51 protein-coding genes (1 of these 51 running past the window's edge) are annotated in these 57,671 nt (G+C 51.9%); 37 read left to right on the top strand and 14 right to left on the bottom strand.

Annotated elements, in window-relative coordinates; all coding sequences use genetic code 11:
• Both HEQ50_RS05290 and uidA read left to right on the top strand, forming a co-directional pair.
• On the top strand, nt 1–182 hold the end of the coding sequence (locus HEQ50_RS05290; RefSeq protein ID WP_168899483.1) for a DUF2264 domain-containing protein. It extends 1,705 nt beyond the left edge of the window; only the last 182 of its 1,887 coding nucleotides appear in the window; its start codon lies beyond the left edge, outside the window; its stop codon occupies nt 180–182.
• 26 nt (nt 183–208) lie between these two features.
• Nucleotides 209–2,017: a beta-glucuronidase gene (gene uidA / locus HEQ50_RS05285; protein ID WP_168899482.1), complete on the top strand. Its 1,809-nt coding sequence runs from the start codon at nt 209–211 to the stop codon at nt 2,015–2,017.
• 635 nt (nt 2,018–2,652) lie between these two features.
• On the opposite strand, the gene HEQ50_RS05280 is transcribed toward uidA, so the two are convergent.
• Nucleotides 2,653–3,648, bottom strand: a complete 996-nt coding sequence (locus HEQ50_RS05280; protein WP_168899481.1) for a LacI family DNA-binding transcriptional regulator — start codon at nt 3,646–3,648, stop codon at nt 2,653–2,655.
• Between the two features lie 153 nt (nt 3,649–3,801).
• Here HEQ50_RS05280 and HEQ50_RS05275 point away from each other — a divergent pair, with 153 nt between their 5' ends.
• The 3 genes from HEQ50_RS05275 (at nt 3,802) to HEQ50_RS05265 (ending at nt 7,558) form a co-directional block, all read left to right on the top strand.
• Entirely contained in the window at nt 3,802–6,333 is a 2,532-nt protein-coding gene (locus tag HEQ50_RS05275; RefSeq protein ID WP_168899480.1) for a glycosyl hydrolase, read from the top strand.
• A gap of 133 nt (nt 6,334–6,466) precedes the next feature.
• Nucleotides 6,467–6,964 (top strand): isochorismatase family protein, encoded by a 498-nt coding sequence (locus HEQ50_RS05270; protein WP_168899479.1) that lies wholly within the window; start codon nt 6,467–6,469, stop codon nt 6,962–6,964.
• A 114-nt stretch (nt 6,965–7,078) separates the two neighbouring features.
• Nucleotides 7,079–7,558, top strand: a complete 480-nt coding sequence (locus HEQ50_RS05265) for a glutathione peroxidase (protein WP_168899478.1) — start codon at nt 7,079–7,081, stop codon at nt 7,556–7,558.
• 563 nt (nt 7,559–8,121) lie between these two features.
• Here HEQ50_RS05265 and HEQ50_RS05260 read toward each other — a convergent pair.
• The 5 genes from HEQ50_RS05260 to HEQ50_RS05240 form a co-directional block, all read right to left on the bottom strand.
• Nucleotides 8,122–10,044, bottom strand: coding sequence for a copper-translocating P-type ATPase (locus tag HEQ50_RS05260; protein WP_168899477.1), 1,923 nt, complete (start codon nt 10,042–10,044; stop codon nt 8,122–8,124).
• Entirely contained in the window at nt 10,041–10,322 is a 282-nt protein-coding gene (locus HEQ50_RS05255) for a cupredoxin domain-containing protein (protein WP_168899476.1), read from the bottom strand. Before HEQ50_RS05255 ends, HEQ50_RS05260 begins: the two co-directional genes overlap by 4 nt.
• Before the next feature lie 34 nt (nt 10,323–10,356).
• Nucleotides 10,357–10,731, bottom strand: a complete 375-nt coding sequence (locus HEQ50_RS05250; protein WP_211089218.1) for a cupredoxin domain-containing protein — start codon at nt 10,729–10,731, stop codon at nt 10,357–10,359.
• A 374-nt stretch (nt 10,732–11,105) separates the two neighbouring features.
• Nucleotides 11,106–11,936: a DNA-binding domain-containing protein gene (locus tag HEQ50_RS05245; RefSeq protein ID WP_168899475.1), complete on the bottom strand. Its 831-nt coding sequence runs from the start codon at nt 11,934–11,936 to the stop codon at nt 11,106–11,108.
• Nucleotides 11,933–13,231: a sensor histidine kinase gene (locus HEQ50_RS05240; RefSeq protein WP_168899474.1), complete on the bottom strand. Its 1,299-nt coding sequence runs from the start codon at nt 13,229–13,231 to the stop codon at nt 11,933–11,935. The genes HEQ50_RS05245 and HEQ50_RS05240 overlap by 4 nt, the downstream gene beginning before the upstream one ends.
• Before the next feature lie 185 nt (nt 13,232–13,416).
• Here HEQ50_RS05240 and argF point away from each other — a divergent pair, with 185 nt between their 5' ends.
• From argF to HEQ50_RS05220, 4 genes are all read left to right on the top strand, one after another.
• The gene (gene argF / locus HEQ50_RS05235) at nt 13,417–14,415 is read left to right on the top strand and encodes an ornithine carbamoyltransferase (RefSeq protein ID WP_168899473.1); all 999 of its coding nucleotides are present in this window, start codon (nt 13,417–13,419) and stop codon (nt 14,413–14,415) included.
• Nucleotides 14,416–14,429: 14 nt separating this feature from the next.
• Entirely contained in the window at nt 14,430–15,356 is a 927-nt protein-coding gene (gene arcC, locus HEQ50_RS05230; protein WP_168899472.1) for a carbamate kinase, read from the top strand.
• Between the two features lie 744 nt (nt 15,357–16,100).
• Nucleotides 16,101–17,654: a YfcC family protein gene (locus tag HEQ50_RS05225; RefSeq protein WP_168899471.1), complete on the top strand. Its 1,554-nt coding sequence runs from the start codon at nt 16,101–16,103 to the stop codon at nt 17,652–17,654.
• Between the two features lie 189 nt (nt 17,655–17,843).
• Nucleotides 17,844–18,512, top strand: coding sequence for a hypothetical protein (locus tag HEQ50_RS05220; protein ID WP_168899470.1), 669 nt, complete (start codon nt 17,844–17,846; stop codon nt 18,510–18,512).
• A 136-nt stretch (nt 18,513–18,648) separates the two neighbouring features.
• Here the strand turns inward: HEQ50_RS05220 and HEQ50_RS05215 are convergent, their stop codons facing one another.
• Complete coding sequence (locus tag HEQ50_RS05215; protein WP_211089217.1) at nt 18,649–19,395, bottom strand: sulfite exporter TauE/SafE family protein; 747 nt, start codon at nt 19,393–19,395, stop codon at nt 18,649–18,651.
• 133 nt (nt 19,396–19,528) lie between these two features.
• Here HEQ50_RS05215 and HEQ50_RS05210 point away from each other — a divergent pair, with 133 nt between their 5' ends.
• The 3 genes from HEQ50_RS05210 to HEQ50_RS05200 are packed head-to-tail and all read left to right on the top strand — an operon-like array spanning nt 19,529 to nt 21,367.
• The gene (locus HEQ50_RS05210) at nt 19,529–19,900 is read left to right on the top strand and encodes a GntR family transcriptional regulator (RefSeq protein WP_168899468.1); all 372 of its coding nucleotides are present in this window, start codon (nt 19,529–19,531) and stop codon (nt 19,898–19,900) included.
• Nucleotides 19,897–20,607, top strand: a complete 711-nt coding sequence (locus tag HEQ50_RS05205; protein WP_168899467.1) for an ABC transporter ATP-binding protein — start codon at nt 19,897–19,899, stop codon at nt 20,605–20,607. The genes HEQ50_RS05210 and HEQ50_RS05205 overlap by 4 nt, the downstream gene beginning before the upstream one ends.
• Nucleotides 20,600–21,367: a hypothetical protein gene (locus HEQ50_RS05200; RefSeq protein ID WP_168899466.1), complete on the top strand. Its 768-nt coding sequence runs from the start codon at nt 20,600–20,602 to the stop codon at nt 21,365–21,367. The genes HEQ50_RS05205 and HEQ50_RS05200 overlap by 8 nt, the downstream gene beginning before the upstream one ends.
• Nucleotides 21,368–22,012: 645 nt before the next feature.
• On the opposite strand, the gene HEQ50_RS05195 is transcribed toward HEQ50_RS05200, so the two are convergent.
• On the bottom strand, nt 22,013–23,131 hold the full coding sequence (locus HEQ50_RS05195; RefSeq protein ID WP_168899465.1) for an ROK family transcriptional regulator: 1,119 nt from the start codon (nt 23,129–23,131) through the stop codon (nt 22,013–22,015).
• Nucleotides 23,132–23,508: 377 nt separating this feature from the next.
• Here HEQ50_RS05195 and HEQ50_RS05190 point away from each other — a divergent pair, with 377 nt between their 5' ends.
• From HEQ50_RS05190 to HEQ50_RS05145, 10 genes are all read left to right on the top strand, one after another.
• Nucleotides 23,509–24,942 carry a glycoside-pentoside-hexuronide (GPH):cation symporter gene (locus tag HEQ50_RS05190; RefSeq protein WP_168899464.1) on the top strand — a complete coding sequence of 478 codons (1,434 nt, stop codon included), beginning with the start codon at nt 23,509–23,511 and terminating at the stop codon, nt 24,940–24,942.
• Nucleotides 24,943–25,076: 134 nt separating this feature from the next.
• Nucleotides 25,077–25,853: an SDR family oxidoreductase gene (locus HEQ50_RS05185; RefSeq protein WP_057735050.1), complete on the top strand. Its 777-nt coding sequence runs from the start codon at nt 25,077–25,079 to the stop codon at nt 25,851–25,853.
• A gap of 39 nt (nt 25,854–25,892) precedes the next feature.
• Nucleotides 25,893–27,434 carry an FGGY-family carbohydrate kinase gene (locus HEQ50_RS05180; RefSeq protein WP_168899463.1) on the top strand — a complete coding sequence of 514 codons (1,542 nt, stop codon included), beginning with the start codon at nt 25,893–25,895 and terminating at the stop codon, nt 27,432–27,434.
• Nucleotides 27,435–27,556: 122 nt separating this feature from the next.
• Nucleotides 27,557–28,369 carry a Cof-type HAD-IIB family hydrolase gene (locus HEQ50_RS05175; protein ID WP_168899462.1) on the top strand — a complete coding sequence of 271 codons (813 nt, stop codon included), beginning with the start codon at nt 27,557–27,559 and terminating at the stop codon, nt 28,367–28,369.
• A 448-nt stretch (nt 28,370–28,817) separates the two neighbouring features.
• On the top strand, nt 28,818–30,026 hold the full coding sequence (locus tag HEQ50_RS05170) for an NAD(P) transhydrogenase subunit alpha (RefSeq protein WP_168899461.1): 1,209 nt from the start codon (nt 28,818–28,820) through the stop codon (nt 30,024–30,026).
• Nucleotides 30,027–30,028: 2 nt separating this feature from the next.
• Nucleotides 30,029–30,343, top strand: a complete 315-nt coding sequence (locus HEQ50_RS05165) for an NAD(P) transhydrogenase subunit alpha (protein WP_168899460.1) — start codon at nt 30,029–30,031, stop codon at nt 30,341–30,343.
• Nucleotides 30,340–31,758 carry an NAD(P)(+) transhydrogenase (Re/Si-specific) subunit beta gene (locus HEQ50_RS05160; RefSeq protein ID WP_168899459.1) on the top strand — a complete coding sequence of 473 codons (1,419 nt, stop codon included), beginning with the start codon at nt 30,340–30,342 and terminating at the stop codon, nt 31,756–31,758. Before HEQ50_RS05165 ends, HEQ50_RS05160 begins: the two co-directional genes overlap by 4 nt.
• A gap of 338 nt (nt 31,759–32,096) precedes the next feature.
• A complete protein-coding gene (locus tag HEQ50_RS05155) occupies nt 32,097–32,456 on the top strand; it encodes a VOC family protein (protein ID WP_168899458.1) in 360 nt (119 codons plus the stop codon).
• Between the two features lie 199 nt (nt 32,457–32,655).
• Nucleotides 32,656–33,192, top strand: a complete 537-nt coding sequence (locus tag HEQ50_RS05150; RefSeq protein ID WP_168899457.1) for a MarR family winged helix-turn-helix transcriptional regulator — start codon at nt 32,656–32,658, stop codon at nt 33,190–33,192.
• 39 nt (nt 33,193–33,231) lie between these two features.
• On the top strand, nt 33,232–34,989 hold the full coding sequence (locus tag HEQ50_RS05145) for an ABC transporter ATP-binding protein (RefSeq protein WP_211089219.1): 1,758 nt from the start codon (nt 33,232–33,234) through the stop codon (nt 34,987–34,989).
• Between the two features lie 76 nt (nt 34,990–35,065).
• Here HEQ50_RS05145 and HEQ50_RS12955 read toward each other — a convergent pair whose 3' ends face one another.
• The 4 genes from HEQ50_RS12955 to HEQ50_RS05125 all read right to left on the bottom strand — a co-directional run bounded on the left by HEQ50_RS12955 (nt 35,066) and on the right by HEQ50_RS05125 (nt 38,470).
• The gene (locus tag HEQ50_RS12955; RefSeq protein ID WP_168899455.1) at nt 35,066–36,823 is read right to left on the bottom strand and encodes a phosphatase PAP2 family protein; all 1,758 of its coding nucleotides are present in this window, start codon (nt 36,821–36,823) and stop codon (nt 35,066–35,068) included.
• Nucleotides 36,824–37,056: 233 nt separating this feature from the next.
• A complete protein-coding gene (locus HEQ50_RS05135; RefSeq protein WP_168899454.1) occupies nt 37,057–37,371 on the bottom strand; it encodes a helix-turn-helix domain-containing protein in 315 nt (104 codons plus the stop codon).
• 22 nt (nt 37,372–37,393) lie between these two features.
• Nucleotides 37,394–38,227 (bottom strand): helix-turn-helix domain-containing protein, encoded by an 834-nt coding sequence (locus HEQ50_RS05130; protein WP_168899453.1) that lies wholly within the window; start codon nt 38,225–38,227, stop codon nt 37,394–37,396.
• 78 nt (nt 38,228–38,305) lie between these two features.
• Nucleotides 38,306–38,470: a hypothetical protein gene (locus HEQ50_RS05125; protein WP_168899452.1), complete on the bottom strand. Its 165-nt coding sequence runs from the start codon at nt 38,468–38,470 to the stop codon at nt 38,306–38,308.
• 157 nt (nt 38,471–38,627) lie between these two features.
• Here HEQ50_RS05125 and HEQ50_RS05120 point away from each other — a divergent pair, with 157 nt between their 5' ends.
• From HEQ50_RS05120 to HEQ50_RS05105, 4 genes are all read left to right on the top strand, one after another.
• The gene (locus tag HEQ50_RS05120) at nt 38,628–39,281 is read left to right on the top strand and encodes a nitroreductase (RefSeq protein WP_168899451.1); all 654 of its coding nucleotides are present in this window, start codon (nt 38,628–38,630) and stop codon (nt 39,279–39,281) included.
• Nucleotides 39,282–39,293: 12 nt separating this feature from the next.
• Nucleotides 39,294–39,917 carry an NAD(P)H-binding protein gene (locus HEQ50_RS05115; RefSeq protein ID WP_168899450.1) on the top strand — a complete coding sequence of 208 codons (624 nt, stop codon included), beginning with the start codon at nt 39,294–39,296 and terminating at the stop codon, nt 39,915–39,917.
• A 146-nt stretch (nt 39,918–40,063) separates the two neighbouring features.
• Nucleotides 40,064–40,693: a pyroglutamyl-peptidase I gene (pcp, locus tag HEQ50_RS05110; protein ID WP_168899449.1), complete on the top strand. Its 630-nt coding sequence runs from the start codon at nt 40,064–40,066 to the stop codon at nt 40,691–40,693.
• A 108-nt stretch (nt 40,694–40,801) separates the two neighbouring features.
• Nucleotides 40,802–41,452 (top strand): MIP/aquaporin family protein, encoded by a 651-nt coding sequence (locus HEQ50_RS05105; protein WP_168899448.1) that lies wholly within the window; start codon nt 40,802–40,804, stop codon nt 41,450–41,452.
• Between the two features lie 42 nt (nt 41,453–41,494).
• On the opposite strand, the gene HEQ50_RS05100 is transcribed toward HEQ50_RS05105, so the two are convergent.
• A complete protein-coding gene (locus HEQ50_RS05100) occupies nt 41,495–41,836 on the bottom strand; it encodes an iron chaperone (RefSeq protein WP_168899447.1) in 342 nt (113 codons plus the stop codon).
• Nucleotides 41,837–41,990: 154 nt separating this feature from the next.
• The gene (locus HEQ50_RS05095) at nt 41,991–42,836 is read right to left on the bottom strand and encodes an alpha/beta hydrolase (RefSeq protein WP_168899446.1); all 846 of its coding nucleotides are present in this window, start codon (nt 42,834–42,836) and stop codon (nt 41,991–41,993) included.
• A 298-nt stretch (nt 42,837–43,134) separates the two neighbouring features.
• Between HEQ50_RS05095 and HEQ50_RS05090 the strand changes: the two genes are divergently transcribed.
• The 11 genes from HEQ50_RS05090 to HEQ50_RS05040 all read left to right on the top strand — a co-directional run bounded on the left by HEQ50_RS05090 (nt 43,135) and on the right by HEQ50_RS05040 (nt 57,019).
• A complete protein-coding gene (locus HEQ50_RS05090) occupies nt 43,135–44,640 on the top strand; it encodes a putative allantoin permease (protein ID WP_168899445.1) in 1,506 nt (501 codons plus the stop codon).
• A gap of 2 nt (nt 44,641–44,642) precedes the next feature.
• Complete coding sequence (gene allB / locus HEQ50_RS05085; protein WP_168899444.1) at nt 44,643–46,031, top strand: allantoinase AllB; 1,389 nt, start codon at nt 44,643–44,645, stop codon at nt 46,029–46,031.
• An 842-nt stretch (nt 46,032–46,873) separates the two neighbouring features.
• Nucleotides 46,874–48,097 (top strand): allantoate deiminase, encoded by a 1,224-nt coding sequence (gene allC, locus HEQ50_RS05080; protein WP_168899443.1) that lies wholly within the window; start codon nt 46,874–46,876, stop codon nt 48,095–48,097.
• A gap of 55 nt (nt 48,098–48,152) precedes the next feature.
• Nucleotides 48,153–48,938 (top strand): (S)-ureidoglycine aminohydrolase, encoded by a 786-nt coding sequence (gene allE / locus HEQ50_RS05075; protein WP_020090390.1) that lies wholly within the window; start codon nt 48,153–48,155, stop codon nt 48,936–48,938.
• A gap of 39 nt (nt 48,939–48,977) precedes the next feature.
• Entirely contained in the window at nt 48,978–50,045 is a 1,068-nt protein-coding gene (gene allD, locus HEQ50_RS05070; RefSeq protein ID WP_168899442.1) for an ureidoglycolate dehydrogenase, read from the top strand.
• A 27-nt stretch (nt 50,046–50,072) separates the two neighbouring features.
• Nucleotides 50,073–51,839: an acyl-CoA synthetase FdrA gene (fdrA, locus tag HEQ50_RS05065; RefSeq protein WP_168899441.1), complete on the top strand. Its 1,767-nt coding sequence runs from the start codon at nt 50,073–50,075 to the stop codon at nt 51,837–51,839.
• Nucleotides 51,840–51,842: 3 nt separating this feature from the next.
• The gene (locus HEQ50_RS05060; protein ID WP_168899440.1) at nt 51,843–53,105 is read left to right on the top strand and encodes a DUF1116 domain-containing protein; all 1,263 of its coding nucleotides are present in this window, start codon (nt 51,843–51,845) and stop codon (nt 53,103–53,105) included.
• Complete coding sequence (locus HEQ50_RS05055; RefSeq protein ID WP_168899439.1) at nt 53,106–53,960, top strand: DUF2877 domain-containing protein; 855 nt, start codon at nt 53,106–53,108, stop codon at nt 53,958–53,960.
• A 32-nt stretch (nt 53,961–53,992) separates the two neighbouring features.
• Nucleotides 53,993–54,934: a carbamate kinase gene (arcC, locus tag HEQ50_RS05050; protein ID WP_168899438.1), complete on the top strand. Its 942-nt coding sequence runs from the start codon at nt 53,993–53,995 to the stop codon at nt 54,932–54,934.
• A 292-nt stretch (nt 54,935–55,226) separates the two neighbouring features.
• Nucleotides 55,227–55,985 carry an SDR family oxidoreductase gene (locus tag HEQ50_RS05045; RefSeq protein ID WP_168899437.1) on the top strand — a complete coding sequence of 253 codons (759 nt, stop codon included), beginning with the start codon at nt 55,227–55,229 and terminating at the stop codon, nt 55,983–55,985.
• 74 nt (nt 55,986–56,059) lie between these two features.
• Nucleotides 56,060–57,019 carry a 2-hydroxyacid dehydrogenase family protein gene (locus tag HEQ50_RS05040; RefSeq protein WP_168899436.1) on the top strand — a complete coding sequence of 320 codons (960 nt, stop codon included), beginning with the start codon at nt 56,060–56,062 and terminating at the stop codon, nt 57,017–57,019.
• Nucleotides 57,020–57,671 lie beyond the last annotated feature (652 nt).

Here is a 57,671-nt window from a genome sequence, read left to right as displayed (position 1 = left end):
TACAGACCGGGATCTTAAAGCCCGGCAAACATACGCTGGTCTCCTTATACTTGGGTGATCGCGAATTGGAAAGCCTAGACGCCGCCGGCCAAATTGTCGTTCCAACGGTAGCCCTGGTGGGGAATCGCGTGGAAATTACCCTGAACGGTCAGACGACCAAGGTCACGCTAGACGAATTTTAAAGAAAAGTTTGGAGGAATCAGACGCTATGGAGAAAGAGTTACTGTACCCAATTACGAATAAATGCCGGTTTGATCAGAAACTGGATGGTCTTTGGAATTTTGAATTTGACCGCGATAGTCAGGGCGTTGCCCAAGACTGGCCAATCCAGTTGCCCGATCCGATTAAAATGCCGGTTCCCGCTAGTTTCAACGACTTCTTCACGGACAAGGATGCCCGTGAATTCACCGGAGACTTCTGGTATGCCAAGCAAGTCTTTGTGCCCGGCTATCTGCGGGGCCAACTGATTGGCTTACGCTTTGGCGCGGCGACGCACCGAGCCACCATTTACGTCAATGGTCAGGAGATTCGCCAGCATGAGGGCGGCTTCCTGCCGTTCTTGGCCGATATTACCAGTGCGGTGAAGTTCGATGAGGTCAATACCGTTGCGGTCAAGATGAACAACGAACTGCATCGCGATGCGCTCCCAGCTGGCGACACGGCGGTCCTGAAGAACGGCAAGAAGATGGCTAAACCCTTCTTTGACTTTTACAATTACTCCGGGTTGAACCGCAGTGTCCACCTGATTGCCACGCCACAGAACCATATCGTTGACTACACGGCGGTCACCACGTTAAAGGATGACGTGGCCACGGTCCACTACACCGTGGCAACCAGCCAATCTGCCGCCAGCGTCAGTGTCACGTTGCGGGATGAAACGGGCCAGGTTGTGGCGACCGGCAATGGCCGTGCGGGCGACCTAGTCGTTCAGCAACCGTTGTTGTGGAAAGTGCGTGATGCCCACCTGTATACCTTAACGATTCAACTGACCGCGAACGACCAGCTGATCGATGAGTATAGCGATGAAATTGGTCTGCGGACGATTGCCATCTCCGGCCATCAAATCTTGGTCAACGGCGAACCCGTTTACCTGAAAGGGTTTGGACGGCACGAAGATAGCATTTATGCCGGTCGGGCCTTCGACCTGAACGTTGAGAAACGGGACTTTGAGTTGATGAAGTGGATGGGCGCCAATTCCTTTAGAACGTCCCATTATCCCTACGATGAAGAGGTTTATCGTTTCGCCGACCGCGAAGGCTTCCTGATCATCGATGAGGTGCCGGCCGTGGGCTTTAAGATGGCCGCCGCTAGCTTCCTGGGCGGCCTGGATCAGTCGTTCTTTGATGGCGATTGGACGACGGAGCTCTACAAGAAGCATCTCGACCAGATTACGGATATGATTCATCGTGACAAGAACCATCCGAGCGTGTTGGCCTGGAGCTTATTAAACGAACCGGATACGTCCAGCAAGTCTGCCGTCCCGTACTTTGAACAGCTCTTTGCGGACACCAAGGCCTTGGACCCCGAGCAACGGCCACGGACCTTTACGCTCAACGAAGATGACACTTTCGATACGTCCTACTGCAAGCAATTCCCAGACTTCTACCTGTTGAACCGTTACCCCGGCTGGTATCACAAGTGGGGCTACGAGATTTCCGATGGCGAGGCCGGCCTGCGCGAAGAACTCGACAAATGGGCGGCTTCGGACATCGACAAGCCGGTGGTCTTCTCCGAGTATGGGGCCGACACGCAGCCGGGCTTACACAAGTTGCCTTCCGTGATGTGGAGTGAGGAATACCAGATCGAACTGCTTCAGATGTTCAACCGGGTCTTCGACTCCTACGACTTCATTCGCGGCGAACAGCCTTGGAACTTAGCCGATTTCCAAACGGTTGAGGGCAACATGCGGGTCAACGGCAACAAGAAGGGCCTGTTTACCCGCGACCGCCAACCCAAAGCGGCCGCCTTCTACTTGCGCAAACGCTGGCTGGGAATCGACCCGAACTTTAAGAATTAGGACTTTAGATCATGATTCGCTGACCAGTAACCTTAACGTTAATGCCCACCTGCGTCAGCCAGAGATTCCGGCGCTGTGGGGACCGCCTGCGGCCTGAGAAGCGGTCCTCCGGCTCGGTTTGAAGCCTGACCAAGATCGCCAGTCTTCAAACACGTCCCGCGCTGTAAGCTGAAAATCAGCTAACACCGCTGTCACGGCTGCCTACATCTCTGGCTGCCTCCGGTTACGGTGATTAAAATTCATTAGATGTGCGGGAACATCCCCAAAATGGTAGTGTTCATCCATGTTAATCGGTCGTATCTCGCGTAGCCGTGAGTGAGTCAAATTTGGTCTCAGCCGTGGGAGTTTCCAAGTGGTTTTGCTTGGAAACTGGCGACTTTGAGACGTGGTTTTTCGGCTCAAAGCGAGGAAAAAGACAGTCCTTTGGCTTTTTCCGTCCTGCCCACCGCGTTCCAGACCAAATTTGGCGAACGGTAAGGCGGCCAGTATTTGCTGTTCTTGAGTCGGTGAGGCTTCTAATTAATTTTCGGCTTGAGCCTGTGGGCGGATCAAGTGAACAGTTAAAACCGCAGTAAAGCCAGGCCCGATAAGTCCTGGTTTTACTGCGGTTTTTAGTTGACGATTGGTTAAAGGCCCTACAGACTGCTGTCGCGCTGGATGATGCGGGTGCTAATCACCACGGATTCGGGAATCTTGTTGGGTTCCTTGATTTGTTCCTGTAGGAGATCGAAGGCCCGTTCGCCCATGATTTCCGTGTAAACGTGGACCGTGGTCAGCGCCGGATAGGCGTATTTGGCGATGGCGACGTCGTTGAAGCTGATGATGTTGACGCGGTCAGGAACCTGAATGTCGTGTTGCTTCAGCGCTTTGAGGGCCCCGATAGCCATGGAGTCACTCCCGATAATGAAGGCGTGGGGCAGGTCGTCTCGTAGCTCGGTAATGGCCCGTTCCATCAGGAGGTAGCCGGAGTCGGGCCCATAACTGCCGGTAAAGAGGTAGTCGGGATTAAACAAGCCTTCGCGGCGCATGCGGGTCCGGTAGGTGGTGGCGCGGGGATCGTACACGGCGTTGTGTTCGGTCAACGTTTCTTCCTGACCGGCAATCAACCCGATATCCTTGATGCCTTCGTCCAGGTAGTGGTTAATGATCCAGTTAATGGGGGTTAAGAAGTCACTCTGTACGCTGTCGAAACCGTAGAGCAGATAGTTCTCGCCAATGAAAACAAGTGGTTTGTGGTAGTCGGCGAGATGGTGGATTTCCGATTCATCGTATTTTCCCACGGCGATGATCCCGGCGTAGTCCGTCAGGTCGATGTGGTCGATATTGTTAAACGAGATGGTGTCCACGGACACGCCGCCACTTAGCGCGCGCGTCTCGATGCCGTATTGGATCTGATAGTAGTAGAGATCGTTGAGCTCTTCTTTATCGGAGTGCCATTGAATCACGGCGATCTTGGCGCCGGACTGCTTGGCCTTCTTAGGTTTCTTCTTGTACTGTAACTTCTCGGCGACCTCTAGGACCTTGCGACGGGTTTCTTCGCTGACGGCCAGGGTGGTATCGTAATTTAGAATTCGTGAAACGGTTGAGGCCGATACGCCGGCGCTTTTGGCCACGTCCTTGATGGTTGTCATCGGACAATCCTCCCTTAATTAGATTTATTTATAGGCTATGTATTCCATTCCATATAATTATTATAGCCGTAAAGTTCAGAAAAAATAGTGCCTGAGATTGAAGTTTTTGACTTTCTTCACTTTTAAAATTGCGATTGGAGCGTGACAAAACTTATGAATACGACACAAGTAAAAATCAATGGGGATCTTTTGGATACCACGGCCCAGGACGCCAATACATTCAAGGGGTTTGGATATCTGAGTTGTAATAATTCCTCGCGATTGTTGCTGGACTATAAAGCGGAACAGCCGGCGAGTTATCACCAGATCCTACAAATCCTATTCGGTGGGCAGCATCCGCTGATGACCATGGTTAAACTGGAGTTGGGGGACGATGCCAACACCTCGTCCGGCACGGAACCGGCAACGAAACGTGCCGCCGATGAGCCCGCTAACGTCTTACGGGGCGCGGGTTACCAGCTGATTGCGGATGCCAAGCGACTGAATCCGCAGTTGAAGACCAGTCTTTTACGGTGGGGCGAACCCGGGTACCTGCGGCCGTTGTGGCAAGCCGTGAAGAGTGACGATCCCGATCATCTCGTCAGTACCGACGCCTATGAACCGATGTATCAACTCTACAAGCAGACCATTGTCGCCGCCTATCAGCAGTTCGGGTACCTCTTTGACTACGTTGATCCGGACCGTAACGAGACCAAACACCCGATGTACCGGTGGATTAAATGGTTCGCCGACCGGTTGCGAACGGATACGGATTTTCCCACCGGCTTTCCGGTGGCGCAGTACCAGCGCATTAAGATCATTGCGGCCGATCAGAACTATGAAACGGACTTTGGCGATGCCATGCTCAACGATCCCGACCTGCTCCAACGGGTGGCGGCGGTCGGCTATCACTACAATACCGATGATGGCCCCCATAATCAATACAAACGACTAGCCGATAATCAAAAACGCGAGGTCTGGTACAGCGAGGGCATTGCGCCGATGACCTTTGGCAAATACCGCGTGCGGGCCAGTTCCGACGACGGGATCGGTGGGCAGCAGAGTGGTTTGGACGTGGCCAATCGCCTGATTAAGAGCTACGTCAAGTCGCGGCGAACGTTTTATATCTTTCAGCCGGCGGTCGCGGCGTATTACCCGGGCGTAAACTATAGCCATAAGGAATTGATCACGGCCAATCACCCCTGGTCCGGTTACTTCGAGGTCGATAACGTGGGCCTGCAGGTGATGAAACACTTCACGGACTTCGCCCAAGCCGGTTGGCAGGAAACCAATCCGTGGCGGTATCTGCCTAGCGCCTGTGACAGCCAGGTCGGCGGCACGGAGAACCTGACGACCCAGACGGCGGCCCCGAGCTACCTCACGCTGGTGGCGCCGGACAAGCAGGATTTCTCTACGATCTTTGTGAACGATAGCGCCGAACCGCGTACCTATACCCTGCAACTTCACCATTTACCAGCGGTCGGCAAGCCCGTCACGGTGTGGGAAAGTCGCGGACCGGAAGCCGGACAGGCCTATGATAGTGGGTTGAAACGCCAGCGCGAGACGATCACGGCTAAGGCGGGGCAACTCACCGTTCACGTGCGGTCACATTCTATTGTGACGGCGACGACTTTGGACTTGGGGGCCGATCCGGCCGTGACCTATACCCGGCAGGTGGCACCCGTTGACAATGACTTGCTGGACGTGGCCGACAGTCAGGCCATCTTCTACCAAGACGACTTTGGTTATGCGACGGACTATCAGGCCAAACGAGGCGGCACGCCGCGGTATACCACGGATCAGGGTGGCGCCTTTGAGGTTGAGGTTCGTGATGGTCAGGGGGTCTTGCGCCAACAGATCACCGAAACCGAACGGGCCTTAGACTGGGAGTATTCCTACGCGCCGAACTTTACGCTGGGAGATGACCGTTGGCGAAACTATACCGTCCAGCTGTCGGTGAAATTTGACCAGCAAACGCAACAGAACTCGCCTAGTGGCAACTATCTGGGGATTGGGTTGTACCAGGTCACGGACGTCAAGGGCCGCTTGGAAAGTGCGCCGTACGTCTTCAAATTGATGACGGATGGCGGTTGCCAACTCCTCAAGGACGATCGAGTCGTGGCCTTGCAGCACGTGGACAATTTAGACTTGGCCCGTCTGCATCAAGTCCGCTTCGGCATACAGGGAAATCGGCTCACGGCCAGCGTTGATGGAAACCGGGTGTTCTCATATGTAGATACGGATAATCCGCATTACAGTGGCCGAATCAAGGTGGGAACGGGATACTACCATACGGAAATTACCCAGATTGTCGTGGCGAAAAACGACTTGGCTGACGGTGTGCAGTACCAGCGGATCGATGACCTCGACGAACGGGTCACATACCAAGGCGAATGGCAACACGACTGTGGTTTGGGCAATACGATTTGGAATCGGACGCTTTCGACCGGAAAAGCCTCGGATCAGACCCAACTGGCCTTTGACTTTACGGGAACCGGATTCGCACTATATGGCCAACAGCCAGCGACAAGTCGCCTGTGTGTGAAGGTGGATGGTCACCTGTTGGCGGCGAACTTTCAGCCTCAGCGCGCGGCCGACAAGTCGGAGAACGCCGTCTTCTTAGGCCTCTCCGCGGTTAAGCATCACGTGACCGTGGCCGTGACGGCGGGAACGTATGCGCTGGATGCGCTGGGATTTTATCGGTAACGGAACCGATTGCCTGAGACCGGGTGCTTGTTAGTCAACATGGATTAGGTGGTTGATGGAACACCCTAAGTGATGAAATTTTGAGGGAAGCGTGCTACACTCAAAATAACTAATGACCGAAAGGGTGAGAGCCATGCCACAGGCAGATGTATTGTTAGTGATTGATGTTCAGACTGGGTTGAATCAAGCGGCGGGGTACGCCGAACTGGTTGATCGAATCAACGAGCGCCTGGATATTTATCATGATGAAGAACGACCGGTAATTTTTATGCAGCATACCGATGACGAGTTGCCGTATGGCAGTGATGCTTGGCGGTTGGATGCCCGGCTGAACCGGCAAGCGGACGACACGGTTTTTCTGAAATACCATTCGGATTCTTTCTACGAAACGGGGTTGGCTGATCGACTACACCACATTGATGCGGAGAGCGTTGAAATCTGTGGGTTGCAAACGGAATACTGTGTGGACACGGCCTTTCGGGTCGGTCATGACCGCGGGTTCGATATGATTACGATTGCGGGGATGAGTACGACCTTCGATACGCCAGAACTGCCGGCCGCGGTCATTCGTCGGCATCATGAGGGCATTTGGAATGGTAGCTTTGCGACCGTTTATCAAGCCGTCGAATAACTTCCAATTAAAATTAATTGGCGTATAATTGAGTTATGCACAATTGAATGAACCGTATTTTTTGAGGGGGGAAGCTGGCACAGCTCTCCTCTTTTTTAGAAAGGAAGTTTTCAAATGACGGCAATTTACGATTTTTCAGAGACTGAAATGAGCGGTCAGACCATTGACTTTAACGACTATCGTGGCAAGGTGCTTTTGATCGTCAACACGGCCAGCAAGTGTGGGTTAGCGCCCCAGCTCGAAGGGATTGAAGCCCTGTACAAGAAGTATCATGATCAGGGTCTTGACGTCCTGGGCTTGCCCTCGAATCAATTTCACCAGGAACTCGATTCGGACGAGGCCACGAGCGACTTCTGCCAGCTGCACTATGGTGTGACGTTTCCTATGACCAAACAGGTGCGGGTCAACGGGGATGAAGAAGATCCGTTGTTTACCTACCTAAAGGCCACTGCCGGGCACGGCCGGATCAAGTGGAATTTCACCAAATTCTTGCTTGGCCGCGATGGCCAGTTGATTGACCGCTACGCCCCGATTACCAAGCCGGAAAGCTTTGAGGATGCGATTGTTCAGGCCCTAGGTGTGCCGGTTAAGTAAATGAGCTGAGGGTTGAGTTCCCAGACGACAAGCTTTAAATTGGTCGTCAATCCCACCTGCGGCAGCCAGAGATTCCGGCGCTGTGGGGACCGCCTGCGGCCTGAGAAGCGGTCCTCCGGCTCGGTTTGAAGCCTGACCAGAATCGTCAGTCTCCAAACACGTCCCGCGCTGTAAGCTGTTGCACAGCTAACACCGCTGTCACGGCTGCCTGCATCTCTGGCTACCTCCGGTTACGGTAGGCTGGAAGCCACTTTGGTACTGTCGACATGTCAACGTTCTTCTCCGTTGATTCGTCACACCCCATGTAGCCGTGAGTGAGTCAAATTTGGTCTCAGCCGTGGGAGTTTCCAAGTGGTTTTGCTTGGAAACTGGCGACTTTGAGACGCGATTTTTCGGCTCAAAGCGAGGAAAAAGACAGCACTTTGGCTTTTTCCGTCCTGCCCACCGCGTTCCAGACCAAATTTGGCGAACGGTAAGGCGGCCAGTATGACACAGAAATACAGATTAAAAAGGCGTTGACCACCGGAATTGCTTCGATGGTCAACGCCTTTTTGGATTTAAGTTTAAGCGGCAACTGTCGTCGTTAGCTTGCTCTTGTTAAGGAGTAACGAGCTAGCGACCACGGAGAAGGAGCTGAAGGCCATCCCCAAGCCCGCTAGTTCGGGACTCAACATCAGACCAATTCCAGCAAAGATCCCGGCGGCAACCGGAATCCCGAGGGTATTGTAGATGAAGGCCCAGAAGAGATTCAATTTGATTCGGCTGAACGTCTTCTGACTGAGCTCGAGTGCGCGAACGACATCGAGCAAGTCATTCTTGACCAGCACGATTCCGCCGGATTCAATGGCGATATCGGTACCGGAGCCCATGGCAATCCCCACATCGGCAGTGGTCAGGGCAGGCGCGTCATTGATGCCATCCCCAACGAAGGCGACAGGACCCGTCGCTTGGAGGCGTTCAACGGCCGCGGCCTTATCGGCTGGGAGCACGTCGGCAATGACCTCGTCGATCCCCACTTGATCGGCAATGGCTTGGGATACCCGTTGGTTGTCTCCGGTCAACATGACCGTCCGCAACCCACACTTCTTCAGGGCGGCGATGGCCGTAGCGGAACTTGGCTTGGGCGCATCCTGGATGGCAATGAGCCCGATGACCTGATCGTTTAAGCCCACGAGCACCACTGTTTTTGCGGCGGCCTGCAGTTGGGTCATCTGCGCTTGTAGGTTGGGGGTTAGCTGGTTATCGGTCAGTAGCTTGGTATTCCCGATAAATGCCCGCTGCCCCTCAAGCGTGGCTTGGACGCCCTTACCCTGTAGGGCTTGGAAATCCGCAACGACCTTAGGCGTCAGATTGTCGGTCTTGGCCGCAGCCAGAATCGCCGTTGCCAGGGGATGTTCAGAGGTTGCTTCCAGGCTCGCGGCGAGTTGGAGTACCTGCTTGCGATCGCCCACGACATCGGTGACTTGCGGCTGACCGGCAGTGATGGTGCCCGTCTTATCGAAGACCACCGTCTTGATACGGTTGGCCATCTCCAGGACCTCACCATTTTTGATGAGAATGCCCAGTTTGGCACTCCGACCGGTACCGACCATCAATGCGGTTGGCGTGGCGATTCCTAAGGCACAAGGGCAGGCGATGATGACCACGGAAACGGCAAAGAGCATGGCGTTGACCAGACTCGCACCGAGAAAGACGTACCAAACGGTAAAGGTCAGAATTGCCGCAATCAAAACGGCGGGAACGAAGATATCGGCCACCCGGTCCACCGTCTTTTGAATGGGGGCGTGACTGGTTTGGACCTTCTTGACCATTTCAACAATCTGCGCGAGTAGGGTATCATCGCCAACCTTGCCGGCCTTGAACAGGAAGGTTCCCGTGCCGTTAATGGTGGCGCCAATGACGGCATCGCCAGCCTGTTTGGTGACGGGCATGCTTTCCCCAGTCACCATGGATTCATCAATCGTTGAAGTTCCCTCGGTGATGGTGCCATCGACCGCAATCTTCTGTCCGGGTTTAACCCGAATGATGTCGCCGACCGCCACGTCATTTAAGGGAACGGAGATAAGTTGACCATTGCGCAGGACTTCGGCTTCCTTGGCCTGTAAGTTGACCAATTTTTCCACGGCACCAGAAGCGGCGTGCTTCATTTTTTCTTCAAAATATTGGCCGAGGAGAATAAAGGTCACCACGAAGGCCGCACTTTCAAAGAAGACGGCCTTGCCGGTTAACATCGCGTAGATGCTGTAAAGGTAAGCCGTCGCCGTTCCCACGGCCACCAGCGTATCCATGTCGGCGTGGTGGTGTCGGAACGCCGCCCAGGCGCTTTGAATGAAGGGCCGAGCGGAGAGCACCATGACGCCAGTGGTGAGGACAAACATGGTCCAGTTGCCACCTGGAAGCATGAGGCCAAAGGGTTTGGTTACCATTTCCACCAGCATGGGGAGCGACAGAATTAGCGAAATAATGAACCGATTCTTAATGGTCATGGTGCGACCACCACCTTGCCGTGAACCATGCCCATGCCACAACTGAAGGGTTGTTCGCCAGCAGCGCTTGTGTCAATGGTGAAAGTCTGCGGTGTGTTCAGGGGTAGATCAGTGACGAGGTTCCGGTCGGGGAATTGGACCTGATCCAGACAGCCGGTCGTGCTAATTCGATTGAATGTTACGGTGGCGGGAACGCCCTGCTTCAAGGTTACGGTGCTGGGAAAATAACCGCCGTCTACGGTGATGGTAACAGATTGTGTTGCGTTTGATTTTGTCATAAGATAACCTCCATTTGGGTTTAATTCTGAACGATTACTTAATGATGACCTTGCCGTGAAACATGTTCATCCCGCAAGCGTAGTCGTATTCGCCGGGCTTGCTGGTGTCAATGGTTATGGCGTGGTTCTCGTCCTTGGGCAAAAATTCGTTAATCCCGAAGTCCGGGAAGACGACTTGTTCCAGACAGGTCGAGGGGTCCTTTCGGTTAAAGGTAATCTGGGCCGGAACGCCGCGTTTTAACACCACGGTGCTGGGGGAATAGCCCCCGCTAACGGCGACGTCAACATCTTGTTTGTCGGTCGTGACCATGTCGGCCGAAACGGCGGTCGTGGTGTGTTTACCGAAGAACCACCAGGCAATGAAGGCAATGGCGGCCGCGGCAATCAGTAAGACGAATAGTTTATCCATGATTGAATCCACTCACTTTCTCTTTATGTTTACAAATGTAGTCGATGTAAATAGCTTAATCCCATCGTTTACATTTGTCAACGTAAAAATAGCCGCGGTCGTTATTTTTTTGTGAAACCGGTTTGGGATTGCATGGGGCAGTGGGGTCGTGATGACCATCTTCTAGATGTCCCAGATAACGCCAAAAAGCGCCGAGGACCGGAGTCTCAGACGCTTTTTGGGGAATGAATTTGATCCACACGAAGCAACGCGGTGTCGTCGATTGCCGTGGATGACGGTTGATGTTTCAGCGGTGATCCTGCCGATTTAGGCGGAATAACTAGCAAAGCTATAATGTTCGCCAGTTCAACGCCTGGTTGGCCCACGTTTACCGCTCAAACCTCTTGAACCAGGCCATCGAAGAACCGCTTAAGCGAGGTCTTGCCCCGCGTGCTGCGTTCGCCCTCCAGATAGAGCATTTCGCTACGGACGTTCTTGTATTCGTAGAGCGTGTTGGCGTACTCCACCACGATTTCATCACCCATGTCGTCTAGGCACAGGTGGGCGAGGTTGGTCAGTCCCGTCTTAATGGCGCGCCGCACGCGTTGAAAGACGATCTTTTTTTCGCGGTCATCGATGTGGTAGGCCACGTTGAAGTCGATTTCACGGAAGCTGAGCTGCTGGTCAAGCATGATCTGGGTGATGGCGAGAATATCGGCGGACCCGGCCTCGGATGTGATGCCGAGAAAACGCAGGATAGAAAGGATCTTGGCCTTCTGCGCCTGATGGGGGTCGATCGCGGGCTTGGCGACGGTCACACCGCCCACCAGGGACTGAATGTCGTTGAGTTTGGCCGCCATTTGGATGTTCTGGGCGACTTTCTCTACGACCGTTTTGACCTCAATCAGGTTGATGGGTTTGTCGATAAAAAATTCGATGCCGGCCTGGTAGGCCTCGGCCCGGAGATCGGCGTCCTTGACCTGAGAAATCATGATGAACCGTAGCGTCGGGTGCAGACGTTTTAGTTTGCCCACCAGCTCGATGCCGGACATGCCGGGCATGAGAAGGTCAACCAAGACGATGTCCACGTCCAGCAACATGATGTCGGCGATGGCCTTGGGGGCGGCCGGGGCCGTGCCCACCACGCTATTGGCGGGGTCTTGTTCCAGAATCCGCCGGAGCATCATGGGGATAGCTGGGTCGTCATCAACGATGTAAAAGTTCATTGGGAGGCCTCCTGAGTGAGTCGTTGTTTGTTGAGCGTGATGTCAAAGCTGGTGCCCTTGCCAGGCGTGGACGACACTTGAATATCGCCGTCAAACTGTTCCTGAACGATGATTTTGACGTGGGACAGGCCAATGCCGCGGTAAACGTTGCCCGTGACCTCATCGAATTTGGTGCTAAATCCCGGCTGAAAGATCATGGCCTGCGTGTCGGCGTCCATGCCACTACCGTTGTCGCTCACCGTGATCGTGATGTTGGGACCGGCATCGGCCACCGTCACCCGAATTTGGCCCTGGGATTGGTCCAATAGGGCATCGGCGCTGTTAAAAATTAAGTTAGAGAGAATCGACACGACATAGTAATGATTGGGGACCACGAGATCGACGTGGCTGTGGGTATCAATCACAACGCCGCGTTGGTCCTCCTTCAGAGCCTCGCGAATGTAACGCGTTGTGATTTTGAGGATATCGGCTAACTGCATGGGGGTGGTCTGATCGTTTCCGAAGTAACTGCCGAGGCCACAGATGACGTTTTGATAATCCTTCTTAATCTCGTGAACGTCTCGGGCAATGGTTAATGCCATCTCTTGTTCAGCGGGAGTAGCGTTGGCGTCTTGCAGGTGTTTGTTCAGGAGGTAGGCGTTCTTCATCACGTTTTCGATTTCCGTAATGTTCTTGCGCATGAAGTAGACCTCGCTCTTCACCACGGAAGCCACCCAGATGAAGTGATAGTACTGCTGCTCATGGTCCTCGTCGCGAATCAGGAGCGTGAAGTGGTGGTAAAGAAAGGCCAGGCCACAGCTAATCAGACTGCGCAGGAGGGCGGTGACGAAGAGCAGCTGGAACAAGCGATAGTGGTAGTCGGTGAAGCCGGTTAGAATGCTCACTTCCAGCAGGTTCGCCAGGTAGTCGCAGACGATGATGGTGAGTAGAAATGAACTGTTGTTGCGCTCTCCCTTGCGCCAGTAGAGGGCGTAGTAGAGCAGACCGTAACAGACGTAAAAGGCCATATCGGCGATCACGTAGCGGACGTTATCGGTCCGGCTGACGTCGTTGCCGATAAAGAGTAGAATCCCCCGGAAGATGGGCGAAGCGATGGCGATGGCCACCGTGATGTAGATGGGATTCAGATCCGCGTTGAAGTAGAGAAAAATCGGCAATAAAAGCACGGAGAGGGTCAGAATGAAGCCGGGGGTGTAGGCCGTAAAATTCACCTGAGAGGCTAAAGCGATACAGGTGGCCGCAATCAGGATGCGGCGGTAGCGTTCGTGACTGATGAAGCGGGTTTGTTTCAACATGAAATAACTCCTCACAAAATAAGTTGACGGACGTTGCGAAAATAGTGGCGATACCACGCCGAGGACGGACAAAAGGCGGTCAAAAATAATTTTTCAATTATTTTTAGCACGTTGTGAAGCTTCGTGAAGTTTTACGAAACCGATTACATATACTGTCATTGTAAATAACAAAGGAGGAATTAACAATGTACAATTTGCGGAATCGGAGTTTTCTCACGTTATTGGACTACACCCCTAAGGAAATGGGCTTCCTGTTACAACTGGCCGAAGATTTAAAGAAAGCCAAGTATGCCGGGACGGAACAGCAAAAGTTAAAGGGTAAAAACATCGCCTTGATTTTTGAAAAGAACTCGACAAGAACCCGTTGTGCATTCGAAGTGGGCGCCTACGATCAAGGGGCTCACGTGACCTACCTCGGCCCTTCCGGCACCCAGATGGGCAAGAAGGAATCGGCTAAGGATACGGCGCGGGTGTTGGGTGGCATGTTTGACGGCATCGAGTACCGGGGCTTCTCCCAACGGACGGTGGAAACGCTGGCGAAGTATTCCGGCGTGCCCGTTTGGAACGGCCTGACCGACGAAGATCATCCGACCCAAGTCTTAGCCGACTTCTTAACCGCGAAAGAAATTCTGAAGAAGCCATACGACCAGATCCACTTTACATACGTGGGCGATGGCCGGAACAACGTGGCGAACGCCTTGATGATTGGTGCGGCCATCATGGGGATGACCTACCACCTGGTTTGCCCAAAGGAACTGAACCCGACACCAGAATTGCTGGCGAAGGTCGATGCCATTGCGGAACAGACCGGAGCCACTATCTTCATTACGGACGATGTGGATGAAGGCGTCAAGGGTTCGGATGTCCTCTATACCGACGTTTGGGTTTCCATGGGTGAACCCGATGAAGTCTGGACGGAACGGATCAAGCTCCTCTCTCCATACCGGATCACGGCGGAAATGATGGCCAAGACGGGCAATCCCAACTGTATCTTTGAACACTGCCTGCCATCCTTCCACGATACGGAAACCAAGGTTGGTAAGGAAATCGAAGAGAAATTTGGCCTGACCGAAATGGAAGTGACCGATGAAGTCTTCGAGAGTCCCGCTTCGGTCGTCTTCCAGGAAGCCGAGAATCGGATGCACACGATTAAGGCGGTCATGGTTGCCACTTTAGGCGAATAACGGAGGGCGAGCAGATGGCAAAAATCGTTGTTGCCCTGGGCGGCAATGCCCTGGGCAAGTCACCGGAAGAACAGCTAGAACTGGTTAAACATACCGCGACATCCCTGATTGGCTTGGTTGAAGCGGGCCATAAGGTCGTCATCAGTCACGGTAATGGTCCGCAAGTCGGGGCGATTAATCTGGGGATGAACTACGCGGCCGAACACGGTCAGACGGCGGCCTTTCCCTTCCCGGAATGTGGGGCGATGAGTCAAGGCTACATTGGCTATCACCTGCAACAAAGCTTGCACAATGAACTTCAACGACGGAGCATTACGAAAGATGTCGCCTCGGTGGTAACCCAAGTTGAGGTGGACGAGAGCGATGCGGCTTTCCAACATCCCACCAAACCCGTGGGGGCGTTCTATAGCAAGGAAGACGCCGATCGGATCGTTGCCGAGAAGGGCTATACCTTCGTGGAGGATGCTGGCCGGGGCTATCGGCAGGTAGTACCGTCACCACAGCCCAAGTCCATCATCGAACTCAAGAGCATCAATGATCTGATTGAAAACGACAACCTCGTCATTGCCGGTGGCGGTGGCGGCGTGCCCGTGGTGAAGACCCCCGCCGGTTTGAAAGGGGTCCCGGCTGTCATCGACAAGGACCGTTCCAGTGCTCTGTTGGCAGCCAACATCGCCGCCGAACAATTGATTATCCTGACGGCTGTGGATGCGGTTTACATCAACTATGGCTCGCCGGATGAGGATGTTCTACGTGAATTGACGACCGCCGAAGCCAAACAGTATATCGACGAAGGCCAATTTGCACCGGGCAGCATGTTACCCAAGATTGAGGCTTGCCTGGACTTTGTGGCATCGGGTGCGAACCGCACGGCCTTGATTACCTCACTCGACCGGCTCGATGATGCCTTGGCCGGTAAGGTGGGAACCTTGATCAAATAAATTAAACCTACTGTGGTAGGCGTGGCGAGCACACTGACACTAGCTGACAGGATGACTATCCGAGTTTTGATACCAAATGAAACGTGTCCGTATCGGCTTGCCAGACACATAGAGCGTGGTCCAAAGGATTGGCGTAATACCCGTTCTTTTGGGCCACGCTTTGCCATGTCACCGCAAGTATTTACTTGGCGATGATCCGATCACCTGCGGCAGCCAGAGATTCTGGCGCTGTGGGGACCGCCTGCGGCCTGAGAAACGGTCCTCCGGCTCGGTTTGGAGCCTGACAAAGATCGTCAGTCTCCAAACACGTCCCGCGCTGTAAGCTGTTGTACAGCTAACACCGCTGTCACGGCTACGGCCATCGGTTCTGGCTGCCTCCGGTTACGAATGATGAAAATCACTAAAAGTGCGGTAGCATCGCTGAAATGGCAATGTTCATCTACGTTAATTGGTAACATCGGATGTAGCCGTGAGTGAGCCAAATTTGGTCTCAGCCGTGGGATTTTCCAAGTGGTTTCTCTTGGAAAATGGCGACTTTGAGACGTGGGTTTTCGGCTCAAAGCGAGGGAAAAGACAGGGCTTTGGCTTTTCCCGTCCTGCCCACCGCGTTCCAGACCAAATTTGGCGAACGGTAAGGCGAGCCAGTATAGTCTGTAGTGAAGGTTTATTGCCAATATATCTTGCATATTTTAGTTAGAATCATTGCGTAGGACAGAAGTCAACTAAGAGCAAAGGGGTGGAAACATGGATACACCAGCACAACAACCCAAGAAGAAGTTTAAGCTGCGGATGCCCGGAGCATTTGTGATCTTATTTATTTTAACGATTGTTGCCGTGATGGCGACGTGGTTGATTCCCGCCGGCTCCTATTCAAAACTAGCGTACGAACCGTCCAGTTCCGCGCTGGTCATCACCAAGCCTTCGGGGAAAACGGAGAAGGTTGCGGCGACGCAAGAACAACTGGATAAACTCGGCGTGAAGATTCAGATCGGCGAATTTACCTCCGGCGGCATCACGCAGGCCGTATCGATTCCCAATACTTATCAACGATTGAAGCAACATCCGGCCGGTCTGGGCGCCATCACCAGCAGTATGGTGCGGGGAACCATTGAGGCCGTCGATATTATGGTCTTCATCTTCGTCTTAGGGGGCCTCATCGGCGTGGTGAAAGCCAGTGGGGCGTTTGAAGCCGGCCTGCTGGCGTTGACCAAGAAGACGAAGGGCCATGAGTTTATGCTTATCTTCATGGTCGCGGTCCTCATGATTTTAGGGGGAACACTGTGTGGAATTGAAGAGGAGGCCGTGGCCTTTTACCCGATTCTGGTGCCCATCTTCATCGCGATGGGTTACGACTCCATCGTCTGTGTGGGGGCCATCTTCCTGGCGAGTTCGGTCGGGACCTCGTTCTCCACGATTAACCCGTTCTCCGTGGTGATCGCGTCCAACGCGGCCGGTATCAACTTTACCGAGGGGATTGTGTGGCGGATCGTTGGGCTGATTGTGGCCTCGATCTTCGTCATCTGGTACCTCCACTGGTACAGTAAGAAGGTCAAGGCGACCCCCGCCTTCTCTTACACCTACGAGGACCGCTCCTCCTTTAACAAGATGTGGTCGGTGGCCTCTGGCGATAGCGAAGAGGGCAGTGAGTTTACCTTCCGGAAGAAACTTATCCTGATTCTGTTCGTGGTCACCTTCCCGATCATGGTGTGGGGCGTCATGTCCCAGGGCTGGTGGTTCCCAACCATGGCCTCGTCCTTCCTGGCCTTCGCCATTATTATCATGTTCCTGACGGCGACTGGGAAATACGGTATCGGTGAAAAGGGCGTCGTGGATGCCTTTACCAATGGTTCTGCGAGTCTGGTCGGCGTTTCCTTGATCATTGGGTTGGCCAGAGGGATTAACCTGGTCATGAATGAAGGGTTAATCTCCGACACCATTCTTCAATATTCCTCGACGCTGGTGGCCCACGTGAGCGGATCGGTCTTCATCCTGATTCTGATGCTGATCTTCTTCGTTCTCGGGTTCATCGTGCCATCCTCCTCCGGTCTGGCGGTGTTGGCGATGCCAATCTTTGCGCCATTGGCGGATACGGTGGATATTCCCCGTTTCGCCGTGGTTACGGCCTACCAATTCGGTCAGTACGCGATGCTCTTCCTGGCCCCAACCGGCCTGGTCATGGCAACCCTGCAGATGCTGGACATGAAGTATTCTCACTGGTTCAAGTTCGTTTGGCCGGTCGTGGTCTTCGTGCTGGTCTTTGGTGGCGCCATTCTGGTGGCCGAGGTCTTGGTCAGCTGAGCGGCGATTAGCTAATCTTAAGTCTCCTTGTAAAATGGTCCGTTCCCGATACTTTATCGGGAGCGGGCCGTTTTGTTTCGTGAAAGCCCAACCGGCCGATCCCCAAAGCCCAATTCGGCAACGATTGTTTAGCACGTGCTATACTTATCATATGTAAGCAAGTAAACGATGCGTGCGAGGAGGCAGAACATGTCACTGACGACTGCGAAAGATTATTTAGTATTGACGGAAAGAATTAACGACAAACCGGTGCTGCGGACGCGATTCACCACACAGGCCTACCTGGTCTTGGCCACCCTTTTAGACCTGGTTGACCAGCAGATTCTGGCGGTGGACGACGGTCAGGTCCGGATTGCCGATGCGGCTAAATTTGCCGCGTTACCCCAATACCTCAATGAGTTGAAGATTCGGCTACAGACCGACTTGCGACAGGATACACGGCTCAAGACGATTTTAAAGATTGTGACCAGTTGGAACATTGTCAACGACATTTATGATGGGATCGGAGCCGAGCTGGAAGCGGACGAATTGGTTGAACGGGTGGTCTTTCAGAACAATCTGAAGCCCCACGTCATCTATGAGCCTAAAGATACGAGTCGCCAGCAAGTACGAACCGCGCTGGTCCAGCAGATCACAGCGGGACAACTCACACCGGCTAATCGCAATCTCTGGCTGATTTTGCGCCAGCAAGATGCGTTGAAATATTTGTTTTCTGACCACCAGTTGCCGGAATTGACAACGGCTTTCGAGCAGCAGGCGAGCCAATCCGCAGCGGCTGCGACGGCCCAAAAGCTGGTCGAGACGGCGGGTGAAATTATCCAGATGAAGAAGTTTGAAATGGATAGCTGGCTGAGCTAGCGGTCGACCGTTGACTTATTCGTTGAGCTTGGATTTAATGATTATGAACAACATGAAAAAGCCATTCCGGGTGCTACTGGAATGGCTTTTGTGATGCTTGCTGAAGGTTGTGATGTATTATGGACGATAAGTCTGACTAGAAAAACAGATAATAGGCGCCACTTAGCCCAATGAAGACGTAGATGTATCGCTTCACTGTTGCGATGTTCAAGTGATTAAGGAGCCGCGCCGCAATCGCCGTCCCCAGGATTGCGCCAACCATACCGACCAAGATGTCGGGAATCACGGCGGTGGTGAGAATGCCGTTGGCGACCCGTAGCGTGGTGATGTAGACAATATCGATGAGGAAGAACGTTTGGATATTGGCGATGTAGTCACCCGTGGACTTGGCGAGCGATAGGAAGTAGAGCGCCATGAGCGGGCCCCCGATACCGAATAAGCCGTTGAAGAAGCCCGAGATAATCATGAAGATACCGGCGACGAACCACGGATAGGGTTGGGTGCCGGCTTTTTTGTTGAATGAAAAGTACAGCGAGAGGGCGATGAGCAAGCCGCCCAGCAGCATTCGCAACAGGTGGACGTCGAGCGTCCGAACTAAGTGAACGGACCAAGCGGCCACGCTGGCATAGACCAGAAAGGGGATGATGATCCGCTTGAGATGGATGTCGTGGCGGTAGCGCAGGACCAGCGTCAACACGCTGGCAGCCATGATCAGTGAAGCCACACCAGCACTTTCCGCAATCGGCAGAATGCTGGGCAGAAAGATCATCATCATGATGGCCGCGCCAAACCCGGTCAGTCCCTGAACCAGGCCGGCCAGGAAGCCAAATAGAATAATTAAAAACCAGGTCACAGGACCCACTCCTTTTGAATAGACTTGCATCCAGTGTGGCGGATTATCAGTGAGATGTCAACGGCGCCAACGACTTTCGTTAAATTAAGGCGACACCCTTGTCAAAGCGTCCATGAGATGTTATAGTGTAATAGTAAAATATAACACTAGGGAGGCGGGCAACGTGAACTTTGACGATAAGATCCCAATTTACTATCAAATCGAGAATTATATCTATCATGAGATTATCACGGGGGCGTTGAAACCCGGGGAAAAGTTACCGTCCGTGCGGCAATTGGCCGTCGATGTCACGGCTAACGTGAACACCGTTCAGCGGGCGCTCAGCGAGATGATTACGGCAGAGATTATTGAATCCAAACGCGGTAGGGGGAATTTTGTCACCATGGAGACAGCTAAGATCGATCAACTTAAAGTCAAATTAGTCACGGCACAATTGGAACGGGTCTACGATCAACTCCACGCGCTGAACCTGAGTGATGACGAGATCGTCACGAGTCTCCAGCAGTATATCCAACAGAGGGGGCAAGCCAAATGACAGACAGTTTAACCATGCAAGGCGTGATCTACAAGCGGGGCATGAAAACCATTTTACATGATGTTGACCTGACACTAACCCCCGGCAAGATTGTGGGACTGTTGGGTGAAAACGGCGCGGGGAAGACCACCCTGATGCGGCTGATTACCGGTAGTGCTAAGGGGAAGGGCACCACGATGGTCAATGGCGCGGCTAGCGAAGCGGAACGGAAACAGTACGTCAGCTTTTCCGAACAACTGCGAGGATTTTCTGGCAACGTCAAGTTAAGCCGAATCTTAGACTTTTACGAAACAGTCTACAGCGACTTTGAAGCCGACCGTTTTACCGAACTCGCCGACTTTCTCCAGATCGATACCAGCCTGAAGTTAGCGGCACTGTCCAAGGGGATGAAGGAAAAATTAGTCATCGCCTTGACCCTGGCTCGTCGTACCAGTCTGTATCTGTTGGACGAACCCTTCAGTGGGATTGACAGCATGAGCCGTAAGAAGATTATCAACAGTATTATTCAGTGGAAGCCGGAGAATGCGACGATGGTGATCAGTGACCACTACGTTTCCGAGATCGCGCCGATCCTAGATGAGATTGTGGTCGTTAAGGACCAGACCATTTACACGCATCGCAAGGCCGATGAAGTGCGTGAGAAGTTTAACATCGGCATTGAGGCCTACTACGAGAGCTTGTATGAGAGGGGCAACGACTATGACTAATTTTGGAAAATTGTTTAAAGTGTTCAACCGGAGTAAATTTTCGACGGTCAACCAGTTGATGGTGATCGAATTGGCCGTCATTGCCATCAGTCTGATCTGGGCCTTGGTTACCGGAAATATGTCGCAGATGAGTGTGCTGGGGACCGTCAGTGGTTGGGCGGGACTCGCGTATATTGTGGGGTTCGTCCTGATTGCCCGCCGTGCCGAGAACGCCTTTACGCATGACACGTATCGGCTGATTCCGGCCAAGGATACGACCTTTTACCTGGCCAACTTAGCCTCGTCACTGGTCATGTTCCTCTATCTGATTGCCCTGCAGGTTGTCTTACATCTGATTGGAATTGGCATTGCTTGGTCACAGATTAGCCCAGGATTAGATGGGATAATGCGTCTGAGGAATATCAGTAGCGGGGAGCTGGCTAAGGGCATCACGCTGGTCGTCCTCGTGGTCCTAGCGCTCTTCATTCTGGCACTGACGACGGTCACGCTGATTCATTTGACCGTGAGCGCCACGAACAACTTCCTACCAGCGGCTGGCAAGCGCGTGGTCGATGCCGTTCTCTACATCGTGGTCATCATTCTAGTGGTTCGTCTCGTGGCCTTCTTCTTTGGTCAAGTGAACCAGCTGATGACGACGCTAAACATTCAGGGGACGACGAATATGGTCTTGCCAATTCTGGGAATGTTGGTGTTAGCCGCATTAGAGTCGGTGCTCAACATCTTCTTGATGAAGCGTTGGGTGGAAACGGTCGCCAACTAACCGTTATAATTTAGGCAATCAAAAAGGTCGGGAAATTTTCCCGGCCTTTTTTGCTGAAAATTGTAAGGCATCTACAGGCAATAATCGTTACTATGGATAACTACCAAAAATAGATGTTGATGCTACGATAGACCAGACTGGCCACCTTACCGTTCGCCAAATTTGGTCTGGAACGCTGTGGGGAGGATCGGGAAAAGCCAAAGTGCTGTCTTTTCCCTCGCTTTGAGCCGTCAGCCCGCGTCTCAAAGTCGCCATTTTCCAAGCAGAACACTTGGAAAATCCCACGGCTGAGACCAAATTCAGCTCACTCACGGCTACTTGGAGTGTCCCCAATTAACTTGGCGTAAACGTGGTCACTTCGGCGATGTACCCGCAATTTTAGTGGTCATAATCGCCGTAACCGGAGGCAGGCAGAGATGTAGGTAGCCGTGACAGCGGTGTTAGCTGATTTTCAGCTTACAGCGCGGGACGTGTTTGAAGACTGACGGTCTTGGTCAGGCTTCGAACCGAGCCGGCGGACCGCTTTTCAGGCCGCCGGCGGTCCCCACAGCGCCGGAATCTCTGGCAGCCGCAGGTGGGATTGGCGACGATTTTTATGAGGACACCCCTGATTGGCTGGAACCAATCGATGGTTTGAATTTTTTTCTAAATATTGCGTAATTGGTTCTGAATAGCGGGGATCGCTGCCCCAATCGCGACGGCGTGATCCACGACGGACCCGCGTTGCAGGTAACCCGAGGTTTCGGGAAAGACGGAGAGCTGTTTGAGCCGTTTTTGAAGGGCCTTGACGTGTGATTCGGTGAGATATTTCGTCAGTTCGCCGGCAATCACAATCGGCAGATCGACGAACATGTGAAGGTTGTAGATGGCTTCGGACAGGTAGTTCAGGTAGGTTTCGAAGCGCGCCTCAACCAGATCGTTGTGCTGATGAAGGTCGGCAAAGAAGGTACCGAGATCCTCGTTGGGTTGGAGCAGGGAGCTGACGGAACAGTACGTTTCAATGCAGCCGCGCCGACCGCAATAACAGATGGGCCCGTCCGCGGAGTTCAACGTGATGTGTTCCATCGTGCCACTGCGGCCACTGGGGCTCTTGAAGACTTGTCCGTTGATGATGATGGCGGTCCCGATATGCTCACCGATGGAGAGAAAAATCCCATCGGTGGGCTTTTTGGCATATTCGGCGACGGCAACGCAGTCAGCATCATGATAGAAAGTGACGGGGAAGGGCAGATATTGGCCAAAGTTATCGGCCTGCATACCGGTACAATCGAGAATCTTGCCGTAGAGAATGGTCGTGCCGTCATTGGAGATCAGCCCTTGAATCCCAATGCCGACACCGCTGATTTGAGTCAGACTGAAGCCCTTGGTTTGGAGAAAGCTGAGCAGTTGCTGACTGAGTGCCTGGGCGTACTGGTCATCGTTCGCAAAGGGCAGATTGGTGGTGTGGAGAGCCAATACCTCATTACGCAAATTGAGGACGGTCATGGTGGCGTAGGTCCGGAAGATTTCCACGCCCACGCTCAGACTGACGTTGGGGTCAATCGCGTAGGCGGTAGCCCGGCGTCCGATCAATGACTTGAGCTGCCCGTTTTTGATGATGAGGTGTCGTTCGGTTAATTTTTGCAGGTTGGAACTCACCGTGGGCAGGCTTAGGCCCAGGGTATCCGCAATGTCCTGCTTGGAAAGCTTGTCGCTGTCATAAAGTAGATGATAAATATCCGAGTAGTTCGAGTGCTGAATGGCTTGCATATTACTGGTACTCATGATGGGCCTCCTTCTGAATAAGACTGAATAGGTTTAGTGTAGCACATTTAGATGAAATAGAAAGAGACTTGGGATAATTGTGTAACCGTTATCATTGCTGATCTGTGGTGATTTTGCAGAAATGTAGGTGTCGAAACAGGGACACTGGCTAAAAATGTATAAGTGAATATTTCACAAAAGGATTTAATTGGACACAATTTATCACGACTAAGGGGTGTCACACTGGTTATATGGCTGTCTGTGATCATGTGAAATAGATATTTATACCGTCAACCGGTTGCTTATGTAAGCGATTGCAATTATACTAGTGCAGTAAATTGATTTTACCAAACGAGTTTATAAAAAGGCTTGTATTAATTCTTTGTGAGGTGTTGGAATTGAAGAAATATCTATCCTATGCGTTGGGAACGTTTGGTCACGACGCGTTCTATAACACATTGAGCATTTATTTTATGATGTTTTTGACCAGTCAATTATTCACGAGCGGTGCCGATGAGAAGATGGTCGGCATTGTGACGACTCTAGTGGTCGTGATTCGGGTCGGCGAAATCCTGTTCGATCCCATGATTGGTGGGGTTGTAGACAATACGAATACCCGCTGGGGCAAGTTTCGACCGTGGATCATGATTGGGTCGGTCGTGGCTTCGCTGGGATTGGTCTTTCTGTTCTCGGACTACTTTGGCCTGGCCTGGAGTAATCCCACGATGTACCTAATCTTGATTGCCACCACCTTCCTGATTATCGACGTCTTCTACTCATTTAGTGATATTGCCCTGTGGTCCTTGCTGCCCGCAGTCAGCCTGGACTCCAAGACACGGACCAAGTTTGGGACGGCCTCACGGATTGGGTCGACGCTGGGCGCTCAGATCGTTATCGTCATCATTACGCCCGCCATCATGCTCTTTTCTCACTGGATCTCCAAGGTGCCCTTTGGCCAGCAAACGCGAGCCGGCTGGACGGGCTACGTCATCATTGTGGCCCTGCTATGTACCGGGGGTGCGCTGATTACGTCCCTGAACCTGAAGGAACAGCACAACGTGATTCGTTCTAACGTGAAGCATACCACGCTCTCCGATATCTTTCGGGCGATCGGCCGGAACCGCCAACTGCTCTGGATTGCGGCTTCGTACTTCCTATTTGCCTTTAGCTATGTGGTCACCAACTCACTATTGATGTACTACTTCCGTTACCGGTTGGGCAATGCGGGCGCCTACACCTGGGTGGGGGTCATCACCTGTGTGCTGGGGATCATCTCGGTTGCGCTGTACCCGGCGCTGGAAATGTTGATTCGGCGTAAGGCCATCTACATTGGTGGTATCGCTTTTATGCTGATTGGCTACGCCTTGTTCTTGTTTGCCGGACAGAATTTACTGCTGGTTTTGCTGGCCGTATCCTTTTACTTCTTTCCCTATCCACTAATCTTCTTGGCCACACTGATGACGATTACCGACAGTGTGGAATACGGTCAGTTGGTCAATGGCGTGCGGAATGAATCCGTCACGCTGTCGATCCGGCCGCTGATTGATAAGCTTGCTGGGGCCGCTTCCAACGGGATCGTGGGGATCGTGGCCGTGATGGTCGGGATGACCGGGAATGCCCATCCCAGCGATATTTCCGCTACGGGGGTTTCCCAGTTTAATCTCTTCATGTTCTACATTCCGATTGTATTGTTGATCTTGGCCGCCATTATTTTTTGGCTCAAAGTGACCCTGACGGAAGAAAAACACGCCGAAATTGTCCGTGAACTCAAAAAGCGGTTGAAGACAAAGTCGGCAGAAACCCAGTCCCAGCAGGCAGTTCAGAACGATTAAGCGTCAGCCAGTTTAGGAAAATATGAAAACGTTCTCAAAAACTATTGACTTCTCGCTTTTGAGGGATTATGCTAAGTCGTGAATTAAAGAAAGTCATTTTACAAAATACATTTATAATTTAGGAGGAATTCATCATGGGTATTTTAGATAGAATGCGTTTGGATGGCAAGAAAGCTTACGTTACGGGAGGCGCACAAGGTTTAGGTAAGGCGATGGCTACTGGCTTAGCCGAAGCCGGTGCCGACGTTGCCATCGTTGATATCAACATTGCCAAGGCCCAAGAAACGGCCCGCGAGATTGCGAAAGCCACTGGTCAAAAGGCCATCGCCATCAAGACGGATGTCACCGATCCAGAACAAGTCCAAAACATGATTGACACGGTCGTTAAGGAATTGGGTGGTTTGGATGCCGCCTTCAATAACGCCGGCATGTGCTTGAACGTTCCCGCCGAAGAAATGACCTTTGAACAATGGCAAAAGGTGGTCAACTTAAACTTGAACGCCGTCTTCCTTTGCTCCACAGCGGCTGGTCGTTACATGTTGAAACAAGGTTCTGGTTCCATCGTGAACACGGCATCCATGTCCGCGCACATCGTCAACCGGCCACAACCACAATGCTCCTACAACGCCACCAAGGCTGGAGTCATTCAATTATCCAAGTCACTGGCCATTGAATGGGCCAAGAAGGGCGTGCGGGTCAACACCATGAGTCCTGGCTACATGGGAACCGATTTGACCTTGAACTCACCTGACTTGAAGCCATTAATCAAGACTTGGAACGACTGGGCACCATTGGGCCGCTTAGGCAAGCCAGAAGAATTACAAGGGATGGCCGTTTACTTAGCTAGCGATACCAGCAGCTTCTCAACGGGTTCCGATTACTTAGTCGATGGCGCCTTCACCGCATGGTAAAACGTTGCGCATAACGCTGGATTAAAGAGGGGAATAACGATGAAATACTTGATTGGTACGGACATTGGGACTTCGGGAACGAAGAGTATCCTGATGGACACGAACGGCAAACTCATTGCCCAAGATTTGGAAGAATACGACGTTTTGACGCCCCGTCCCTTGTGGGCAGAGCAGTGGCCAGACGTTTGGCTCAAAGGCGTCAAGGATTCCATTCGCGCGGTCGTTCATGAAAGCGGTATCGCACCGGCGGATATTAAAGGGATTGGTCTGAGCGGTCTATATGGTGGCTCGGGTGTGCCGGTGGATGAGCACATGAACCCGGTACGGCCCGACCTCATCTGGATGGATCGGCGTGCGGCCGGCGAAACGGAATGGGTCAAGGAACACGTTGATTTAAAGCGGTTGTCCGAGATCACGGGGAACGATGTGGTTGACCCATACTATGGGTACACGAAGGTCCTATGGATTAAGAACCACGAGCCAGAGAACTGGAAGAAGACGGCGATGTTCTTGCCGCCCAACAACTACGCTATCTACAAATTGACGGGCGAAGTTTCCATTGACTACTCCGCCGCGGGGAACATCGGGGGCTTCTACGATGTCAACACCGGGACGTGGTCGAAGGAAATGATGGACGCCATGGGGGTTCCCATGGACAAAATGCCGCAGAAGTTTGTGGATGCCACCGAGATTGCGGGACGCTTAACGGCCGACGTTGCGGCTGACTTGGGTCTCGATGCGGGCACACCGGTGATTGCCGGTGGGGTCGACGTGGGTGCCGCCAACATCGGCATGGGCGTCTTCGAACCCGGCCGCTACGTTGCGGCTATCGGGTCTTCCATGAACGCCGCGTTAGTGAGCGAAAAGCCAATCAAGGGCAAGGGCCTCATCGTTTGGCCGTACCCGTACAAATCGCGCGAATTGGTTTACAACTTTAGTGGGTCCGCAACTGCCGGGGCTATCACGAAGTGGTTCCGCGATAACTTTGGCGATGCCGAAGTCGCCGTACACAACCAAGGCGGACCGAACGCTTACGTTACCTTGGGCGCGGAAGCCAAGGATGTGCCGGCTGGGAGCCGCGGATTGGTCGTTCTCCCTTACTTTATGGGTGAACGCGCACCCATCTGGAATTCCGATGCCAAGGGCATGATCTTCGGCTTATCGTTGGTCCACACCAAGGCCGATCTCTTCCACGCCTTCCAAGAAGCCGTCTGCTACGCGCTGCGTCATAGTATGGAAAGCACGGGCCGGGATCTCGGCGATTACATTGTGATTGCCGGTGGGGTCACGAACTCGCCGGATTGGGTTCAAATGTTTGCTGATGTCACGGGTTATGCGGTCCGGACACCCGTTGACGATGCCGAAGCCAATCTGGGGGATGTCATGCTGGCTGGCTTGGCCACGGACACACTGACCGTTGACGAAGTGCAGAAGTGGCAGGTCCTGGGTGACAAGGTGGAACCCCGGGCCGAACAGCATGCGACCTACAACAAGTACTATCAACTTTACCGGAAACTCTACGATGATTTAGGCGACGATATGCATACGCTGTCATTGATTTCCGGGATTGAAGAATCTTAAGTTGCGGTCCTGAACGCGTCTGACGAGAGCAGATCGCGCTGACCTGACGACTAAATTTATCAACTTTAATGAAGAGTTCGGGAATTCTATCTCGGACTCTTCGTTAGGTTAGGAGGGGAATCATGTATCGACTCATTACCAGTGACCTCGACGAAACCTTACTGCGTGCGGACGGGAGTGTTTCCACGGAAAATGTGGCGGCCATCCAACGGGCGACCCAAGCGGGCATTAAGTTTGTCCCTAATACCGGTCGAAGTTTTCTGAGTATTCAGCCCCTACTGAAACGGTTGGGCCTGTGGAACCAGCCGCAACAGTACGTGATTGCGTACAATGGCGGCGCGGTCGTGGAGAACTTGGACAATCGGGTTCTGATCAAGCACGCGATGCCGTACGCTGTGGCAGCCGCCGTCTTTGCCGTATTACGGCAGTTCGATGTGGCGATTCACGTCTATACGTTGACCGACCTCGCCATTTATCATCCGCGCGCCGATGATCTGGCCTATTTACAGACGCGCGGCGTTCGGGCAACGACCCTGCACGGGGATTTTGCGCAGTTTCGATCACAACCGATCATGAAGGTGATTGCCATGAATCCGGACGCGACGGTGCGGCGAGCGGCCAGGGATGCGGTGGTGGCGCAGGTCACGCAGCCGGTAAACTGTACGTTTTCATCGGGTCGCTACATGGAAGTGAATCCGGTGGGCGTCGATAAGGGCACGGCAACCTTGGCGTTGGGGCAGCGGCTGGGCGTGACTGCCGCTGAGATAATGGCCATCGGGGATAATGCGAATGATTTGCCCATGCTCACCCAGGTTGGCTGTCCGGTGGCGGTCCAGAATGCGACGCCGGAAGTCAAGGCCGTGGCGACTCACGTCACCGCCGCCAATTTTGAACGGGGTGTGAGTGAGGCGATTACGCGCTGGGGCCTGAGTTAGCAAGGGGGGTCTGTTGAAAATGCGGAATGATACAACTGAAAAGAACGCTAACGACGGCCAGAGAGGGGCAACTAGTTAGCCGGTTTGCTCACGCGGTGGTCGCGTACGCTCACGGGTCGTGGTGAGGATTGTTGGGGAAATGGGCTGGGGGGTCCGTTATGCGAAAATGGCCCCGTGGACTAGGCCAATAAGTTACAAATGAAAATAAGTCATCACTTTTATTTGTGAATGTTAAAACTTGTTTCAGATTATCGTGCTGAATGAATTCGAAATTCAGGTGTTCGATTGGAAAAGATTTTTTGTGATTTTATGAAGATTGAGAGCACTTACTGCCGCGTAGAACAAAGAATTGTTGCTTGTGCACAAATACAACTGAAAGCATTGTTTTGTGACCCAAAATGCTTTATAGTTAACTTGTGAACAGCTTATCAAAAAGGGGATGTGTTGAATGGCAATTACCATTTCGGTTTTAAAAGAAGCTACTGGTGAAAACCGGGTAGCATTGTCACCGGACGTCGTACGTAAGCTCGTCAAGAATGACTACCAAGTGCTGATCGAACAAGGTGCTGGGGAACGGTCCTTCTATCGGGACGCAGTCTACACGGATGCCGGTGCCAAAGTCGTTGACCGCACAGAAGCGATTACGCAGGCAACTGTGATCGCCACGATTGCGCAACCAGATGATGCCGCTATCGATCAGATGAAGGCGGGGCAAACACTCATCGGATTGCTCGCACCATTGACAGACACAGAGTTCGTGAAGAAACTCGCTGCCAAGAAGATTAATGCTTTAGCATTTGAATTGTTGCCGCGGACGGTGTCTCGGGCCCAAACCATGGATGTTTTGAGTTCGCAGGCCAGTGTGGCGGGATACAAGGTTGGCCTGATGGCCGCGGATCATTTCTCACGGTATTTCCCAATGATGATCACCGCTGCCGGGACCGCCAAGCCAGCTAAGGTCTTGGTCTTAGGGACCGGGGTTGCCGGACTGCAAGCCATTGGGACCGCTAAACGGTTAGGGGCCATGGTTTCCGGCTACGATATTCGACCTGCTTCTCGTGGTGAAGTGGAATCGTTAGGGGCAACGTTCCTGACGACCTCCGTTTCCGCTACCGGTGAAGGGGGTTACGCGCGGCAACTGACTAAGGAAGAAACCGCACAGCAACAAGCAGAATTGGAAGGATTCATTGCCCAAAACAACGTGATCATTACGACCGCGCAAGTACCTGGGCGACGGCCACCACTGCTGGTTACTCAGAAGTCCGTGGACGAAGCCAAAACAGGCACGTTATTCATGGACTTAGCCGCCAGTGACTTGGGCGGTAACGTCGCTGGATCGAAGCCGGGTGAAACGGTCACCACGCCAAACGGCGCCGAGATCGTGGGCGCTGGCGATATGGCGAGTCAATTACCAGCTTCCGCTTCGGATATGTACGCCAAGAACGTGCAGGCCGTCTTAAACGACCTCAACAAAGACGGCGAATTGGTCTTCGATGTTGATGATGAAGTGGTCGGCGAATTGTTGGCAACCTATGACGGTGAAATTATTAGTAATCGGCTACGGTCGGTCATGGAACTGCCGGAACGTAAGCCAGCAGAACCGGAAGAACCTGAAACGCCGGCTGAGGATCAAGACGACGCGAAAGGAGCTGATTAGTGATGAGTGAAGAATTATTTACGAATCTCGCAATCTTTGTCCTGAGTTTATTGGTTGGATTTGAAGTCATGAGTAAGATTCCAGCTACTTTGCAAACCCCTATGATGTCCGGGGCCAACGCCATTCATGGTGTTGTTGTCGTCGGGGCCTTCGTCATTGCAGCGGAAGCAAACGGTTGGGTATTCTACACCTTAGCGTTCTTTGGCGCCGTGTTTGCGGCGATCAACGTTGCGGGTGGTTATACCGTAACCGATCGGATGTTAGGGATGTTTGACCGTAAGCCAAAAGCCAAGTCAGAGGGGGATGATTCTAAATGAGTACCCTACAAACGATTGCCTCTTTAATTTACTTAATTTCCGCCGTGTGCTACGTCTTGGGTGTGCACATGATGCGTTCACCAAAGACTGCGCGTAAAGGGAATGGACTCTCCGCCATCGGTATGTTTATGGCTGTTATTATGATTATTATCGAAGTCGTGGCCGATGGTAAGATTACCGCTACTGGTTGGATTGTCCTCATCGCCGGCTTAGCAGTCGGAATCGCATATGGGGTCGTTAAAGCACGTAAGGTGCCGATGACCGATGTCCCACAACTGGTTAGTCTCTTCAACGCCGTGGGTGGTGGTGCTGCCGCTGTTATCGGGATCTTCGATTACCTGATGAAGGGTGACGGGGTAGCCTTGAGCCTCGCGTTCTCAATTCCAGTCTTCCTTGACGTGATTATTGGGGGGATTACCTTCTCCGGTTCATTGATTGCGACTGGAAAGTTATCTGGGAAAGTTCCCGGAAAACCGATTACCTTCCCTGGTGCCAAATTGGTTAACATTATCGTGGTCTTAGGGATGTTGGTGGCCGCCTGGTTCATGCTGGCAACGCCAACGAATATCTGGTTCGTGGTTCTGGGCCTCGTGATGGCCTTGATCTTCGGGCTACTGATGACCTTGCCAATTGGTGGGGCCGACATGCCAGTTGTCGTTTCACTCTTGAACGCCTTTACCGGTTTGGCCGTTGCCTTTGCCGGGTTCGTTATCAATAACCAAGTCTTGATTATTGCCGGGGCCTTAGTTGGGGCCGCCGGGACGATCCTGACGCTACAAATGGCCGAAGCGATGAACCGTTCAGTTGCCAATATCTTAGCCGGTGGCTTTGGGACTGGCGACAGTGACAGCGGGAGTGCTGGTCCAGACGTACCGGTTGACGTGAAGGAAACGTCCGCCGATGATATTGGGCTACAGTTGGCCTATGCCCAGAACGTGATGATCGTGCCTGGCTACGGGTTAGCCGCAGCGCAAGCCCAACATGAAGTGGCCGAATTAGCCACCGTTCTGACGGAAAAAGGGATTAACGTTAATTACGCGATTCACCCAGTTGCCGGGCGGATGCCAGGGCACATGAACGTGTTGCTGGCCGATGTTAACGTCCCTTATGACCAGATGAAGCAGTTGGATGACGCCAACCCAATGTTTGAAAGTACCGACGTCTCCCTGGTTATCGGGGCTAACGATGTGACCAACCCACTGGCCCGTGAAAGCGGGAATGAAATCTCTGGGATGCCGATCTTGGACGTTGATAAGTCGAAGTCCGTTGTTGTCATCAAGCGGTCAATGAGTACCGGGTACGCAGGTATCCAAAACCCACTGTTCTCGCTGGATAATACGCAGATGTTCTTCTCCGATGCCAAGGTTGGGCTGCAAGATATTGTGGCCGCAACCAAGCAATATTTGGAAGACTAAGCATTAGGCTTAACAAAAGGTTCGCGAAACATTCCGTTTAACGGGGTGCTTCGCGAACCTTTTTAGTCATGTTAGGACTGAAGTGTGTCCATTTTAGTTGGCAAGGCTGGCCGGCGCTGGCTAAAAACGGCACAAAAAAGCCCTCATCAATCCGAGATGAGGGCACCAGTTGATCCATAGGTTGCATCTGGAATGTACAGAGCAACTGGGCAGGTGGGAACCTGCATTAACTAGTGTACGCGTCATGGTGGAGAATAGCTAGCACTATTTTTAATTGGCAACGATTTTATTTCATGGTAGCATGGGCGTAACCAAATAAATCAGTGGGGTGATTGGACATGCAAAAGATGCGGACAATGTTGTATGTAGACGATGTGGAACAGATCGTGCAGTTCTGGCAGGATAAATTGGGGGCCCAAGTGGTTGAAGTCAACGCTTTGCCCGATGATTCAGAAAACATCGTGGTGACGGTGGCTCCTAACGTGGAGTTATCGTTCTTTGCGAAATCTTTTATTCGGCAGTATTCCCCAGAGGTCTTAGATAGTGGGACACCGTCGCTGATGTTCTTTAGCGATGACTTTGAAGCCTTGCACGATCGGTTAACCACGGCAGGAAAGATTGTCGACAATAATGGGACGCCGACCTTTAACTTCCGTGATCCAGAGGGCAATTATTTTGCGGTTGGGAAAGCAAAATAGCTAGGAAATGACGAGCGATGCTGGTGGGCACCGCTTTTTTGGTGAAAAATTCTAGGACGAAAAATGCTGATATAGCGGTAATCAGCATTAAAAAACGACGTAGTTTGAAATTTAGTTAGCTATTTAGTTAGCTTTAGTTTACAAAAACTAACTATCATGCTAATATAATCAGCATCAAGAAACCAAGGAGGACCTTAAAATGACAGATAGTAGTCGTGATTTATTAAAGAGCTTCGGCAAATTACTTCAGAATCGAGCCTTTCTGATGGCCGTGGGACAGCAGGCCGGGATGGGTGGCCATGGTGACGGCGGTCCTGGTGGCCGCCGCGGACAGGGAAAGCTGCTTAAGGTGCTGGCCCAGTCGCCTCACGGGTTAACCAATGCTGAGATTGCCGAAATCTTAGATATTCGGCCTAGTTCTGTGAGTGCCACCATTAGTCGGTTGGTCGATGCCGGTTTTGTCGAACGGATTCCCAGCGCAACGGATAAGCGGGCCGTGATTGTGCGGCTAAGCGATAAGGGCAGGGACCTCTTTGCCCGGTACGATGAACGCGTTGATTCTACGGCCGACGACCTATTTGGGGGGTTAACCCCGGATGAACAGCAGCAGTTGGACCAACTCCTAACCAAACTCGCCCATCAATTGGATGACTTGGATTGGGGAGATTACATGGGGCACATGCAAGGCTGGCCCCACCGTGGCATGGGCGGCATGGGTCGCCACCCGCATTTTTAAATTTCGTAATACCGGAGGCAAAGAGAGATGGAACGAGGAATGGTAGCGCCACGAGCCGCGAAGAAGCGGCCAACTGGTAAGTTTGATGTTAAAGGCTTTTTACATTTAATTCGGCAAACGAAGCCGAAATACTGGCAGCTCTGGGTCGGTTTATTTCTAGGACTGATTGCCACGGGGGCGCAATTGGCCGTCCCCAAGCTGGCACAGTCGCTGATTAACGGCTTGGGCCACGCGATGAATCGGCCGTTGTTGATGGGGGTAGTGTTACTATTCGTCATCAGTGCCGTGGTCAGCGCCGTATCGGGGGCCTTGTTGGGGTTCTTTGGCGAAAACGTCGTCGCCCGATTGCGGGCCACCCTCTGGCAAAAGCTGGTGCGGTTACGCGTCAGTTATTTCGATAACGTCAAGACAGGAGAAATGACCTCGCGGCTGGTCAACGACACCATGCAAATCAAGAACCTGCTGGCCAACTCATTCCCCCAGATGGTCACGTCAATGCTTCAGTTGGTGGGAGCCCTGGTCATCATGTTGCTGATGGATTGGCGAATGACGGCCATTATGTTTATTGCCGTACCCTTGGTGATGCTGGTGATGTTGCCGATCATGCGGCAGTCCAGCAAGATCGGTCATCAGCGACAGGATGCCATGGCAATGTTTAGTGGTGAGACCGATGAAACGCTCAGTGAGATTCGTTTGGTCAAGTCTTCCAATGCCGAAAATTATGAAACACAAACGGGGAACCAACAGATTCAGGATCTTTACCGTATTGGGTTACGGGAAGCCATTTACGATGCCATCGCTAGCCCCATCATGACGGCCAGCATGTTGGCCGTGTTTGTTGGCGTATTAGCTTACGCCGCGGTGCGGGTCTCCGCGGGAACCATGAGCATGGGGACGATGTTTTCCTTCATGATGTATCTCTTCCAGATTATTGGTCCGGCCGGTACCTTGGCGCGGTTCTTTACGGATCTTTCCAAGGCGAATGGTTCAACGGAACGGGTACGTGACCTATTGAATGAGCCTGAAGAAGCCCTGATATCGGGGATGGCACAGTCTGTTAGCCATGAGACGTTAGCCATGACGCACGTTGACTTTGCCTACGAGGACGATGGGCAGCCAGTTCTTCATGATGTTAGTTTCGAAGCGAAGCCGAATACGGTGGTCGCCTTTGCCGGACCATCCGGCGGCGGAAAGTCAACGATTTTTGGATTGCTCGAACGGTACTACCAACCGCAAAGTGGCCAAGTTACAATTGGAGGAGCGGACGTACGGAACTTCAATCTGAGCGATTGGCGGTCCCAAATTGGGTACGTGAGTCAAGATTCGGCGATTATGGCGGGGACTATTCGGCATAATCTAACCTATGGGGCCGATCGGGACTACACCGATGATGAGCTCTGGCGTGTCTTGCAATTAGCCTCCGCCGATGGGTTTGTCCATAAGATGGCGGAGGGGCTAGATACCCAAGTTGGCGAACGGGGCGTCAAGGTCAGTGGCGGCCAGCGCCAACGCCTGGCCATTGCGCGAGCCTTTCTTCGTGACCCGAAGATTCTGCTGTTAGACGAAGCGACTGCCAGTCTGGATTCCGAGTCGGAAGCCATGGTGCAACAGGCCCTCGCTGAATTGATGAAGGGTCGGACCACGTTAATCATTGCCCATCGTTTGAGCACTATCATTGATGCCGATAACATTTACTTTATTGAAGATGGTCGGGTCAGCGGGCAGGGGACACATCACGAATTGATGAATAGTCTGCCGTTGTATCGGGACTACGTGAAGATTCAATTTAAAGCGTAAAACTTACCAAACGTGTCTGAAACGACGTCACCCCAATTCGGGATGACGTCGTTTTGGTGAACTCGTTAGACGCAGGTTACTTAGCTAATTTGACGGCGTGTTGGGTGTAAACCACGTGCCAGCCCTTAGGTAAGCCTTGGACATGGGTAAATTTACCGGTGTGTTTCTGGTAGGTGACGAGTTTAGCGTTCTTCTTTAAATGACCTTGCGTTAGTTTCAGCGTGCCACTTAATTTAGCCGTTTTCTTGATGGTCAGATGACCAGCACGGCTGAGACGTAGCCGACTGTACTTGCTTTGTTGGAACTGTCCGCGGATCGTCACCTTAGATTTGGCTAAGGCCAACGTACCCTTGGTGAGCTTAACGTTGCCGGTTCCTAATGCTTGCGAATTAGCGACTTGAAGCGTGCCCCCCTTTAAAGTGGTCCCGCCGGTATAAGTGTTGGCGCCGCTCAGTGTGAGTTGACCGGAACCGGCTTTAGTGAGCTTACCAGTGCCGCCAATTTGGTTCTTCCAGGTGTCCTTGGCGTTGAAGGTTCCCTTCTTAGCGTTCATGTTGACGGTGACGTTGTTCAGAAATGCACCATAACCGTTAGCGGCCGAGAAGAGGTCGAGACGGCCCCAACCCTCTTGATCGTCCATTCCCGGGTAACCAGAAGGCATCCCGGTGGTGAAGAGCACGGCCCGTCGTTGCGTCGCGCTTAAGTAAGGTAGTCTAGTGGCCAACAGGACCTCGGCGCCCTTGGGAACCCGCATCGCTTGGTGGGTATCCCCGGTTTGGTCAAAGCCGTAGGTCATCCGGTAACGGTAGTCCTTTCGATTCTTCTCGTAGTTCTTGAAGTCGTCTTGGGCGGTCGTGTCTTTGCTGCCTAAGAGATCAGTGGATTGGGCGGCTTGATAACCGGCTTTGGCGATCGCTTGGTTGGCGGGATCGTTTAGTACCGCAGCGGCAATGGCTGTCCCCGTCATGCGTCCGCCCATGACGGCCAACGGTGAGTGGCGACCGGCGATGATACGGTCGTAGCCCACTTCGGAAGACCGGGTGATGAGTTCTTGGAAACGTTGTGGGAGCGCGTAAGCAAAGGCCAAGCCACTATCAAAGGCGGCGGTGGTGTGTCCGCTGGGGAGATCAAAGGAATCGGGTTTCGCGTGAGCCATAATTTCTTTAATCACCGGTAGAGGTTTGACCGCTGTGCTTAAACGATAAGGCCGGGGCATGGCCACATAGTGTTTGGGTGAATTAATACCGGAGTAAGGTGACCCTTCGGCAACGTTAACGAGCTTAACCAATGCCCCCAGCTTTGAATCGGGTGACGCCCAAGTAACCTTTTTAGGACTGTAGTCGGCTGGTAATGGTGCGCTGGGCATGGACGTGTAGTTGGTTTGTGCGTTCGCATTTTGACTGAAGGCCGGTGCATAGGGCCCTAATCCTGAAATCAAATTGTAGCGCAGATCCCGGCGATCGGTGAAGTAGGATCGCTCCCCCTCGCTGGTCGAGCGGTTTTCCGTGACCTTAGCCGATTTTGCAAGATTCAGATCAATCATGGCGCGATCGACGACCTTACCGTCGCGCCAGTACTTGGTGAACCCATTGATGACACCGATGACGGGATCGGTGGTGGGAGTCATGTAAGTCATGTTGTCGAGGTTGTGGTGATAGCCATCGACCACATAACCGTAGTCCGCCTCGTGGGGTTGCAAGAGCGCCGCCACGTTGGATTGACTGGCTTTCTTGGCACTGGCAGTCGTCACGTTGGTTACGATGGGGAGGGTAACAGCAACCAGTGAGAGCATAACCGCCGCGCGCTTGGACCAGGTCCGTTGTCTAATTTTCATGAAAATACCTACCTTTCAGGATTAAGGATTCGTTTTCATCTTTTGTTACAAACCCAGCATACCCGATTTGAATCACGCTGTCAGCAGGCTTAGGCAAACCCATACAGGAACCATACCAAATTAATACATGGTGTTCGCTCTGGTCGTGACGACCGATAAATTTCCTTGTAATGAGCCGTTTTCATAAGGTTTGCAATAAAAAGGACGACCCGAATTTCAGATCGTCCAGTCGGCTAAATGGCCAAGTTATTTTCGAGGGTATCATTGCCCCAATCTTCTAATTCTAAGAGAATTTGGTGGAACATCTTGCCGTTGGCCGTCAGACGATAACTGTAGTCGTCCTCAGGCAGTGTTTCCACGAGTCCCCATTCCGTTAGATGTTTCAGCCGAAGCAGTAGGTTAAAGGTTGAAATGCCCCGGACAGTCACGCGTAGGTCCATGAAATCCGTGGGGGCGGGTGCGAGTTGATACAAGATGAGCGCATACCAGCGTTGATGCAGGATCTCTAGGCCGAGCTCGCTACCGAGGTTGAGTTGGGTTAAAGCCATCAATCGTCATTCCTTTCAGGGATTATAATTGTAAGAAGTTAAACAGCCGGTAGCTCAATCGCAGGCCAAACGTCCGATCGGGATCATCGAAATCAACGTCAATGAGGTCGGTAATCTTTTGTAGCCGTTTAGTGAGGCTGTTGCGATGCAGGTGAAGTTGTGCGGCGGTGACGCTGATTTTACACTCGTTTTCCAAAAATTCGAACAGGGTCTTAAAGAGCTCGCTATGGTGTTTCCGATCGTATTTTTGGAGCAATAGGAGATGCGCACACATCGTGTTTCTTAGAAGGGGCGCATTATCAACCTGCGATAAAATGATGTAAATATTGTATTTTTGCGTCGAGTTCAGCACGGTTAGCGTGCCTAATTGCTGAGCAATCTTGGCGGAACGCACACAGATGTCACGGAACTCCGCCGTCTTGCTGACATCGTCGTAACCGTCGGAGATGAAGAAATAGTGGTGAAAGAAGGTGCCGAGATGCGTGAGTTGGGCACGATACTTGGGGAGATCCTGGGCGTTCAGCAAAAAAGTGAGACGCTGATGGTCTTCGGCGAGGGGGAGCGGCGCCACGAGATCACGGAGCTGTTGAATGAAGGCGGGCTGATTGGTGGCACCCGCCTCAGGGGTAACGGTCACACAGACCATTTTATCAGCCAGTAGAGGCTGCAACATCGTGGTATCGGTCTGGGCAGGATCGCTGAGCAATTTTCCCAACAGACTGTTAACTTCACTCTGGTTTGGATTCAGGGCGTACCGGTCGATGAAGCTATTCATCACCCGAATAGCCAACTGAATCTGATCCAGCGCAACGGGGTAGCCCTTGGATTGGGACGTAAAGAGGTACCACGTATTCAAGGCCTGGGGATTGACGATATTGCGAATGAATTCCTGTTGACCGTGGCTATAGCGTGGCGCATTGGTCGTGGGGTCTAGTCAATCGGTCGGGATCTGCGCGAGGGGGGAGTGCCCACTGCTAATGATGCGGCCGGATTGGTCGGCCAGAATTACGGCCTGATCGAGGTAGGTGGCGATTAAATTGGTGAGGTCATCAATGGTCGCGCACTGAATAGATTTGAGGAGCAACTCGTCTTTTTGCATATTGTGGATTCTCCTTGGTGTGCATAATGCACATTGAAATAATGAAACGGTGGGCAACTTCGCCCTTGTGAGGTAAACATTACCGATGGTATAGTTAGGCCACGTTGAACGTAAGCATATCATTTAGTGGGCATATTGTCCACGAGGAGGTCATTGAATGGATTTTAAAACGATTATTCAAAAGCGTCATGCGTCACGTTTCTTTACCAAACAACCGGTTGACCCCGATGTTCTGAACGATATCATCACCGATGCCAAGCGCGCACCGTCTTGGGCCAATGCCCAACCGTGGCAGGTCGTGATTGCGACCGGTGAGACGTTGGCCCAGATTAAGGCCGAGCACTTGGATCGTAGTCGGCGGGGTGTCGCTGGCAATACGGATATGGCGGTGGCCCACCGGTCTGAATGGGCGCCGGCTAGTCGTCAGAACATTGCCACGTTTAATGACGAATTGAATCGCCATTTAATGGCCCAGGATGCGCAAGCGACCTATGGCCAGTCACAAGACCAATTGTTCAATGCCGCCGCGTTGGTCTATCTGGTCTTGCGCGAACCCGTTAATGACTGGGCCATCTTCGATCTCGGGGCTTTTTCTCAAACGTTGATGTTGAGCGCCACGAATCACGGTGTTGACTCGATTCCGGCGTATGAGCTCATTCGCTACCCAGATGAATTACGGAAACGGTTTAAGTTGGATGAGACCCACCGCTTTATTATGGGCATTGCGCTGGGGTATCAGGATCAGGCAGTCATCAACGATTTTCGCTCCAGTAGGGTGGCGAATGCTGACTTTTTGACGATTAAGGACTAGGAGGATGGCTTTATGAAAATTTTTGTTGTCGGCGCGACTGGCCGGATTGGTCGCTTGTTGGTTGAACAACTCCGCCAGGCCGGCCATGAGGTGTTTGCTGGTTCTCGCCAGGCTTCGGCTGGGGATGACCATGCGGTTGCCTTCGATCTGCACGATCAGCCCCAAACATTGGCGAAGGCGCTTCGGGGCATGGCGGCTGTCTATTTCGTTGCTGGTTCCCGTGGGCGGGACCTCTTACAGACGGATTTAAATGGCGCGGTCAATGTGATGAAAGCAGCCGAGCTGGCTGGAGTTAAGCGATTTATCCAACTGAGCTCTGCCTATGATCTACAACCTGAGCGGTGGTCGGAAGGTTACCTTAAGGGGTTGACGGACTATAATATTGCAAAATATTTTGCGGATGATTGGCTGATTCACCGCACAGATTTGGACTATACGATTCTTCAACCAGGCGTGCTGACCGAAGCCCCCGCAACCGGTTTAGTTAGCTTGGATGAGGAAACGTTGGGTGAGAATCCGTTAGCCGACGTCGCCACCCTGTTAGCTGACTTGGTCGATGCGCCTCAAACCAGCCGTAAGGTCATCATGATGAAGAGCGGTAAAACGCCCATTGCCACGGCTTTAGCCGCAATTTAATCAAAACGATAGAAAAAACAACTTGAACATGGGATACAAGGTGGTTAGCGCACTAGCTAATGACCGCGTATCCCACGTTTTAATAGACGCAATCGGCGTTGCAAACGCGATCCAATAGCGCTAAATTTAAACGAAGAGGTGGTTTGATGAAAATTTTAGTGACGGGCTTCGATCCGTTTGCTGGTGCGACGATTAATCCGGCGATTGCTGCGGTCAATCAGTTACCGGACGAGATTTCCGGTGCTCAGATAATTAAATTAGAAGTGCCCACGGTCTTTGACCAATGTGCGGTGGTGGTTCGCGAGGCCCTCATTCGTGAGCGACCCGACGTGGTATTGAGCATTGGCCAAGCGGGCGGCCGGGCCGCGCTCACACCGGAACGTGTGGCGATCAATCTCAACGACGGTCGCGTGCCAGATAACGCGGGTCAGCAACCGGTCGATCAGCCCATCCAGCCCACGGGTGCGGCCGCCTACTTCACCCAACTACCAGTTAAAGCGATGGTGCGGGCCATTCGCGCGGCGGGCCTTCCCAGCCAAGTGTCGACCACCGCGGGGACTTACGTCTGCAATCATTTGATGTACCAGGTGCAGTACTTACGGGCTACGGCGTTTCCCACGTTACGGGCCGGCTTCCTCCATATTCCGTTCTTGCCGAGTCAGGTCACCACCCAGCCGAATCAACCGTCGCTATCGTTAACTGATGATGTTCGGGGGATTACGGCCGCCATTACAGCGATTGTGGCGAACGATGACCCCACGGACAATTTAAAATGAGCACCATCAATTAAACGAGTTGTTAATCAACCGGTGTATTGGTGGCATGAATTTATTATGTATACTATAATGGAACGGTTAATAAGAGAACTGATAGGAGGAATCATGATGCAGAAATATACTGCAGAATTTCTAGGCACCTTTATGTTGGTGTTCCTAGGGACGGGGGCCGTAACCGTCGCTGCCGGGAGTACACTAACGATTGGCCTGGCTTTTGGGCTAGCCATTACGGTTTCGGCCTATGCCTTCGGTGGTATTTCGGGTGGCCATTTTAATCCGGCCGTTACGACCGCGATGCTCATCAATCGCCGTATTTCGGGGAAGGATGCCCTCTGGTACGTCGTGGCCCAGGTACTTGGCGCAACCGCAGCTTCAGCTATTATGAAATTATTCGTTAGCGGATTGGGTCTGGCAACGAATCAGTTGGGTCAAACTGATTTCCCCAAAATATCTATGGGCTTGGCCTTCTTCGTTGAAGCCCTAGTGACCTTCTTATTCTTACTGGTCATCTTAAATGTGACGAGTGACCGCCACGGTAATGGAGACTTTGCCGGGGTCACGATTGGGGTGACGCTGGGCTTCCTGATTATTGTGGCCCTGAACCTGACGGGTGGGTCGTTGAACCCCGCTCGGTCGTTTGGGCCAGCCGTCTTTGCCGGTGGCAGTGCGCTATCACATCTCTGGCTCTACATCTTGGCCCCGGAAGTTGGCGCTATCCTGGCCGCTTTTGTGGGTCGGATGATGGGGAGCGAGGACTGAATCGATTAAAAAATGATTGGCCGATTGGGGCCAATCATTTTTTTAATCTTGGATTTCAGCCAGCTTGAACCGGACCATCTTGGCGATCAGTTCGGCCGGCAGGGGTTTATTGTAGTCAAATTGGACGGCCCCCTTAGAGTACTTGTACCGGCCTTCGAGTTCGTCTTCGAATGCGGCAATCGGCGTGTTGGTCGGGTAGAACCCCAGGTGATTCTTCATCGGGGCGAAATAAACGATGTCTTTTTGCTGATGAAAGGCGGGCATGCCATAGCTCAGCGTTTCGGTGGCGTCTGGCAGGAGTGGCTTGAGAATCTGATACATGGCAGTTAACTGCGGTTGTTGCTTTGCATCGGCTGTCTCGATATAATCTGTAATGACGGTCATGAAAGCGCCTCCTCAAATAGGTCGGTGGTCCTGTTTTGAGCTTAGCATAGTTGCGGCTAAGTTGCTTACGTAAAACGTTTTACGCTACCTAAATAAACCAGCTGGACGGTTCGGCCCAGCTGGTTTAACATTCTGAAATTAGGTGGTTGCTACGCTAGGCCGAGGCCCGAATCGCCGACGTTGCTGCGGTAACGAAGGCGATAATTTGGTCGTAGATGGCCAGATTATCGGGCGTGACTTCCCGGTCGAAGTCGTGTTCGGCTTGGGAAACGGGGATGAGCTTGGCGTCCGGTAGGTGTTTAACGGCATCCGTCGAGGTCGCAAAGGGCACGTCGGGGTCGTCGGTGCTGTGAATCAGCAACGTCCGGGGGAAGCCGTGTAGATCGGCCGGTGTTAAGGAGAAACGCTCAGCGTCCCGCATACTGGGCAAGAATTGACTGAGCCAAGTTCCAAACTGGCGGCCGGAAACGTACAGTGGATAGCGATCCTTCATTTCACCGGCGACTAAGGGCTGTCGTTGAATCATCGCTTGAGCAGCCATCGGTAAAACCTTAGGGAAGTCGTCATAGAACCCGGATGGCATTCGGAATTCGGGATAATCCAAACGAGAATAGCCATAGAGATCAATGAAACCGTCCGCTTCAAAGCCGTCGTGTAGCAGTAAATAGCAGAGATAGGCGCCGGCTGAGCGCCCCATCAGTATGATGCGGGATGGGCTAGGTAATTTGTCCACCATGACCTGCAGCGATTCCCGTAAGACGGGCAGAATCACGTCAACTTTGACCTCGGGCGCTAATAAGTAGTCAAATGTAACGAGCTCAATTCCCGCGTCGACGAAGCGCTGAATGTAGGCCAAAGGCAGATCATCACGCTGACCGAATTCCAGGCCCCCGCCGTGTAGGTAAAAGACGGTGGCGGTGGCCGTGGTATCAGGCGTATAGCGGGTCGCATTGAGCGGAATATCATGATAGGTGGTTAAAGAAATCTGAGTAGTTTTCATCGGACCTACACTCCTTCTAATAATTGTAATCGTTTTCATTGTAACAAATTTTTGGCCGGCAAGGTGACAAATGAAAATGTTTTTCTGGTCATTTTGAACAATGCTCCTCGAAAAGAAACCGCTTACAATGGGTGATGATAAATAGTTAAGGCCTAACTGACAAGCACCCTTGCTTGTACCTGATCGGAATCCTTATCAGTTCGCGCGGACAATCATCTCTGAGGACTTTAGGACGTAGCCGTTTATCGAGACTATTCTGCAACGAAGGTGGTTATTACATTCGTAAGGGGTTTTGAAGGTGAAAACGAACGAGTATGAAGTAACTGAGCAGCAAATTGCAACGTTCAAAGAGCGCGGCTACAACGATGACTTACTACCCAAGACCGGCGACAAACGTAATATGGGGATTGGGAACTTCTTCACCCTGTGGATGGGGTCCATTCACAACATTCCTAATTACGCGGCCGTTGGTGGCTTCTTATTCTTGGGCCTCTCACCGCTTAACGTCATGATCGCCATATTCTTGAGTGCTTTCTTCGTCTCCGCATTCATGGCCATTAATGGGATCGTTGGCTCCAAATACGGCATTCCCTTTGCCATGCACCTTCGTTCGGCCTATGGCAACCTCGGTGCTAAGCTACCAGGATTCCTGCGTGGCTGTGTCGCGGCGATTGCCTGGTTTGGGTTACAGACGTATACGGGTTCTCTAGCTTTGCTGATTATGATCGGTAAGATTTGGCCGGGCTTCCTCGATATTGGGGGATCGACCAAGATTCTAGGAATCAGTATTCCCGGCTTAATTTCATTCACCATCTTCTGGATCTTAAACGTTCTGGTTGGTTTCGGTGGCGGGAGCATTTTAAATAAGTTTACCGCGATTTTAAGCCCACTGATTTATGTCGTATTTGGTGGCATGGCAATCTGGGCAATCTGGGGTGCCGGTGGGTTAGGACCAATCTTGTCCTACCACATCAACGCAACCTCCCATGCCAATCCGCTTCTGGTTTACTTTATCATTTTCAACTCTGTTATTGCCGTTTGGGCAGCCCCTGGGACGAGTATCGCGGACTTTACGCAAAACGCCAAGTCCACGAAGGCCCAGGCCATTGGCCAAACGTTAGGCTTATCGGTCGGTTACCTGATCTTTGCTTTCACCAGTGTGGTGATTCTGATTGGGGGATCTATTCATTACAACATCCAGGAATGGAACGTTTTGAACATTATCGAACGGTGGGACAGCTTACCCGCAATCTTGATTTCAATGGCCGTCTTCTTACTGACCACGATTTCAACGAATGCCACCGGGAATATTATCCCAGCCGGTTATCAATTGACGGCGCTGTTCCCGAAGAAGCTCAATTACAAGAGTGGTGTGATCATCGCTAGTATTATTAGTTTCCTGATTATGCCGTGGAAATTGATGGAAAACTCAGACAGTATCTTTATCTTCTTAAATGGGATTGGGGCTGTCTTAGGACCAGTCGCTGGGGTCATGATTGCCAACTACTTCTTCATTCATTACCGGCATGAAAATCTAGATACCCTGTATATGGATCTGAATACCGGGAATAAAGAGATTCGTTATCATGGCGTCAATAAAGAGGCCTACGTTGCGACAATCTTAGCTCTCATATTGTCACTCAGTGGTCAATTTATTCCAGCCGTCAAAGTTATTTCTGATTTGTCATGGTTTGTTGGATTTATCTCTGCATTCCTGATTTACCTAGGGTTAAAGAAAATGGTGTCGAAAAAAGAACCGGCAACACTTAACCAGAGTTTAAACCAAGATATAAAGGAGGAATAAACATGAGTCATGAATTAGTCATTAAAAACGGGTTGGTCATCCTTGAAGGTGGCGAAACCCACACTGATGTGGCTGTCGACAATGGTAAGATTACAGCAATCGGTGAAAACCTGAATGGTAGTAAAATTGTTGACGCCAAGGGCTTAATTGTAAGTCCTGGGATGGTTGATGCCCACGTACATATTACCCCAATGGGTGGTGGGTACCGGGATCAATGGGAAGGCTATGTCACTGGAACGGCATCTTGTGCTAAAGGTGGGGTCACGTCCTTTATGGAAATGCCTCTGAACCAAGTGCCAGCAACGGTGGATGGCAAGACCCTTGAAGAAAAGTATTCACACAAAGATGAATTAAAAGTGGATGTTGGCTCATTTGGTGGGTTAGTCCCATCGAACTTAAAGGGTGGCATTCAAGAATTGGATGAAGGTGGCGTTGCGGGTTACAAGTGTTTCTTAGCAACCTGTGGGGACCGTTCGATCGACGGCGACTTCGAAAACGTCGATGACTACTCCCTTTACGAAGGGATGAAGCAGATTGCCAAGACGGGTAAAGTCTTAGCCATTCATGCCGAAGATGCAGCCATTACCGACCGTCTGGGTGAAATCGCCAAGGCGGAAGGCAAGACCACGTTGGCCGATTACGTCGACACCCGTCCAGCCTTTACCGAAGTCATGGCCATCAAGAAGGCCATCTTCATGGCTAAGCAAACCGGTTGCCGGATTCACATCTGTCACGTGGCTTGCCAAGAAGGTGTCGATGCCGTTATCCAAGGTCGCGCTGAAGGTGTTGACGTGACTTGTGAAACCTGTGTTCACTACCTGTACTTCGCTAAGGACGAATTGGACGCCATTGGTGCCGTGGTTAAATGTTCACCACCAATCCGCGAACAAGCCCAACAAGACGCCTTATGGAAGCGCGTTGAATCGGGTGCGATCAGCTTCGTGACGTCCGACCACTCACCATGTACACCAGACCTGAAGGATACCGACAACGCCTTCGATGCTTGGGGTGGGATCTCCGGCGTTCAAAACGATGTTGACGTGATGTACGACGAAGCCGTTCAAAAACGCGGCATGTCCTTAACGCATTTCGCTCAAATCATCGCTTCCAACCCAGCCGACCGGTACAACTTGGATGACAAGGGCCGGATCAGCGTGGGCAAGGATGCTGACTTCGTGCTGATCAAGCCAAACGCGCCTTACACGTTGAAGGCGGAAGACTTGGAATACCGGAACCAAATCAGCCCATACATTGGCCGTGAAATCGGTGCCCAAGTGATGCAAACCATCTTACGGGGCCAAACGATTTACAGCAAGGAAGCGGGCGTAACGTCTGCCTTCCCTGGCCAATTTATCGAAAAAGCAGCTAAGCGGGTTGCCCAAACGGTTTAATTTAAGCGATTTAAGCGCTGGCTTAACTGACAAAACGACTTGTTTTCGACTTGACTCGAAACGAGTCGTTTTCTTTTGTCATGGCTGCTTGGGCACTTTGCTAAAGAGTGAAGTGGAAGTTCTGCTGGAAACGACAAACAGCGATAATTATCTGGCCGTTGTGTGTTAGACACCTTGCCGTTCACCAAATTTGGCCTGTGATCTTGTTAAGATGCGCCAAGATAAAGCATGTTTTGGCCTTCAATTTGAGCTAAAACCGCTGTTGGGTGACCATTTACTTGTCAATCACTGAGTGCCCATTTAGTTCACTCGTGGCTACCTGAGTATTGGAAAAACTAGTGTAGGTGAATGTTGCCATTCCGGCGATACGATCAACCATTTAGAGTTTATATTCTTCGTAACCGGAGGCGGCCAGAGATGAAGGTAGCCGTGACAGCGCTGTAAGCTGAACCTCAGCTTACAGCGCGGGACGTGTTTGGAGACTGACGCGCTTTGTCAGGCTTCAAACCGAGCCGGAGGACCGCTTTTCAGGCCGCAGGCGGTCCCCACAGCGCCGAAATCTCTGGCAGCCGCAGGTGGTCGTCGATGACTCATTTAATCGTATTGAAATGTGAAGTTTGATGGTAATCGGAAGAAAGCGACCCGGAAAATACACGAATTTCCAAAAGAGTCTGCCTGCGGGTGGCGATGAAGGCAAAATGGGCTAGAAAAAGGCGTATTTGGGACAAAATCTAGTCAGAATGCAACAATTTCACGAATGACTTTAGCCAAAGTGACTAATGATGATTGCAATGAAAGCGCATACAATAAGCTTGTAACATAATATGAAGGAGGCAAAAATTATGGAACTCGAAAAAGTTGTTGATGAACGACTTAAGAAATTGTCATCGATCGGTAGCGATCCCACGGGTGGGATGACCCGGTTGTTGTACTCCGATTCTTGGCTGGAAGCGCAACAGTACGTTAAGGCTCAGATGGAATCAACTGGGATGGCAACCAAGTTCGATGATATTGGTAACTTATTTGGGCGAATCGAAGGGTCCGAGAAGCCTGAAGAAACCATCATGACGGGTTCACATATTGATACAGTGGTTAATGGGGGAACTCTTGACGGCCAGTTTGGGGTTGTCGCTTCGTTAACGGCTGTTCAGTTCCTACAAGAAAAATACGGCGCACCCAAGCGGTCACTGGAAGTCATTTCCATGGCCGAAGAAGAAGGTAGCCGCTTCCCAACGGTATTCTGGGGCAGCAAGAACTTCGTCGGTATTGCCAACAACGATGAAGTGAAAGATGTTGCCGATGCTAATGGCAAGAAGTTCGCTGATGAAATGCACCGCCAAGGCTTCGACTTTAGCGACAAGCAAACGCGGCGTGATGATATCAAGGCCTTCGTCGAAGAACATATTGAACAAGGCAGCATCCTCGAAAGAGAACACGAACAAATTGGGGTCGTTAACAGCATTGCCGGGCAACGGCGCTACGACATCACCTTGAAGGGTGAAGCCAACCATGCCGGAACCACGCCCCTGAGCTATCGTCATGATGCCGTTTATGGCATGGCTAAGATTGTGAATACGGCCCTGGACAAAGCTCATGAGATTGGCGATCCACTGGTCTTGACCTTTGGGAAAGTGGTGCCTAAGCCGAACACGGTTAACGTGGTGCCTGGCGAAGTTCTCTTCACGATGGACTGCCGGCACACCGATGCTGAATACTTAGTAAACTTCACCACCGAGATTGAAAACATGATGCGCGATGTGGCCAAGCAAATGGGCTTAGACATCAACATTGACTTGTGGATGGATGAAAAACCCGTTCCAATGAGCCAAGACATCGTCGATACCATCGAAGGTCAGGCCAAGACCGGCAACTACAAGTATCGCGTGATGCACAGTGGTGCGGGACATGATTCTCAAATCATTGCGCCGGTTTATCCAACGGCGATGATCTTCGTGCCAAGTATCAACGGGGTCAGCCATAACCCAGCCGAGAATACCAAGTTTGAAGACTTAGTCGAAGGCGTTAAGTTAATGGCCGATACCCTCTATCAATTAGCTTACAAATAGATAATTTCGTAAAACCACACAAAACTAGTTTAAATAAAAGTTGGGAGACTTGATCATGAGTTACAAAAACAATCGTACCGGGTATCAAAAACAATTATTAGGGTCACGTTCCGTCGTTAAGGCCGGTAACTTCGCCTTGATTCCAAACGATGGCTTAGTGAAGAATAATGTACCAGGCTTTGAAAATGTCGACGTTTCCATCATGGGAACTCCGCGTTTAGGCGCACACTTCGTTGACTACATCGCCAGCTTCCAAAAGGGTGGTAAGCACACCGGCTTTGGTGGCGAAGGCATCGAAACGGTCGCCTACGTGGTTTCCGGGAAGTTAAAAGTTTCCGACGGTAAGGAAGAAAACATCCTGACCGATGGCGGCTACGCTTACTTCCCAGAAAGTGTCATCATGACCATGGAAAACGCGCAAGACGAACCAACTGAAGTCTTCCTGTACAAGAAGCGTTACCAACCAATCGCTGGCCACAAGGCATACAAGATCGTTGGTAACACGCACGACCGGGCACCGCAAGACTACGAAGGCATGACCGACGTTCACCTGTGGGACTTCTTACCAACCGACGACTTAGGCTTCGACATGAACATGCACATCTTGGCCTTCGAACCAGGTGCTAGCCATGCTTACATCGAAACCCACTACCAAGAACACGGGGCTTACTTAATCAGTGGTTCCGGGATGTACAACCTGGACAATGGCTGGTACCCAGTTGAAAAGGGTGACTACCTCTACATGGGTTCCTACTCACCACAAGCCGCTTATGCTGTTGGCCGTGGCGAACCCCTAGCTTACGTTTACTCAAAGGATGCCAACCGCGATCCAGAAATCTAACACACGACAACACACACACTAGACTCGGAGGGACAGCATATGTCAGATTCAGGAATTACGCTAGTTGAAGCGCAAGAATTACAAGATTTGATGATGAACAAGTTTATCGCCGCCGGATTGCCTAAAGAACCTGCCGAAGAAACGGCCCGGCACCTGACCTACGCCGATGCCTGTGGGATCCACTCCCACGGGACCGTGCGGGTAGCCTACTATGCCGAACGGATTGCTAAGGGGGGCGTTAACCTCAACCCGAACATCCAATTTGAAAAGACGGGGACGTCTACCGGGGTCGTCCACTGTGACAACGGAATGGGCCAATACGTCTGCAACGAAGCCTTAACCTACGCCATCGACATGGCCAAGGAATCTGGGACGGCCGTTGTGGGTGTCGAAAAGACCGGTCACAGTGGGATGTTGTCCTACTATGTGAAGCGGGCCGCTGAAGAAGGTTTGGTTGCCATTGCGATGTGCCAATCCGACCCTATGGTGGTACCTTACGGCGGTAGTGAAAACTACTTCGGAACCAACCCAATTGCCTTTTCTGCGCCACGTTCAAGCGGCGAACCCCTGGTCTTCGATATGGCCACCACGGTTCAAGCCTGGGGCAAAGTGCTGGATGCTCGGTCAAAGAACCGGTCCATTCCGGATACCTGGGCCGTTGACGGCAACGGGGATCCAACCACGAATCCACACGACGTTCGCGGCTTACTCCCAATCGCTGGGCCTAAGGGCTACGGCTTGATGATGCTGGTTGACGTCGTTGCCGGTTCACTGCTGGGTCTGCCATTTGGGAAGCACGTTTCTTCCATGTACGCCGACCTGACGGAAAAGCGGAACCTCGGTCAATTCTACATCTTGATTGATCCGAAGAAGTTCACGGATCCTGATGCCTTTGCTAAGCAAGTGCAACAGATGACCGAAGAACTTCATGAAATGAAACCAGCCAAGGGCTTCGATCAAGTTTACCTGCCAGGTGAACGCAGCCAGATTCGCCGGAAGAAAGCGATGAAGGACGGCATCGAAGTGGCTACTGAAATTTACGATTACCTGAAGAGCGATACGGTTCACTTTGATAAGTACAATGGGCAAGGTGCCTTCGCCGAATAATTTTAACGAAAGAGAGTTGATAACTATATGCTGCACACAGTGATTGAAAAGAATAGTTATCAGGACTCCATCGTGCTCATGCTGTTGACCAACTATCTGGAAACCCTGGATGGCGTCAACAATGTACAGGTCATGATGGGAACCCCTGCTAACAAAGATATCTTTAAGACGGGTGGCCTCGCAACCGATGAATTGGAAGCGGCAACACCTAACGACATGGTCATCGTTCTCGATGTTGACAATGAGGATTTAATCGATGACGTGGTCAAGAAAGCCAAGACTTACCTGGATGAACAATCCAGTGGAAATGACGACGAGAACAGCGGTGAGGAACGGGTTAAGACCTGGGACAAGGCGCTAGAAGTTGCCAAGGACGCCCCCGTTGCCTTGATTTCCGTACCCGGCGTTTACGCCGCCAGTGAAGTCGAGAAAGCTCTCGATGCGGGTAAAAACGTCTTCTGTTTCAGTGATAACGTCACGATTGAAGATGAAGCCCGCCTGAAGCAGACGGCCCATGAAAAGGGCTTGCTGTTGATGGGCCCTGACTGTGGGACCGGGATTGCCAACGGGTTACCGCTAGCCTTCGCCAACCGGGTTCGCAAGGGCAGTATCGGAATCGTCGGTGCCTCTGGGACTGGGATTCAAGAAGTCACCGCCATCATCCACAAGATGGGTGAAGGGGTCACTAACGCGATCGGAACCGGTGGTCGTGACCTAAAGGCCCAGGTTCAAGGGATTACGTTCAAGGACAGCATTGCCTTACTGGACCAAGATCCAGACGTTAAGGTGATTGTGGCCATTTCCAAGCCGCCTGCAAAGGAAGTCCGCGATGACGCGGTCGACCTGTTACGGGCAGCCAAGAAGCCAGTCGTTGCCATCTTCTTAGGTGAAAAGCCAGAAGCCCACGAAAAGGGCCTCTACCGGGCTTACACGTTGGAAGAAACGGCGAAGATTGCGGTCGGCTTGCTCCATGGTCAAGAACCAACCGGAAACGAAGACGTTGCCGTGAAGGTTCCTGATGTGAAGCTTCAACCGCAACAAAAGTACATTAAGGGCTACTACTCCGGTGGGACGTTGGCTTATGAGGCCGCAACCTTGATGAACAACACGCTGGGTCTCCATGCCGAAAACGGCGTGGATGGGTCAATCCTGAAGAAGGACGGCTACGAAGTTCTCGACCTCGGGGACGATGTCTTCACGCAAGGCCGACCACACCCGATGATTGATGCCACGAAGCGTAAGGAAATGATGGTTTCGGCGGGACAAGATCCCGAAACGGCCGCAATTCTGTTGGATATCGTGCTGGGATACGGGACAACCGATGACATGGCCGGTGACTTGAAGGATACGATCATCAAGGTCAAGGCGGATGCCAAGGCCGAGGGTCGTGAATTACCAGTCATTGCCACCATTGTTGGGACGGACATGGATCCCCAAGACTACAGCCAACAACAGAAGACGTTGGAATCGGCTGGAGTGATTCTCTGTGAGAATAACGCCCAAGCGGTGAAGACCGCCTTAGCCATTGTGGGTCATCCAGTAGAAGAAAAGCCGCTACCAATCCTTCCAGAAAAGCCATCGCATGTGCAGATGCCAGCGGTTTCTGACAGATTAAAGGAAATGCTGACGGCCACGCGGTTCCTAAACATTGGTCTGGAAAGCTTTGCCGATGCGATTAATGAAAGTGGCGGGAGTGCTGTCCAGTTTGACTGGAAGCCAATCGCCGGTGGGAACGTTGAGCTGCAAAAGGCCCTCTTGTTCCTCAGTAAAGTTGATTTGAAAGTAGGGGTGTAATGAATGGTTTATAAAAGTATAGACGAAGCCAATCAGGCGGTCGTCTCCAAAATTATTGCCGGTTCACCATTCCTATTGGATGTTGTCCCCGCAATGGATGTTATTGATGAATTCAAACACGGTAAGGTCTTGCTTCACGCCGGTCCACCAATCACCTACGATAAGATGATTGACCCCGTCCAAGGTGCCTGCATTGGGGCGGCCCTGTTCGAAGGGTGGGCAGATAATGAAGATGACGCGCGCAAACTCATGGAAAGCGGCGAAGTCACTCTCATTCCTTGTCACCACGTCGATGCCGTTGGTCCAATGGGCGGGATTACCTCAGCTCACATGCCACTGGTTGTCGTTGAGAACCGGACGGACGGGAACCGTGCTTACTGCACGATGAACGAAGGGATCGGTGCCGTTCTGCGGTTCGGTGCCAACGGTCCGGAAGTAATTGATCGGTTGCGCTGGATGCGTGATGTTTTAGGACCAGTCTTGAGCAAGGCGCTACAAACGCGCGAACCGTTGAATGTAAACGTTTTAATCGCGAAAGCCATTGCCATGGGGGATGAATTCCACCAACGGAACATTGCCGCTTCACTGGCCTTCTTAAAGGAAATGTCTCCAAGCATTGTGGCCTTGGACATTGATCAAAAGGACAAGGAAGATGTTATTCAATTCTTGGCCGACACGGATCAGTTCTTCTTGAACATCATGATGGCCTCCGCCAAATCCGTGATGGATGGCGCTCGTCAGATTCAGGAAGGGACGATCGTTACGGCGATGTGCCGGAACGGTTACGAATTTGGTATCCGGATTGCCGGGATGGGGGACGAATGGTTCACGGGTCCCGTTAACACGCCACACGGCCTGTACTTCTCCGGATTCTCCGAAGACGATGCCTCACCTGATATGGGTGACAGTGCGATTACCGAAACGTTTGGGGTTGGTGGGTTCGCCATGATCGCCGCACCGGCCGTTACGCGGTTCGTCGGGACGGGTGGATTCTTCGATGCCCTGCACACCAGTGAGGACATGACCGAGATTACCACGGCTTCCAATCCAAATTTCCCAATCCCAACTTGGGACTTCCGCGGGATTTCTATCGGGATTGATGCACGGAAGGTTGTTGAAACGGGCATTCTCCCAGTGATTAATACCGGGATTGCCAACAAAAAAGCTGGTCTAGGACAAATCGGGGCTGGAACCGTTAATCCACCGATGGAAGCCTTCGAAAAAGCTGTCCTGGCTTATGCGAAGAAGTTAGGTTTTGAGGAATAAATGCGTGAAGTAGAAGTTCTGGGTGACCATGTACTTCTGGCTCTAGAAGATAGAGAGTGGTATGTTCACAGCGTCTTTGAACATACCTTTAATTTAACAGATAAGCAGCACACGCCGTTGGTGATCCTGACTAGCGACCGCTCAAAACTTTTACCAGGTGGACTCTATCTTCCGCCACGCGATTTTACCGATTTATTGCGTCAAATTCGAGATACCCGCAAAGTTGAATTCCACGATGACGCCTTTTATATCGAGACCTACCAAGAGACTTGGCAGCTCAAGATTACCGAGACGTTCCGGGCAGACTTACTGACCGAGGGGATTCGTTCAGACCGGCTGGGGTATCTGCTGACCAACTGCCGGAACATTGACCGACAGACCGGGTTCGACCAACCGTTTCAGGATTTCTTGACGATGGCCACGTCGCCGTATCAAAAGGAGACTTCCTGGCTAACTAATGCCGTCACCGTTCAATGGGGCGTCGACTTCTTCATTGGCAGAGGCAGGGGGCTTACCCCATCGGGCGATGACTTCTTGTTAGGCTGGATTCTCATTGATTGGCTCAGTGGTAACCATCAGGAACTCCGAGCGGCGGTTGCCTCGCGGATTGCAACAGCCAATTACACCACGGATGTTGGTCGCAGTTATCTCTACTATGCTCTGCGCCGCCGTTTCAGTAGCGCATTACTGGGCATTGTGCGGTACTTGAAGGGCAACGAACCCTTAGAAAATCTGGACAATCTTTTGGAACAAGCCATCGAGTATGGCAATACGTCAGGCATTGATTGCTTGGCAGGGATTGTTTCAGCATTGGTCTACAAGCAGGTCAATCTCGACCTTGATTTGAAATATTGATGAGATTAAACGGAAGAAAGGGGGATATCCCAATGGCTAAAAGAGTGGTTATTGCGGTTGGTGGTAACGCGATTCTCCAACCGAAACAGGATCCAACGTTTGAGGTGCAGATGGCAAACGTCCAAAAGAGTGCGGAACAAATCGCGAAGATTGAAGCCATGGATTACGAAATTGTGTTAACCCATGGTAACGGTCCGCAGGTTGGGAACATTCTCCAACAAAACGAACTGGCAAAACATACGGTGCCCGCGCTCCCACTGGACGCTTGTAATGGCGAGTCCCAGGGCTTCATTGGCTACATGTTGGAGCAAAGTTTGAAGAACACGTTGCGGCAGAATCAATCCTCGGCAAATGTGGCGACACTGCTCACCGAGGTGGAAGTTGACCGTGACGACCCCGCATTTAAGGACCCCAGCAAGCCGATCGGTGTGTTCTACACCGAAGAGGAAGCCGAGAAATTAAAGGCGGATAAGGGCTGGATTATGAAGGAAGACGCGGGTCGGGGCTACCGGCGCGTGGTGCCTTCCCCAATGCCGGCCATGATTCACGGGGTCGATTCGATTAATCATCTGTTGGAACAAAACATCATTGTCATTGCCGGTGGTGGCGGGGGAATCCCGGTCTACCAAACTGAGGATGGCCTGCTACAGGGGTTAGAAGCCGTGATTGATAAGGATCGTACGGGTCGGAAGTTGGCGGAACAAGTGAATGCCGATATCTTCATGATTCTGACCGATGTCAACAATGTTTATATCAATTACGGGAAACCTAACCAGAAGAAGCTAGAGAACGTTTGTGTCAAGGAGACGCAGAAGTATCTCGATGATGGTCAGTTTGCCGTCGGGAGTATGGGTCCCAAGATCGAAGCGGCGATTGCGTTTGCCAAAACCGGACGAACCGCCATCATCTGTTCCTTGGATGAAGCCGATCTCGCCTTACAGGGCAAGGCCGGAACGCGAATTAGTTACGCCTAGCGTGATCACAGCATCACTTAGCTTGAGAGATTGATTTGACGTAAAAGGTACCGTAAGTCATTGTGGTGAAACCGGACACAACGAACTGCCGAACACGAGCGGGCATTGACCCGTTGGTGTGGTTGTGAAGGGTCATGGTAAACGATAACGGCCAAGGGACAAGCCTTGAACACCAACGTTATCGTTGAATGCAGTCGAACGACCCAGTCGAAATGACGGGGCGTTCGACTTTCGCCGCAATCTTATTGTGAAAGTTCTTACAACCACACTAAAATTCTGGAGGTCGAATGCTATGAGTCATCGTTTAGATGGAAAAGTTGCGATTGTTACGGGAGGAACCTTAGGGATTGGTTTAGCCGTTGCCGATAAGTTCGTTGAAGAAGGCGGCAAGGTCATGATCACCGGGCGCCATGCTGATGTGGGAGAAAAGGCCGCCAAGAGTATCGGTGGGCCGGAAGTCATTCAATTCTTCCAGCACGATGCCACTGATGAACAGGGCTGGTTGGATTTATTTGATGCCACGGAAAAGGCCTTTGGCCCCGTCACCACGATTGTAAACAACGCGGGGATGGCCGTTAACAAGAGCATCGAAAACACCACCACGGAAGAATGGAAACAACAGTTGGCCGTTAATCTAGACGGTGTCTTCTACGGCACGCGGTTGGGAATTCAACGGATGAAGAACAAGCACTTAGGCGCTTCGATCATCAACATGTCATCCATTGAAGGCTTCGTCGGCGACCCTAATCTGGGGGCTTACAATGCCTCTAAGGGTGGCGTACGGATTATGTCCAAGTCGGCGGCCGTTGATTGCGCGTTGAAGGACTATGACGTTCGGGTTAACACCGTTCATCCGGGCTACATCAAGACGCCATTGGTTGACGATCTGCCAGGGGCCGAAGCCGCAATGTCTTCACGGACCAAGACACCAATGGGCCACATCGGCGAACCCAACGATATTGCCTGGATCTGTGTCTACTTAGCTTCGGACGAATCCAAGTTCGCGACCGGCTCAGAGTTCGTGGTTGACGGGGGTTACACGGCGCAATAAACGACCGTGCATCACTTGGTGAAAACGTATACAATAGAGTTGTAAACCCAAATCTTGCAGAAGGAGTGACAGTTATGGCTAGTGTTTTAGTAACTGCAGCAATTCCACAGTCTGCTCTGGCGATTTTGAAAGAAGCTGGGCTGGAGATTGATGTCTATACGGGCAGTGGATTAATCACGAAAGAAGAATTGGTTAAACGGATTGTGGGAAAGGATTATTTGATTACGCCGTTGTCAACGCAGGTTGATCGAGACGTGATTGATGCCGATCCGAACCTGAAGATTATTGCCAACTACGGTGCGGGCTTTAACAACATTGATGCCGCCTATGCTCGGCAAAAGGGCATCCCGGTCACCAATACGCCGGAGGTCTCCACGGTCTCCACCGCTGAAGTGACGACCGGGCTGATGATCACGTTGGCACACCGGATGGTCGAAGGCGATAAGCTGATGCGGACGAAGGGCTTTGACGGCTGGTCACCCCTCTTCTTCTTGGGCCATGAACTCTCTGGTAAGACGTTAGGTATTGTTGGCATGGGACAGATTGGACAAGCCGTTGCGAAGCGGATGAAGGCGTTTGACATGAACATCATCTACGCGCAACGGACCCGGCTTGATCCAGAAGTGGAAGCCCAATTCGGCGCTAAGTTTGTCAATCTAGATGAGCTGATTAAGACGAGTGATGTCTTGAGCTTGCACTGCCCATTGAACGACCAGACCCATCACATGATTGGGGCACCTCAGTTCAAGCAGATGAAGTCATCGGCTTACCTGATTAATGCCGCACGGGGACCCGTGATTGACGAGGCGGCTCTGCTCACAGCGCTGAAGGCTGGCGAATTGGCTGGCGCAGCGTTAGATGTTTACGAAGCGGAACCCAACGTTGATGATGGTTTCAAGGCCCTCGATAACGTAATCCTGACGCCGCACGTCGGGAACGCTACCGTAGAAGCGCGGGACGCCATGGCTGCGATTGTTGCCAAGAATACCGTACGGGTTGATCAGGGACAAGAACCATTACACATCGTGAATTAAGCAACACCACCTTCATATTATGATTAGAGAATAGTTTTGGCGGGATCGGCTCAGACATGGGCGGGTCCCGTTTTTTTGATTGGCTAAGGGTTGAAGAAGGTACGTGAACGCCAGCCATTCCTCCAGTTGGCATGGCCCATCGCCATTAAACGCGTCATCAATAGTCACTTGTGGCTGTCAGAGATTCCGGTGGTGTGGAGATTGCTTGCGGTCTGAGAAGGATCGGGTCTGTTCGTTTCCGGTAAATCAATTAAAATAAGTGATGGCATCGCTGTACTTATAATTGTGTAATTATGTTTATATCCCGTGTAGCCGTGAGTGAGTCAAATTTGGCCTGGAATGCGGTGGGGAGGACGGGAAAAGCTAAAGCCCTGTTTTTTCTTACTTTGAGCTGAAAGTTCACTGTCGTTTTGCCACCAACATAGCTGAAACGTGCGCCAACAGGCAACTGGTTCCGCTTAACACTGATAGTCAAATAATCCAAGGGCGGGATTATCCGTCTATCAGCGTTAATGCTCACCAGTTAACCGCCTGTTGTCCCACTCTTGCCAACACAAAAAATACTAAGCTTAGAGGCATAAGAGTTATCCGACGGGATGCTCTTATGCCTCTATTACTTTATAGTGGTAGTGAAGACAGGCCGTGCTCCTTT

The organism is Lactobacillus sp. HBUAS51381, assembly GCF_012641095.1.
GTDB lineage: Bacteria > Bacillota > Bacilli > Lactobacillales > Lactobacillaceae > Levilactobacillus.
This window is presented reverse-complemented; position numbering and strand designations above follow the sequence as displayed.

Bases quoted from the DNA above. Each gene is read 5' to 3' on its own strand.
- HEQ50_RS05250 (WP_211089218.1), bottom strand. From the start codon at position 10,731: ATGGATAAACTATTCGTCTTACTGATTGCCGCGGCCGCCATTGCCTTC.
- HEQ50_RS12955 (WP_168899455.1), bottom strand. From the start codon at position 36,823: ATGAAAATTAGACAACGGACCTGGTCCAAGCGCGCGGCGGTTATGCTC.
- allC (WP_168899443.1), top strand. From the start codon at position 46,874: ATGGAACTCGAAAAAGTTGTTGATGAACGACTTAAGAAATTGTCATCG.
- HEQ50_RS05155 (WP_168899458.1), top strand. From the start codon at position 32,097: ATGCAAAAGATGCGGACAATGTTGTATGTAGACGATGTGGAACAGATC.
- HEQ50_RS05195 (WP_168899465.1), bottom strand. From the start codon at position 23,131: ATGAGTACCAGTAATATGCAAGCCATTCAGCACTCGAACTACTCGGAT.
- HEQ50_RS05240 (WP_168899474.1), bottom strand. From the start codon at position 13,231: ATGTTGAAACAAACCCGCTTCATCAGTCACGAACGCTACCGCCGCATC.
- HEQ50_RS05105 (WP_168899448.1), top strand. From the start codon at position 40,802: ATGCAGAAATATACTGCAGAATTTCTAGGCACCTTTATGTTGGTGTTC.
- HEQ50_RS05280 (WP_168899481.1), bottom strand. From the start codon at position 3,648: ATGACAACCATCAAGGACGTGGCCAAAAGCGCCGGCGTATCGGCCTCA.
- HEQ50_RS05275 (WP_168899480.1), top strand. From the start codon at position 3,802: ATGAATACGACACAAGTAAAAATCAATGGGGATCTTTTGGATACCACG.
- HEQ50_RS05095 (WP_168899446.1), bottom strand. From the start codon at position 42,836: ATGAAAACTACTCAGATTTCTTTAACCACCTATCATGATATTCCGCTC.
- HEQ50_RS05115 (WP_168899450.1), top strand. From the start codon at position 39,294: ATGAAAATTTTTGTTGTCGGCGCGACTGGCCGGATTGGTCGCTTGTTG.
- HEQ50_RS05200 (WP_168899466.1), top strand. From the start codon at position 20,600: ATGACTAATTTTGGAAAATTGTTTAAAGTGTTCAACCGGAGTAAATTT.
- HEQ50_RS05270 (WP_168899479.1), top strand. From the start codon at position 6,467: ATGCCACAGGCAGATGTATTGTTAGTGATTGATGTTCAGACTGGGTTG.
- HEQ50_RS05170 (WP_168899461.1), top strand. From the start codon at position 28,818: ATGGCAATTACCATTTCGGTTTTAAAAGAAGCTACTGGTGAAAACCGG.
- pcp (WP_168899449.1), top strand. From the start codon at position 40,064: ATGAAAATTTTAGTGACGGGCTTCGATCCGTTTGCTGGTGCGACGATT.
- HEQ50_RS05175 (WP_168899462.1), top strand. From the start codon at position 27,557: ATGTATCGACTCATTACCAGTGACCTCGACGAAACCTTACTGCGTGCG.
- allB (WP_168899444.1), top strand. From the start codon at position 44,643: ATGAGTCATGAATTAGTCATTAAAAACGGGTTGGTCATCCTTGAAGGT.
- HEQ50_RS05145 (WP_211089219.1), top strand. From the start codon at position 33,232: ATGGTAGCGCCACGAGCCGCGAAGAAGCGGCCAACTGGTAAGTTTGAT.
- allE (WP_020090390.1), top strand. From the start codon at position 48,153: ATGAGTTACAAAAACAATCGTACCGGGTATCAAAAACAATTATTAGGG.
- HEQ50_RS05255 (WP_168899476.1), bottom strand. From the start codon at position 10,322: ATGACAAAATCAAACGCAACACAATCTGTTACCATCACCGTAGACGGC.
- HEQ50_RS05185 (WP_057735050.1), top strand. From the start codon at position 25,077: ATGGGTATTTTAGATAGAATGCGTTTGGATGGCAAGAAAGCTTACGTT.
- argF (WP_168899473.1), top strand. From the start codon at position 13,417: ATGTACAATTTGCGGAATCGGAGTTTTCTCACGTTATTGGACTACACC.
- HEQ50_RS05055 (WP_168899439.1), top strand. From the start codon at position 53,106: ATGCGTGAAGTAGAAGTTCTGGGTGACCATGTACTTCTGGCTCTAGAA.
- HEQ50_RS05060 (WP_168899440.1), top strand. From the start codon at position 51,843: ATGGTTTATAAAAGTATAGACGAAGCCAATCAGGCGGTCGTCTCCAAA.
- HEQ50_RS05160 (WP_168899459.1), top strand. From the start codon at position 30,340: ATGAGTACCCTACAAACGATTGCCTCTTTAATTTACTTAATTTCCGCC.
- allD (WP_168899442.1), top strand. From the start codon at position 48,978: ATGTCAGATTCAGGAATTACGCTAGTTGAAGCGCAAGAATTACAAGAT.
- HEQ50_RS05180 (WP_168899463.1), top strand. From the start codon at position 25,893: ATGAAATACTTGATTGGTACGGACATTGGGACTTCGGGAACGAAGAGT.
- HEQ50_RS05045 (WP_168899437.1), top strand. From the start codon at position 55,227: ATGAGTCATCGTTTAGATGGAAAAGTTGCGATTGTTACGGGAGGAACC.
- uidA (WP_168899482.1), top strand. From the start codon at position 209: ATGGAGAAAGAGTTACTGTACCCAATTACGAATAAATGCCGGTTTGAT.
- HEQ50_RS05135 (WP_168899454.1), bottom strand. From the start codon at position 37,371: ATGGCTTTAACCCAACTCAACCTCGGTAGCGAGCTCGGCCTAGAGATC.
- HEQ50_RS05205 (WP_168899467.1), top strand. From the start codon at position 19,897: ATGACAGACAGTTTAACCATGCAAGGCGTGATCTACAAGCGGGGCATG.
- HEQ50_RS05150 (WP_168899457.1), top strand. From the start codon at position 32,656: ATGACAGATAGTAGTCGTGATTTATTAAAGAGCTTCGGCAAATTACTT.
- HEQ50_RS05265 (WP_168899478.1), top strand. From the start codon at position 7,079: ATGACGGCAATTTACGATTTTTCAGAGACTGAAATGAGCGGTCAGACC.
- arcC (WP_168899472.1), top strand. From the start codon at position 14,430: ATGGCAAAAATCGTTGTTGCCCTGGGCGGCAATGCCCTGGGCAAGTCA.
- HEQ50_RS05245 (WP_168899475.1), bottom strand. From the start codon at position 11,936: ATGAACTTTTACATCGTTGATGACGACCCAGCTATCCCCATGATGCTC.
- HEQ50_RS05260 (WP_168899477.1), bottom strand. From the start codon at position 10,044: ATGACCATTAAGAATCGGTTCATTATTTCGCTAATTCTGTCGCTCCCC.
- fdrA (WP_168899441.1), top strand. From the start codon at position 50,073: ATGCTGCACACAGTGATTGAAAAGAATAGTTATCAGGACTCCATCGTG.
- HEQ50_RS05100 (WP_168899447.1), bottom strand. From the start codon at position 41,836: ATGACCGTCATTACAGATTATATCGAGACAGCCGATGCAAAGCAACAA.
- HEQ50_RS05225 (WP_168899471.1), top strand. From the start codon at position 16,101: ATGGATACACCAGCACAACAACCCAAGAAGAAGTTTAAGCTGCGGATG.
- HEQ50_RS05220 (WP_168899470.1), top strand. From the start codon at position 17,844: ATGTCACTGACGACTGCGAAAGATTATTTAGTATTGACGGAAAGAATT.
- HEQ50_RS05215 (WP_211089217.1), bottom strand. From the start codon at position 19,395: ATGCAAGTCTATTCAAAAGGAGTGGGTCCTGTGACCTGGTTTTTAATT.
- HEQ50_RS05165 (WP_168899460.1), top strand. From the start codon at position 30,029: ATGAGTGAAGAATTATTTACGAATCTCGCAATCTTTGTCCTGAGTTTA.
- arcC (WP_168899438.1), top strand. From the start codon at position 53,993: ATGGCTAAAAGAGTGGTTATTGCGGTTGGTGGTAACGCGATTCTCCAA.
- HEQ50_RS05120 (WP_168899451.1), top strand. From the start codon at position 38,628: ATGGATTTTAAAACGATTATTCAAAAGCGTCATGCGTCACGTTTCTTT.
- HEQ50_RS05040 (WP_168899436.1), top strand. From the start codon at position 56,060: ATGGCTAGTGTTTTAGTAACTGCAGCAATTCCACAGTCTGCTCTGGCG.
- HEQ50_RS05125 (WP_168899452.1), bottom strand. From the start codon at position 38,470: ATGCAAAAAGACGAGTTGCTCCTCAAATCTATTCAGTGCGCGACCATT.